38 protein-coding genes and 1 riboswitch (1 of these 39 cut by a window edge) are annotated in these 46,321 nt (G+C 41.9%); of the genes, 20 read left to right on the forward strand and 18 right to left on the reverse strand.

The window, feature by feature from the left end:
- The 3 genes in view from ACR2F3_RS05475 to ACR2F3_RS05485 are tightly spaced (at most 37 nt apart) and all read right to left on the reverse strand, a layout consistent with a single transcriptional unit that may run on beyond the window.
- A protein-coding gene (locus ACR2F3_RS05475; protein WP_432708968.1) for an MlaD family protein crosses the window boundary here: on the reverse strand, positions 1 to 246 show its 5' portion. 705 nt of this gene lie to the left of the window's left edge; the window shows 246 of its 951 coding nt (coding positions 1-246); the start codon lies at positions 244 to 246; its stop codon lies beyond the left edge, outside the window.
- Between the two features lie 12 nt (positions 247 to 258).
- On the reverse strand, positions 259 to 1,041 hold the full coding sequence (locus ACR2F3_RS05480; protein ID WP_432708969.1) for an N-acetylmuramoyl-L-alanine amidase family protein: 783 nt from the start codon (positions 1,039 to 1,041) through the stop codon (positions 259 to 261).
- A gap of 37 nt (positions 1,042 to 1,078) precedes the next feature.
- Positions 1,079 to 1,963, reverse strand: a complete 885-nt coding sequence (locus ACR2F3_RS05485; protein WP_432708970.1) for an N-acetylmuramoyl-L-alanine amidase family protein — start codon at positions 1,961 to 1,963, stop codon at positions 1,079 to 1,081.
- A gap of 56 nt (positions 1,964 to 2,019) precedes the next feature.
- Here ACR2F3_RS05485 and ACR2F3_RS05490 point away from each other — a divergent pair, with 56 nt between their 5' ends.
- From ACR2F3_RS05490 to ACR2F3_RS05500, 3 genes are all read left to right on the forward strand, one after another.
- Positions 2,020 to 4,725, forward strand: coding sequence for a putative LPS assembly protein LptD (locus ACR2F3_RS05490; protein WP_432708971.1), 2,706 nt, complete (start codon positions 2,020 to 2,022; stop codon positions 4,723 to 4,725).
- Positions 4,726 to 4,727: 2 nt separating this feature from the next.
- Positions 4,728 to 5,978 carry a competence/damage-inducible protein A gene (locus tag ACR2F3_RS05495; protein ID WP_432708972.1) on the forward strand — a complete coding sequence of 417 codons (1,251 nt, stop codon included), beginning with the start codon at positions 4,728 to 4,730 and terminating at the stop codon, positions 5,976 to 5,978.
- 122 nt (positions 5,979 to 6,100) lie between these two features.
- A complete protein-coding gene (locus ACR2F3_RS05500) occupies positions 6,101 to 7,426 on the forward strand; it encodes a dihydrolipoamide acetyltransferase family protein (protein ID WP_432708973.1) in 1,326 nt (441 codons plus the stop codon).
- 393 nt (positions 7,427 to 7,819) lie between these two features.
- Here ACR2F3_RS05500 and ACR2F3_RS05505 read toward each other — a convergent pair whose 3' ends face one another.
- The 5 genes from ACR2F3_RS05505 to ACR2F3_RS05525 all read right to left on the reverse strand — a co-directional run bounded on the left by ACR2F3_RS05505 (position 7,820) and on the right by ACR2F3_RS05525 (position 13,056).
- Positions 7,820 to 9,064, reverse strand: coding sequence for a homoserine dehydrogenase (locus tag ACR2F3_RS05505; protein ID WP_432708974.1), 1,245 nt, complete (start codon positions 9,062 to 9,064; stop codon positions 7,820 to 7,822).
- Positions 9,065 to 10,123 carry a homoserine O-acetyltransferase family protein gene (locus tag ACR2F3_RS05510; protein WP_432708975.1) on the reverse strand — a complete coding sequence of 353 codons (1,059 nt, stop codon included), beginning with the start codon at positions 10,121 to 10,123 and terminating at the stop codon, positions 9,065 to 9,067.
- 21 nt (positions 10,124 to 10,144) lie between these two features.
- Complete coding sequence (locus tag ACR2F3_RS05515) at positions 10,145 to 11,476, reverse strand: O-acetylhomoserine aminocarboxypropyltransferase/cysteine synthase family protein (protein ID WP_432708976.1); 1,332 nt, start codon at positions 11,474 to 11,476, stop codon at positions 10,145 to 10,147.
- Positions 11,477 to 11,532: 56 nt separating this feature from the next.
- A complete protein-coding gene (locus ACR2F3_RS05520) occupies positions 11,533 to 11,685 on the reverse strand; it encodes a hypothetical protein (RefSeq protein WP_432708977.1) in 153 nt (50 codons plus the stop codon).
- A 19-nt stretch (positions 11,686 to 11,704) separates the two neighbouring features.
- Positions 11,705 to 11,817: riboswitch (SAM riboswitch) on the reverse strand.
- A gap of 123 nt (positions 11,818 to 11,940) precedes the next feature.
- Positions 11,941 to 13,056, reverse strand: a complete 1,116-nt coding sequence (locus ACR2F3_RS05525) for a trans-sulfuration enzyme family protein (RefSeq protein WP_432708978.1) — start codon at positions 13,054 to 13,056, stop codon at positions 11,941 to 11,943.
- A 53-nt stretch (positions 13,057 to 13,109) separates the two neighbouring features.
- Between ACR2F3_RS05525 and ACR2F3_RS05530 the strand changes: the two genes are divergently transcribed.
- Positions 13,110 to 13,601, forward strand: a complete 492-nt coding sequence (locus ACR2F3_RS05530) for a hypothetical protein (RefSeq protein ID WP_432708979.1) — start codon at positions 13,110 to 13,112, stop codon at positions 13,599 to 13,601.
- A gap of 94 nt (positions 13,602 to 13,695) precedes the next feature.
- On the opposite strand, the gene ACR2F3_RS05535 is transcribed toward ACR2F3_RS05530, so the two are convergent.
- On the reverse strand, positions 13,696 to 15,801 hold the full coding sequence (locus ACR2F3_RS05535) for a family 20 glycosylhydrolase (RefSeq protein WP_432708980.1): 2,106 nt from the start codon (positions 15,799 to 15,801) through the stop codon (positions 13,696 to 13,698).
- Positions 15,802 to 16,377: 576 nt separating this feature from the next.
- Between ACR2F3_RS05535 and ACR2F3_RS05540 the strand changes: the two genes are divergently transcribed.
- From ACR2F3_RS05540 to ACR2F3_RS05555, 4 genes are all read left to right on the forward strand, one after another.
- Complete coding sequence (locus tag ACR2F3_RS05540; protein ID WP_432708981.1) at positions 16,378 to 17,970, forward strand: exo-alpha-sialidase; 1,593 nt, start codon at positions 16,378 to 16,380, stop codon at positions 17,968 to 17,970.
- 245 nt (positions 17,971 to 18,215) lie between these two features.
- Positions 18,216 to 19,406, forward strand: coding sequence for an aminofutalosine synthase MqnE (gene mqnE / locus ACR2F3_RS05545; protein ID WP_432708982.1), 1,191 nt, complete (start codon positions 18,216 to 18,218; stop codon positions 19,404 to 19,406).
- Between the two features lie 6 nt (positions 19,407 to 19,412).
- Positions 19,413 to 20,027: a histidine phosphatase family protein gene (locus ACR2F3_RS05550; RefSeq protein WP_432708983.1), complete on the forward strand. Its 615-nt coding sequence runs from the start codon at positions 19,413 to 19,415 to the stop codon at positions 20,025 to 20,027.
- Between the two features lie 5 nt (positions 20,028 to 20,032).
- Positions 20,033 to 20,758, forward strand: a complete 726-nt coding sequence (locus tag ACR2F3_RS05555; RefSeq protein ID WP_432708984.1) for a menaquinone biosynthetic enzyme MqnA/MqnD family protein — start codon at positions 20,033 to 20,035, stop codon at positions 20,756 to 20,758.
- On the opposite strand, the gene ACR2F3_RS05560 is transcribed toward ACR2F3_RS05555, so the two are convergent.
- The gene (locus ACR2F3_RS05560; protein ID WP_432708985.1) at positions 20,740 to 21,747 is read right to left on the reverse strand and encodes an exo-alpha-sialidase; all 1,008 of its coding nucleotides are present in this window, start codon (positions 21,745 to 21,747) and stop codon (positions 20,740 to 20,742) included. The genes ACR2F3_RS05555 and ACR2F3_RS05560 overlap by 19 nt on opposite strands.
- 343 nt (positions 21,748 to 22,090) lie before the next feature.
- Between ACR2F3_RS05560 and mutS the strand changes: the two genes are divergently transcribed.
- From mutS to ACR2F3_RS05580, 4 genes are all read left to right on the forward strand, one after another.
- Entirely contained in the window at positions 22,091 to 24,700 is a 2,610-nt protein-coding gene (mutS, locus tag ACR2F3_RS05565) for a DNA mismatch repair protein MutS (protein WP_432708986.1), read from the forward strand.
- Positions 24,701 to 24,702: 2 nt separating this feature from the next.
- Positions 24,703 to 25,194 carry a C40 family peptidase gene (locus ACR2F3_RS05570; RefSeq protein ID WP_432708987.1) on the forward strand — a complete coding sequence of 164 codons (492 nt, stop codon included), beginning with the start codon at positions 24,703 to 24,705 and terminating at the stop codon, positions 25,192 to 25,194.
- Between the two features lie 188 nt (positions 25,195 to 25,382).
- A complete protein-coding gene (locus ACR2F3_RS05575; protein WP_432708988.1) occupies positions 25,383 to 26,378 on the forward strand; it encodes an exonuclease domain-containing protein in 996 nt (331 codons plus the stop codon).
- Positions 26,378 to 28,252 (forward strand): M1 family metallopeptidase, encoded by a 1,875-nt coding sequence (locus ACR2F3_RS05580; RefSeq protein ID WP_432708989.1) that lies wholly within the window; start codon positions 26,378 to 26,380, stop codon positions 28,250 to 28,252. Before ACR2F3_RS05575 ends, ACR2F3_RS05580 begins: the two co-directional genes overlap by 1 nt.
- Positions 28,253 to 28,271: 19 nt before the next feature.
- Here ACR2F3_RS05580 and queG read toward each other — a convergent pair whose 3' ends face one another.
- Positions 28,272 to 29,189 carry a tRNA epoxyqueuosine(34) reductase QueG gene (queG, locus tag ACR2F3_RS05585; protein WP_432708990.1) on the reverse strand — a complete coding sequence of 306 codons (918 nt, stop codon included), beginning with the start codon at positions 29,187 to 29,189 and terminating at the stop codon, positions 28,272 to 28,274.
- A 109-nt stretch (positions 29,190 to 29,298) separates the two neighbouring features.
- On the opposite strand from queG, the gene ACR2F3_RS05590 reads away from it, so the two are divergent.
- Positions 29,299 to 29,523, forward strand: a complete 225-nt coding sequence (locus ACR2F3_RS05590) for a hypothetical protein (RefSeq protein WP_432708991.1) — start codon at positions 29,299 to 29,301, stop codon at positions 29,521 to 29,523.
- Between the two features lie 2 nt (positions 29,524 to 29,525).
- Here ACR2F3_RS05590 and ACR2F3_RS05595 read toward each other — a convergent pair whose 3' ends face one another.
- Genes ACR2F3_RS05595 through pdxH form a run of 4 tightly spaced genes read right to left on the reverse strand, consistent with a single transcriptional unit; the run spans position 29,526 to position 33,677 of the window.
- Positions 29,526 to 31,040, reverse strand: coding sequence for a GNAT family N-acetyltransferase (locus ACR2F3_RS05595; RefSeq protein ID WP_432708992.1), 1,515 nt, complete (start codon positions 31,038 to 31,040; stop codon positions 29,526 to 29,528).
- 39 nt (positions 31,041 to 31,079) lie between these two features.
- A complete protein-coding gene (gene ruvB, locus ACR2F3_RS05600) occupies positions 31,080 to 32,102 on the reverse strand; it encodes a Holliday junction branch migration DNA helicase RuvB (RefSeq protein ID WP_432708993.1) in 1,023 nt (340 codons plus the stop codon).
- A 27-nt stretch (positions 32,103 to 32,129) separates the two neighbouring features.
- Positions 32,130 to 33,020: a 3-hydroxybutyryl-CoA dehydrogenase gene (locus ACR2F3_RS05605; protein ID WP_432709007.1), complete on the reverse strand. Its 891-nt coding sequence runs from the start codon at positions 33,018 to 33,020 to the stop codon at positions 32,130 to 32,132.
- Positions 33,021 to 33,026: 6 nt separating this feature from the next.
- Positions 33,027 to 33,677 carry a pyridoxamine 5'-phosphate oxidase gene (gene pdxH / locus ACR2F3_RS05610; RefSeq protein WP_432708994.1) on the reverse strand — a complete coding sequence of 217 codons (651 nt, stop codon included), beginning with the start codon at positions 33,675 to 33,677 and terminating at the stop codon, positions 33,027 to 33,029.
- Between the two features lie 62 nt (positions 33,678 to 33,739).
- Between pdxH and ACR2F3_RS05615 the strand changes: the two genes are divergently transcribed.
- From ACR2F3_RS05615 to ACR2F3_RS05625, 3 genes are all read left to right on the forward strand, one after another.
- Complete coding sequence (locus tag ACR2F3_RS05615; RefSeq protein ID WP_432708995.1) at positions 33,740 to 34,291, forward strand: YqgE/AlgH family protein; 552 nt, start codon at positions 33,740 to 33,742, stop codon at positions 34,289 to 34,291.
- A 193-nt stretch (positions 34,292 to 34,484) separates the two neighbouring features.
- Complete coding sequence (locus tag ACR2F3_RS05620; RefSeq protein WP_432708996.1) at positions 34,485 to 35,915, forward strand: amino acid permease; 1,431 nt, start codon at positions 34,485 to 34,487, stop codon at positions 35,913 to 35,915.
- 119 nt (positions 35,916 to 36,034) lie between these two features.
- Positions 36,035 to 36,499 (forward strand): lysozyme, encoded by a 465-nt coding sequence (locus ACR2F3_RS05625; protein ID WP_432708997.1) that lies wholly within the window; start codon positions 36,035 to 36,037, stop codon positions 36,497 to 36,499.
- Here the strand turns inward: ACR2F3_RS05625 and purE are convergent.
- The gene (gene purE, locus ACR2F3_RS05630) at positions 36,492 to 36,983 is read right to left on the reverse strand and encodes a 5-(carboxyamino)imidazole ribonucleotide mutase (protein WP_432708998.1); all 492 of its coding nucleotides are present in this window, start codon (positions 36,981 to 36,983) and stop codon (positions 36,492 to 36,494) included. The genes ACR2F3_RS05625 and purE overlap by 8 nt on opposite strands.
- Positions 36,984 to 37,051: 68 nt before the next feature.
- Entirely contained in the window at positions 37,052 to 38,191 is a 1,140-nt protein-coding gene (locus ACR2F3_RS05635) for a 5-(carboxyamino)imidazole ribonucleotide synthase (protein ID WP_432708999.1), read from the reverse strand.
- 17 nt (positions 38,192 to 38,208) lie between these two features.
- Here ACR2F3_RS05635 and ACR2F3_RS05640 point away from each other — a divergent pair, with 17 nt between their 5' ends.
- Positions 38,209 to 39,438 carry an NAD(P)/FAD-dependent oxidoreductase gene (locus tag ACR2F3_RS05640; protein ID WP_432709000.1) on the forward strand — a complete coding sequence of 410 codons (1,230 nt, stop codon included), beginning with the start codon at positions 38,209 to 38,211 and terminating at the stop codon, positions 39,436 to 39,438.
- A 59-nt stretch (positions 39,439 to 39,497) separates the two neighbouring features.
- Here the strand turns inward: ACR2F3_RS05640 and ACR2F3_RS05645 are convergent, their stop codons facing one another.
- Positions 39,498 to 42,749 (reverse strand): amidohydrolase family protein, encoded by a 3,252-nt coding sequence (locus tag ACR2F3_RS05645; protein ID WP_432709001.1) that lies wholly within the window; start codon positions 42,747 to 42,749, stop codon positions 39,498 to 39,500.
- 80 nt (positions 42,750 to 42,829) lie between these two features.
- Here ACR2F3_RS05645 and ACR2F3_RS05650 point away from each other — a divergent pair, with 80 nt between their 5' ends.
- The 3 genes from ACR2F3_RS05650 to ACR2F3_RS05660 form a co-directional block, all read left to right on the forward strand.
- Positions 42,830 to 44,722 carry a RecQ family ATP-dependent DNA helicase gene (locus ACR2F3_RS05650; RefSeq protein ID WP_432709002.1) on the forward strand — a complete coding sequence of 631 codons (1,893 nt, stop codon included), beginning with the start codon at positions 42,830 to 42,832 and terminating at the stop codon, positions 44,720 to 44,722.
- A gap of 65 nt (positions 44,723 to 44,787) precedes the next feature.
- Positions 44,788 to 45,498 carry a head GIN domain-containing protein gene (locus ACR2F3_RS05655; RefSeq protein ID WP_432709003.1) on the forward strand — a complete coding sequence of 237 codons (711 nt, stop codon included), beginning with the start codon at positions 44,788 to 44,790 and terminating at the stop codon, positions 45,496 to 45,498.
- Positions 45,498 to 46,321: MFS transporter (locus ACR2F3_RS05660; protein ID WP_432709004.1), on the forward strand; the 824-nt coding region annotated here is incomplete at its 3' end. The genes ACR2F3_RS05655 and ACR2F3_RS05660, both read left to right, overlap by 1 nt.

A 46,321-nucleotide genomic window follows, 5' to 3' on the forward strand; every position in this document is an offset into this window, starting at 1 on the left:
GATATGTAATTTCGCTACAATAAAACCATCTGGCTGCAACTTCAACTGGTCTACCCGGCCAATCTGAAAGCCGTTAATTAAAACTGGCTTAGATACCGAAAGTCCGTCAACACGGGAATACCTGGCGTAAAGAACAGTTTCATCTGAAAAGATAGAGTTTCCTTTTAGAAAATTATATCCAATGATTAATAAAGCTATAGCGAAGGCTGCTAATATGCCAACTTTGGTTTCGTTTTTTATTTTCACGTAGTTAATTACTTAGTTAGTATCGTTTCCTTTTTTGTATAATTTCACGGCATTAAAAATAGAATTAACAATTTCTTCCTGTCCGGCACTAGAATTCATGTAACGTTCTTCTTCGGGGTTACTGATAAAGCCAATCTCTGTTAGTACAGCTGGCATCCCGCAACGTTGCAAAATTAATATTCCTTGTTCTTTAATTCCCCTGTCAATGCGGTTGTCAACATCCCTGTAATTGTTCTGTATCAACCTGGCCAGTTCCATACTTTTAGTACGGAATTTGTTTTTAAACAACGACAAGATAATAAATGTTTCGGGATCCTTTGGATCGAAGCCTCCGTAATTTTCTTTATAGTTTTTTTCAAGCATTACATCGGCATTCTCTCTAATGGCTACATCCTGCTCATTTATACGGTGCATACCGGCTACAAAAGTCTCCGTACCCTTTGTAGTTCTGTTTCTGGCAGGCATGGAGTTGGCATGAATCGAAATAAACAAATCTGCTTTATTGTCATTTGCCAGGCCAGCTCTTTTGTAAAAATCCACATCAACATCCGTTTTTCTCGTATAAAGTATTTTTACATCCGGCATTTCTTCTTCAAATTTCTTGCCTAGTTTTAAAGCAACTTGCAACGCAATGTCTTTTTCTTTAGAAAAGGCACCTATTGCGCCAGGTTTACCTCCGCCGTGGCCAGCGTCGATTACTATGGTTTTAACTTTATATCCTTTCTGTGCGTCGGCTGATAATATCGTGCCGAATAAAAAAATAAGTAACAGGGGCGTCTTCAGACTCAATCTCATCTATGCTTTCGTTTAATGGTGTGTGTTAAGGTATATGTTATTTAGAATGTGCAAATGAATTCTGGTAATTCTGGATGGCTTTTAGCAGGCCACGGGTAATTTCTGTCTGCCCTTCTTCAGAGTTCATGTAATCTTCCTCGGTCGGATTACTAATAAAACCGATCTCAGTTAAAATAGCAGGCATACCTGCTCTTGCTAATACGGCCAGACTTTTTTCCTGCACGCCGCGGTTAATTCGGCCCACATTTACATATTCGTCCTGAACCAGTTTTGCAAGTTTTAAGCTTTGTTGGCGGTAAGCATTTTTCATCAGCGACAGGATAATAAAATTCTCGGGGTTAGCCGGGTCAAAGCCTTCATAATTTTCTTTATAGTTTTCTTCCAGTAAAATCGCTTCGTTCTCACGTTTGATCACCTCGTCTTGCTCGTTCATCCTGCCCATACCCGAAACAAAGGTTTCGGTGCCCAGTGTAGAAGTGCTTTTACTGTAAACGGTTTTTTTAATCGGATAGCGCTTCCCGTTTTTTCCCTTGCGGTAACCTGTGGTTACCGTTGAGCGGCGAAGAGGCATATCATTACAATGGATTGAAATAAATAAATCTGCTTTTTCTCTATTTGCCAAACCTATTCTGTCGTATAGTGGTACAAAAGTGTCATCTGTGCGTGTGTACACAACTTTCACGCCAGGCATGCCTGCTTCAATCTCTTGTCCTAGCCGTAACGCTGTCTTCAGGGCTACCTGTTTCTCGGTAGAATACTCCCCTCTTGTAGTGCCGTCTCTACCACCGTGCCCGGCATCTATAACTATCGTTTTTATTTTATAAACCTGTGTAAATGCTTGATAGCTAGATGATGTAGTGATGATTAAGGAAATAATTGCGATCAATATTACTTTTGGACTAACCAATGGTATATTTTTCATTAATTTTGAACGTTTTTGGATTAACATTAGTGCAAAAATAACATTCACCTACGAATTTGAAACATTTACGCCAGATCATTTTATTTAAATCTATTCTTTTGCTGATCCTGCTTAGTAACAATGCTATAGCATTTGAAGGATTATCAGCCTTCCAGGTAGTACAGCAAACAGACACCATAAAAAAGGATTCCGTTTCAAAACAGGATACTACTTTGACTAAGGTGTACCCCCCAGGGTTTAAATTGACTGATACAATAAAAAATGACAACAATCAGGACATGGGCGTAATTGAGTACTCTGCACAGGATTCTACGAAGTACAGTAAAGACAGGAGTGTGATTTACTTATACGGTAAAGCAAGGGTTATTTACCAGGGCTTTCAACTCGATGCCGATTACATCACTTACGACAATAAAACCCATACGATATTTGCCCGTGGTAGTACTGATGCTAAAGGCAGATATACAGGCAAGCCGATTTTTACGATGGAAGGAGAGGGGACATCAATAGCCGACTCCCTGTATTATAACACAGAAACGACAAAGGGTACCGTTTATAATACATTTATGGAGCAGGAAGGCAGTTTTTTCTCTGGTGGGCAAAGTAAAAAACAGCCTGACAATGAAATCCATGTTAAAAACATGTTATACAGTACCTGTAACTTACCTCATCCTCACTTTGGCTTTATGATAACCAAGGGAGTTGTAACAGATAAACAAGTGATCACTGGCCCGGTATACCTTACTATCGAAGATATTCCATTGCCACTGGCTTTGCCATTTGCATTTTTTCCTAAGCCCAATAAAAAATCTTCGGGGGTCATTGTGCCCAGTTTTGGTGAAGATGCCGCCAATGGCTTCTTTTTAAACGATGGGGGTTATTACCTTGGCCTGAGCGATTACTGGGATGCACGCATTATGGGATCCATCTTTACCAATGGTTCCTACCGTGGAACAGTTTCTTCCAACTACTTAAAACGTTATAAATTCAATGGTCATATCGACCTGAATTATTCGAGTACCAAATCTGGAATCGAAGGAACCATACAAAATGTGCCTGCTAAAGATTTTCAAATTAACTGGACCCATAGCCAGAACCCCAATGCTAGTCCGGGTTCTACCTTTAGCGCCAGTGTAATGGCAGGAACAGGTTCGTATAATGTGTCTAATCCGTTAAATTCCAATATGGACCCTTACGCCATATCCAGAAACGTAATGAGTTCCAGTATTGCCTATTCAAAAACTGCCGGCATTTTTAACATCAGTGCAAGTGCCAACTCCAGGCAGGAAACGTTAAATGAAACCATCAGTTTAACCTTACCGCAGGTGAGTGTGAGTATGACCAGTATAAACCCTTTTGATTCTAAAAAACGGGTTGGCGACCAGAAGTGGTACCAGAAGTTTAATTTGGGCTATAGTATGGATGCTACGAATACCGTGAATACGACGGAAGATCAGTTGTTTGCACCGGGAGGATTAAACAGGTTTCAAAATGGTTTTAATCATAACCTTAACGGGTCTTTGCCTTTTACGCTGGCCAAATATTTTAACTTTTCTACCAATGCTAATTACATTGAACAATGGCATTTTCAGACCACGAAGCAAACCATGTTAAAAATGTTAAACGGTCAGGATTCTTTGGTTTACGATACGATACAGGGTTTTAAACGTTCAGGAGAATACAATATAGGTATTAGTATGAATACCAAAATCTACAATACCCTTCAGTTTAAAAAAACGGGTAAGCTACAAGCTTTGAGGCATGTTATGACACCTAGTATAGGAATCAGTTACCGGCCTGATTTTTCTGCCCTGGGCAAAGGTTATTATAAAGAATTGTTATACCAGGATGGAACACCGGTCTACGACCCCTTATATCAGCGTAACAGGATATATTCTATTTTCCAGAACACACAGTTTCCGGGCCCTTCTATTGGACAAAATGCCAGTATTAATTTTGGCGTAGTAAACGATGTGGAGATCAAAGTACGCTCGTTAAAAGATACTACAGGTACCGGTGTGCGTAAACTACCCATTATTCAGGGTCTTAATATTAACGGTGGATATAACCTGCTGGCACCAAGACGTAAATTATCAAACCTGAGTTTTGGCGGGCGGTCAAATTTTACCGAAAAAATTGGAATCACTTTCAGCGGTATGCTGAATCCTTACCAGGTAGCGGATTCCATTGGTGCAAATGGGCAATTGGTTAAGTATGAGAGTAACCGCTACACCTGGCAAAGGGGCCAATTGCCGCGTTTAACTAATTTCGGTTTCTCTTTTGACTATAGCCTCAATCCAGCATCTTTTCAAAGAAGACAGGAAAACCTGGATGCTATACAAAATGATGCCGCAAAACAGGGGCTAACAGCTGAGCAGGCTAACCAGTTAAATGCCATCAGTCGTGATCCAAATGCCTTTGTCGACTTTAATATTCCATGGAATTTAACTCTTGCCTATAGTTTTAACTACAGTACCAATGAAGTGGGCCAAAGTAAAAACGTAAACAATAACCTTACTTTTCGTGGCGATTTTAACGTAACACCTAAATGGAAGGTCACTTTTGATTCTGGTTACGATTTTGGTACCAACACTGTAGCCATGACCCGGTTTTCGATATACCGTGATTTACATTGCTGGGACATGAACTTTAACTGGATTCCATTTGGCTTCTCTAAAAGTTATGGTGTCACCATCAGGGTCAAAGCATCTATATTACAAGATCTAAAATTGAGTAAACAACAAAGTGCCAGATTCTATTAACTATGATAGCTGAAATCATTACCATTGGCGATGAAATCCTGATTGGACAGATCGTTGATACCAACTCTGCCTGGATGGCCAAACAACTTAACCAGGTTGGTATAAAAGTGAAACAGGTAACGTCTGTATCAGATAATGCCGATCATATTATCGAAGCTTTGGATGCCGCTCGAAAAAGAGCCAATATCATTTTAATGACTGGCGGATTAGGGCCCACGAAGGATGATATTACTAAACTTACCCTGGCCAGGTATTTCAACATGGGCTTTCGCAGGGATGAGGAGACACTTAAACAGGTAGAATCTTTTTTTAATACGCGTAAACGCCCTATGCTGGAAATTAACCGTGCACAGGCCGACGTGCCCGACGGTTGCCAGGTGATTCAAAATAGAAACGGAACCGCACCCTGCATGTGGTTTGAGGACGGCGGGACTATATTTGTATCGATGGCGGGGGTGCCTTTTGAAATGATGTACCTCATGGAAGAGGAAATTCTGCCACGTTTGAAAAGCAGATTTCAGCTGCCATTCATTTATCATAAAACTATTTTAACAGCTAGCATAGGAGAGTCTTACCTGGCGCAGGAAATTGAAGCCATCGAAGACAGTCTGCCTGAGTATATAAAGTTGGCCTATCTTCCAAAATTAGGCCAGGTACGTCTGCGTTTAAGCGCATCGGGAACAGATGAAGCATTGGTAAAAAAAGAAGTAGATTATTATGCGCAGCAGCTGGTGGAAAAAGTGAAGCCTTATGTGATCGCAGAAGACGATATTCCATTAGAAAAAGCTTTATTGCAGCTGATGGAACAAAATGGCCTTAAATTTTCTACCGCTGAAAGTTGTACCGGCGGCTATATTGCCCACCTGATTACACAAATTCCGGGTTCGTCGAAGTCTTTTGAGGGTGGAGGGGTAACATACTCCAACGAATTAAAACAAATCATTTTAGGGGTACAGGCACAAACTCTTGCCAATTTTGGCGCGGTAAGTGAAGAAACGGTTAAAGAAATGGCCTTAGGCGCTAACCAGCGTTTCAAAACAGACTATGCTGTGGCGGTAAGCGGGATCGCGGGTCCAGATGGCGGAATGCCCGGTAAACCTGTGGGCACGGTATGGATAGCTGTTGCGTATAAAGACCAGGTGACTGCTAAACTGTTCAATTTTGGTGACCGCAGGATACAAAATATTGAACGTTCTGCAGCTGCTGCATTAACGATGCTTTTTACGCAGGTTAAATTACAACTAACGAAATAAAAGTCTGTCTTTTAAGGGATGGAACGAATAAATATATCAAAGGCCGAAGGCGACTATCGTTTTAAAGCTAAAAAGATTTACTTTTGCAACGGCAACAAAAATTAAATTTACTGTAAACCAACATGGCTCAATACGAATTACTGTTACCCAAAATGGGGGAGAGCGTTGCAGAAGCAACCATTATTAAATGGCTTAAACAACCTGGAGATCGCATTCAGCTGGATGACACCTTATTGGAAATTGCAACTGATAAAGTGGATTCAGAAGTTCCGTCGCCGGTTGAAGGTATACTGGTAAAACACTTGTGTGCGGAAGATGAAGTGGTACAGGTAGGTGCCGTGATCGCTATTATAGAAATAGAAAGTGATGTGGAAATTGTAGTTCCTTTTGTACAGGATATTGAACAACCTGCCCTGGAAGCTATCGCAGCTGTAGAACCTGCTGCCCTGCAAGAGGAAGCTGAAGTGCAAAGTGCCGATCGGTTTTACTCCCCTTTGGTTAAAAACATAGCCGCCCAGGAGAACATTAGTTTCGAAGAACTGGCCGGTATTCAAGGCAGCGGTGCTGAAGGGCGTTTAACTAAGGACGACCTGTTGCTATATATTCAAAATAAACAAAATCAGGGTGGGCAGGCTGCACCACAAAAAGCAGCGCCTAAAGCGCCTGAAGCAGTAACAGAACAACCTGTATTACCTACTCCGGCCAAGCCAGTAGTTAGCCAGAGCAGCAGTGTGAGTGGTGGTGATGAAATCATAGAGATGGACCGCATGCGCAAACTGATTGCCGATCACATGGTAATGAGTAAAGATACCGCACCACATGTTACTTCTTTCGTGGAAGCCGATGTAACCAATATGGTGAAGTGGCGCGACCGCGTGAAAAAGCCTTTTGAAAAACGCGAGAACGAAAAAATTACTTTTACACCGATCTTTATTGAGGCAGTAACGAAAGCCATTAAAGATTTCCCAATGATTAATGTGAGCGTAAACGGTACACAGATCATCAAAAAGAAAGATATCAATATTGGGATGGCTGCGGCTTTACCTAGCGGAAACCTGATTGTTCCGGTTATTAAAAAAGCGGATCAGCTAAACCTGACCGGTTTAACCAAAGCTGTAAATGATTTGGCTAACCGCGCAAGGATTTCAAAACTGAAACCTGACGAAACCCAGAATGGCACTTTTACCTTAACCAATGTGGGTTCTTTTGGCAACGTGATGGGGACACCCATTATTAACCAGCCACAGGTGGCAATTCTTGCCGTAGGCGCCATTAAAAAGAAACCTGCAGTATTAGAAACAGCGTTTGGCGATGTTATTGCCATTCGCCATATGATGTTCCTGTCCCTGTCATACGATCACCGTGTGGTTGATGGTGCCTTGGGCGGATCCTTTGTGAAAAGGGTGGCAGAATACCTGGAAAACTGGGATGTAGATCGCGAGATTTAAATCTGTTTAAAGCTATTTAAAAACCTAACAAAAGCGCCTGTTTTATCGATGATAAGCAGGCGCTTTTTTTTGCCTTATCTTCCCTTTGATTGTTGCTTAACCAGAGCTTATTGTATTTGGTACAGTAGAAGCGCACGACTACGCTACTTATTTGCCCCTCGTTCCGGTTTTGTGAAACAAGGTGCGAAGGAGGTGCGGCGCAGTTGCGTCCGTGTCGAGGACTATTGATAAGCCAATCTTAAAAGCACAGCTTGAATTGAGGCCGCCTATTGATCGTGTAATTACAGCTAATTATGACCACTTTAAAAATGGTGCGTTTAACTTCCTGTTAAGGTATAAAAAAAAGACCGGTTTACACCAGTCTTTTACATCAAAACAAAAATTAAAACGGCATTAGTTAAGGGCAGCTGTGGCTTCTTCGGAAACCGTTTTTAACTGCTGCTCCGTATAGGTGTATTTGCCGGTATGGGCAATAAACACATCTTTGTGTTGCAGTAAGTCGCGGTTAGCCAATAAGTTTTTCAGGCTCACGTTTCCGATCACATATTTAAATTCGTTGTTGGCAAAACGTTCTTTGATACTTTCAATTTTTAGTTTATCCAGGGTGTACTCATGTTCATAGCGCAGGTACACTTCCAGGCTTACATTATCGGTATAGACCAGATCATTCTGCTGTTGGTATTTTTTGTATTCGTATTTATAGTCGTAACGTAAGGCTGCGATATCTGATAATACGGCGGCACCGGTAGGGTGGCCACCTGCGCCTTTACCAAAAAAGAACTGTTTATCGGCGAAAGCAGCTTGTACGGTTACGCAGTTGTATTCGTTCTCCACGTTGTAAATGAAATCGTCGGACTTCACAAATTTAGGCAAGACAAAAGAGATCACCTGGCGGGTACTGATTTTTCGGGCAGTAGGCACCAGCTTAATCTTAAAGTTCTTTTCACGGGCATACTTCACGTCGTTGTCTGACAGGTTTTGTATGCCGACATTAAGGATTTTGTCTGGATCAATAAACAAACCGTAGGCATGTGCTGTGGCAATGGCCAGTTTGTACTTAGCATCGTAACCTCCAACATCTAAAATCGGGTTAGATTCAGCAAAACCTAAGTCCTGCGCCTGTTTCAGGGCCACCTGGTAATCCATGTTTTCATTAAATATCTTGGAAAGGATATAGTTGGAAGAACCATTGAATATGCCGCTTATGCCGTGAAGCAATTCGTTGTCGTAGTATTCCTCCAGGTTCCTGATGATGGGAATACTTCCGCAAACGGAGCCTTCGTACAAGAGGGAAGTACCATAGGTATGTTGTAGTTCCACCAGTTCTGCCAGGTGCAGGGCAATCATTTTTTTATTGGCAGAAACCACATTTTTGCCAGAGGTCAATGCCTTCTTAACAATTTGGTAAGCGGCATCTGCATCATCGATTAATTCGACAATCGTATTAATCTCTGGATGATCCAACAGCTCGTTATGATCTGTTGTAAATAATCCGGCATCCAGGTTCCTGGCTTTATCTGCATTTTTAATGGCTATTTTTACGATTTCCAGGTTAAGATCCTGGCCTTTTATAATGTCGTGCAAGCCCTGACCCACCACACCAAAACCAAATAAACCTATTTTTAGTTTCTTACTCATTTATGCTGTTTTTTGAAATTTTATTATTTTCTTATTGCTACTTTCTTTTAAAAAATTACCGATCAATTGTGTGAGTGTATCAGTTTCAATTAAAAATCCATCATGCCCGTAAGCTGAGGTGATGGCATGAAACACGGCACCTTTAATGTGTTCGCTAAGGTATTTCTGCTCGGATATTGGAAATAGAACATCGTTTTCTACACCAATGACCAGCGTGTTGGCTTTAATACTGGCCAGTGCCTCTGGAACGCTTTTCCGTCCGCGGCCCACGTTATGACTGTCCATCGCCTTGCTCAGGTACCAATAGCTATAGGCATTGAATCGTTTGCAAAGCTTTTCGCCCTGGTAATTCTGGTAGGAAGAAGCGCGGAAGTTATTTGTTTTATCATTAACACTTTCCAGCTGCGTTGCGCCGTAGGCATCGTAAGTACGGTAAGATAATAAAGCAATACTACGGGCAACTTTCAAGCCTTTTAAGCCACCATCGTGATGCTGTGCATAGAAGGTGCGGTCAGTACTTATGGCCATGCGCTGGCTCTCATTAAAGGCTATGCCCCATGGGGAGTGCTGCGCATTGGTTGCTACCAGTACCAGGTTCTCTATTTTGGAAGGTTCGGCTACGGCCCATTCTACAGCTTGCTGGCCACCGAGTGAGCCACCAATTAATACTTTGATGTCATTTATTGCAAGGTGTTTGGCCAGCAACTGGTGTGCCTTTACCATGTCGCGCACGGTAAACTCAGGGAACGACAGGTAATAAGGTAAACCCGTAACCGGGTTTACACTTAAAGGATTACTGCTGCCATAAGCTGAACCAATAACGTTGGCACAAATTATATAATGTTCGTCTGGATTAAACAGGTTGTTGTTTCCAAAAAGTCCTTTCCACCAGTCCAACACGTCAGCATTTGCCGTCAATGCATGACATGCCCAAACGACATTGTCTTTTTTTGCATTGAGTTTTCCATAGGTCTGGTAGGCTAGCTGAAGTCCCCTTAATTTTTTACCACTTTCCAGTTGAAAAATCTTCGGGTGATTATAGGTGTTCATCGTACTCATTTTTTTGTTTTCGTTCTTAGATTAGGCAGGTTCCTGTTGCAGGTTTTGCTGTTGTTTAACTTTTTCAAATGCCTGTTCGAAATCAGCTTTGATATCATCAATATGTTCAATACCTACTGAAACGCGCAACTGGTTGGCAGTTACACCCGCTGCTTTTTGTTCGCTCTCATTCAATTGCTGGTGGGTAGTAGCAGAAGGCTGGATGATCAGCGTTTTGGCATCGCCAACATTTGCAAGGTGACTAACCAGTTGAAGGTTGTCTACCAAACCAGTAACTTCGGATTTACTGCCCTCCAGTTCAAAGGATAGTACTGCACCGAAACCATTTTTTAAATATTTTTTTGCCAGGTGATGGTAAGGGCTACTTTCCAGGCCGGGGTAGCTTACCGAGCGCACCAAAGGGTGATTTTCAAGCCAGGTAGCCAGCTCAAGTGCATTGTCTACGTGGCGTTGTACACGAAGTGATAAAGTTTCCAGTCCTTGGATTAACAGAAAAGAGTTGAATGGCGACAGTGCAGGACCGAAGTCGCGCAAACCCTCTACACGTGCACGGATGGCGAATTGTATATTTCCGAATGGGCCATTTGGACCGAATACTTCAGAAAACACCAAGCCGTGGTAACCGTCTGAAGGGCTGGAGAACTGCGGATACTTGCCATTGCCCCAGTTGTAATTTCCACCGTCAACGATAACCCCGCCAATGCTTGTGCCATGACCACCGATCCATTTTGTTGCAGACTCGACCACCACATGGGCGCCATGTTCCAGAGGACGGAAGAGGTAACCACCAGCACCAAATGTATTGTCAACCACTAAGGGCAGGTCGTGTTTATTAGCGATAGCAGCTATTTTCTCGAAATCAGGGATACTAAAAGAGGGGTTACCCACTGTTTCAAGGTAAATTGCCTTGGTTTTTTCATCTACCAGGGCGTTAATATCTTCAGGTTTGTCTACGTCTACAAAGCGTACTTCTATGCCTAATCTTTTAAAACTTACTTTAAACTGGTTATAGCTACCACCATATAAGTGGGAAGAGGAAATAAAATTATCACCAGCTTCAAGGATGTTGTTTAGGGCAATAAATTGAGCTGCTTGTCCGGAGGCTACGGCAACTGCCGCCACGCCACCTTCAAGGGCAGCGATGCGTTTTTCAAACACATCTGTGGTGGGGTTCATGATCCTGGTGTAGATATTACCAAATTCTTTCAGTGCGAATAAATTAGCACCGTGTTCAGAGTTTTTGAACACATAAGATGTGGTTTGATAAATAGGAACTGCGCGGGAGCCTGTTGAGGGATCTACTTCCTGACCTGCATGTAGCTGCAGCGTCTCAAATTTTAAGTTTGCTGACATGATATAGAATGTTAAGTAAAACTGTTGGGTTGATGATGCTTAAAGAAGCATATAGACTAAAGCGTACCTTCCTGAGAAAGGCCTTCCAGAAGTAAAAAATGCAACAGGAAGATTTTTAAATTAGTATATGCAGCAGCACATACAACAGGCAGTAGCATAGAAGCGGCCTGGGGACTTAACGTTTTCGCTAGCGCGATTTTGGTGATCATTCGTTTTCATAGGGTCTCAATTTTATCTTTCCATATAACACCTGTTATCTGGTCAGGAATTGGCACCTTCTTCCTTGCGGGAGGGTTGCCAGTGGGTCAATGAGCCTGTCTCTCGCCACTTCTTTATAAATCAAAACCAAAAAGGCATTGACTTGAACCAGCTTTCAACGCCGGTACGCAAATGTAGCGAATAGAAATTAAATTCAAAATATTATTCTGAAATATTTAATTTCTATACGCTATAAAACAATATAATTAGGTTAACGCTTGGTTAATGTCGTTAACCAGATCGTCGATATGTTCGAGACCTACAGAGATGCGAATTAAATTTGGTGGAGTTTTAGTGTCGGGACCTTCTACAGAAAAACGGTGTTCTATCAAACTTTCCACACCACCTAAACTGGTGGCCTGAGAAAAGATTTTTACCTTATTAACTACTTTTCTAGTGGCTTCTACATCGCCTTTCACTAAAATGGATAACATGCCACCAAAACCACTCATTTGCTTTTTAGCAACTTCATGTTGTGGATGGGAGGGTAATCCAGGGTAGAAAACGGCCTCTACCTGTGGGTGTTTTTCCAGGTATTGAGCCAGCGCCATGCCATTGTCGCTATGCCCACGCATGCGGTAAGGCAAGGTTTTCAGGCTTCTTAAGAGCAGGAAGCAATCAAATGGCGCAGATACAGCACCACCAATCTGCTGGATATTTTTTATCTTTTCCCAGAATTCGTCTTTTACTGCAGTAATTAAGGCACCACCCAATACGTCGCTATGTCCACCAATATATTTGGTCGTGGAGTGCATCACGATATCTGCGCCCAGACTTATTGGGTTTTGTAAACATGGGGAGGCGAAAGTGCTGTCGCATGCCAATAGCAGTCCCTTTGCTTTGGTAATGGCGGCAACGGCAGCGATATCTGTTACCTTTAAGAGGGGGTTTGACGGGGTTTCGATCCAAACCATCACGGTATTAGGTTTTATGTACCGCTCAACATTTGTCGTATCAGTTAAATCGACAAAGTCGAATTCCAGGGTGTCCGCAAAAATAGACTGTAATTGTTTTTTAAAACCCCAATACATGTCATCTGGTGCAATGATATGACTTCCAGGTTTTAAGGCCTGGAAAATGGTCATGCCAGCGGTATTTCCGGAAGAAAAGACAGCCGCATCGGCACCTTGCTCAAGGGCTGTTAATGCTGCTTCTAAGGCACTTCTATTTGGATTACTTACCCTGCTATACATGTGGCCACCAGAATAGCCACCATCTTCGTTACGTAAAAAGGTAGTAGACAGGTTAATCGGCGAAGTTACATCGCCAGTGGATGCGTGGTGAATATTTCCGCTATGTATCGCTATGGTTTCTTGTTTCATATACTGGTGATTTTTGGCAAGGTTTGTGTAAAGCATGTTGCAAATACAAGTATATGAAAAGAATATTAGTTATAGCAGCCATTTTATGTAGTTCATTAATGGTGTTGCAAAGTTGTTCGAGCACAAGTAATACCGCTTCAACCAGTTTGAAACGTGGAAAAGTAACAGGAACATGGGTATTAAATGACATAACTTTTGAAGGTGTTCCGGCCATAGCCGTAAAATCATTATTTGACGAGGCTTCTTACAAATGTTTTATTGGAAGTACATGGACATTGACCAATAGTGGCAATGGTAGTTACATGTTACCTGGTGGTAGCGAATGCCCTTCAGGTACACAAAGTATTTTCTGGTCTGTAAGCACAGCAGATGAGACTTTCCAATTCAAAAAAATATATGAAGGTGATAAGGCTAAAAATGTAACCACAGGTTACAGATTAGTGCTTTCTGAAACTTCTGGCGACCGTTTGGTGCTTAAATCGCCGATAGAATATGGTAACTCCACAGCATATGTAGTAATGAACTTTACAAAAGCTGCAAAATAATTTTTAGTTTACGTTTTAGTTTAGGTAAAAAAGGCGCCCATCGGCGCCTTTTTTTTGTTTACATGCTGTCGCTGGATAGGGTTTGTAAACACTATTATAGAGTTAAGATCTCTTCATCCGACAACAACCTGTTCCATACTTGTAAATCATCTATCATTCCATTAAAGCCACCAATCTGCTCAAGAGGAAAAAATAGGGTCTCCACCTTACGCATTTTAGTTTTATCCTTATCAGTATACTGGATCCAGTTGTCCTTCAGGCTTTTTTGTAAACGGCCATTAATGTACAGGTTTGTTCCTTTTGCTGTACCTGAAATGGTGATGTGTGTCCAGGTTTTTTCGGGAACGGTATAATCAAAATCGTAATGGTAACCATCCCTGGAAAATCCTAGTTTTCCATTGTTGCCCTGCTTGAGTTTAACTTCTGAATGAGATGATTTAAAAAGGGTGATGTTTCCGCCCGGGTTGTCGGAAGGGTTGATCCAGAAGGAAACGGTATAATCATAGCCTATTTCTTTATAAGGCAGTTTGGCAAAGCTATTGGATCCGGTAAAGGACAAGGCCTTCCCTTTTTTTCCATTTGCGTAGCTGGCTTGACTGACTTGTATATTTTTGTTGCGTTTATCGAAAGTGTAAGCAACGACTGGCGACTGGCTGGTCCTACCAATTTTACCCCTGATGTTAATGGAGGGTCCTTCACCGATGTTTTTTCTTTCCGCATCAAAAGTCTCATAGGTCATGATGGTTTTATCGCCACCCCACATTTTTTGCGACAGTACCTGCATGGCTGGGAACACCCGGTCGTTTACATCTTTTTCACTGATGCCATTACCTACTATATCGTTCCATGCCGCAAATGCACCTCCAATAATGGTGCTGTCGCCAGCCGCAAAGCGAACATTGCCAACCTGAAGGGGGCTCCATTTGTCATAGATGTTTTTGTAATTCAGGTAATCATAATAATAACCTGCGGCTGGCACAATATACAGCCATCCGTCTGGCGTGCTGATTTGCTTATAGCCCAGTTTTTTCATTTCAATAGGATCGGCATAACCATTATACCATGCGTTTATGTTTACATTTTTGACCCTTACCGGGGTTTTTCCGGCGGCATGAGTGAGGGCACCCCAAATGCGCACAGTTTTTCCATAACTTTGCACGTGTTCAATCATCTGGTCTGTGAAAGCACGGAAAAGTTCTGCTTCTTTTTTATCATACTCATCCGTTCCGATGTGAACTTCAGTACCTGTGAATACAGGCTGATCGCCACTCAAGTATTCTTTGAACACATTTTTCATCATCTCCAGAGATCCAGGATGCTTTAAATCGAGGTGATCCATGCCGTAGGCCTTACTGCCCAGTTCTGGTTTTACCTTAGTAAAGGCCAATGCATGGGCTGGCGCATCGATCTCGGGGATAATAGTCAGGGCGTAATCCTTAGCCAGGGCCTGCAAAGCGATGAATTCCTTTTTTGTATAAGATCCGTCTTTGGCGGTAAGACCGGGGTAGGTTTCGTTTTCTAAGCGAAAAGCAGAATAAGTTTTATCCCAGTTTTCATCGAAATACTTCTTGAAGCCGTTGTCGTTCAGGTGGATCTGAAAGTCATTGAACTTGTAATAAGACATGAGTTTTACATAATCCTGCAGGAAGGAAATGCTGAAAAACTTGCGGCCCACATCGAGCACAAAACTACGCACTTTAAATTCAGGGAAGTCTTTCGCGCTTCCTTGTGGAATGCTTTTTTTATGTTCGAGCAATTGCAACAAAGTGCGTGTTCCGTAGAATAAGCCCTTGTAGTTATTTGCGCTGATGCTCAGGTATTCGCTGGCCTTAAAATTGTAGCCTTCTTCGCCGATACTGGTGTCGGTATCGCCCAGGCTTAATACGATATCTCCTTTTTTAGGGCTTTTGCTAACGATTTTTAAATTATAGCCTGTTTGCGCGTGGATATCATCCTTTAAAATAGAGGCTGCTTTTTCCAACGCTTCCTTTTTGCCTTTTGACAAAACGATCCTGCTGGAAGACTTGAGCAGGTACTCGCCTTTGCCACCATGCCATTCCCGCAAAGCGGGAATAACAAAGGGTTGGGGATTGGTTTGACTGGCGGTTTGCGCCATGGTATAGCTTGATAGACAAATTAGTGTGCCTATGGCCGCTAAAACCAATAAATGTGGTAGGTTTAGGTTGTTTTTTTTAATCATATTATTATTGAGAATAAGGTTGATTGATGCTGCTTTTGTCCAAAAAGTAGTAAACAGTTTCTGAACGATACCCGCAGCTTCATCGTTTTCCCGGGGTAAGTTGCGGGCATGAAGAACAAGACTGACCAGTAGCGCTCATAAATTTCAGCGAACGCATTTTGATTGCCTGACTTAAATAAGGTAAATAATTCATCATCTGTCAACGCATTTAAGGACATATTGCTAAATATAGAAGACTTTTTGCTAGAATATACCTGCAAACGTTTGCGTGATTTTCTACTTCGGCACTCGTGGTTTCAGATAATTATTATTTTTTCAAAGTTTTGTTCAGGCATTTCGAAAAAGAGTTCCTTGTTTAATGGGTTGGCCATCTTATTCTACTTTGCCATACCTACTTATATTACCGACTTGCTGGGTAATTATCAGATGAAGGGAGCCTTGGTAAATACTTTTACTTTGCTATGTTTGCCGGAATCGTTGTTGTTGCCTTTGCAGTACAGCTCTATTTTCTGCTGACAAAGCAAAATGTTTTCGTTAACACCTAATTCAACTATACACCTTTAAAATCTAATGACTATGCAAAAATTAAGAACCTACACCGGATTATTTCTTCTGCTGCTGTTAACGGCAGTAGGCTGTACACCAATAATACAACAAAGTGCAGGCGTCAATGCCGTAGAAATCACGGCAACGAAAACGACTAATCCCGTGTTGCAGCGTTTTGAATTTAATCCTGTGCTGCGGTTGGAGGTAAATATTCCTGAAGGTAATTCAACGATTGCGCTAAGCACTTTGGAAGGCGTGATGGATACCCATACCTTATCCTATATTAGTAAGTTGGAAGTTTATGCTACCAAACAGATGTATAACCCTACCGAAAGAAATAACCTGGACAAAGGACAGCTGATGGCAACGTTGGTGCCCTCAGCGAAGAAATTTTCCTTACAGGTGCCTGGAAAATTAGCATCAGGAAAACACCATTTGTGGATAAATGTATTGCTGAAAAATACTGCTGACATGGATGGAAAGGTGCAGTTAAAGATAACTAACCTTAAGGATGCTGCGGGTCGTCGGTACCCGGTGAAGCAAAATGAGTTAAGCAATCAACCCATCGGATTTGCCTTACGTAAACCTATGGATGATCAGGTTGTATCTTACCGCATACCTGGAATGGCCACTACAGATAAAGGCACCTTAATTTCCGTATATGATATCCGCTACGACAATAGTCGTGATTTACCCGCTAATATTGATGTGGGAATGAACAGAAGTACCGATGGTGGTAAAAGCTGGTCGGACATGAAAACAATTTTAGACATGGGTGGTCCAAAAGACAATAGTGGGATAGGTGATCCTGCAGTATTGTTTGACCCTGTAAGCAAGACGATTTGGGTAGCCGCATTATGGAGTAAAGGCAACAGGTCAATTGCAGGTTCTGGTCCAGGTTTAAGTCCCGATGAAACCGGTCAGATTATCTTGACCAAAAGCACAGATGATGGCTTAACCTGGTCTAAACCGATTAACATCACGTCTAAGGTGAAGAATCCAAAATGGCGTATCTTTTTCCCGGGCCCTGGAAATGGTATTGCGATGGCAGATGGTAAAATTGTTTTTGCTGCACAATATTGGGATGCCGATAAGATGCCACATTCTACTTTGATATATAGTGATGACCATGGAAAATCATGGAAGAGCGGCTTAGGTGCGAAATCGAATACCACAGAAAGTCAGCTGGTAGAAACCTCTCCAGGTACGCTGATGTTGAACATGCGTGACAACAGAGGTAAGTTTAGGAGTGTTGCTGTGACTAAAGATATGGGCATGACCTGGACTGAACATGCCACTTCCTACCATACGCTTCCAGATCCGGTATGTATGGCCAGCTTCATTAAAGCTAAAGTGAATGTAAACGGCAAAATGCGTGATGTGCTATTCTTTAGCAATCCGAATGTGTCAGATAGTCCGAGAAGGAACATCAGCATCAAAGCAAGTTTAGACTATGGCGAAACCTGGCAACCTGCCAATACCTTATTGTTAGATGAACGCGATTGTTTTGGCTATTCTGCCTTAACTAAAATTGACGATAACACCATTGGTATTCTGTACGAAGGGAAGAGCAGTTTGAAGTTTGTGCGTGTTCCGGTGAAGCAGATTATCAAATACCAATGATAAAAATTATTTTGTGCACCTTAAGGAGTGCATCAGGTGCGGAGTCCTTTGCTTTCCATTTGCCAAGGCAGGAATGGTACTGTCTGCAGTTGTTGAAAGAATATACATAGAGTTAAGTTTATAGGCGGTGCTATGGTTACCATAGAAGACGGTTCAAATGCCTTGAATTGTACTTTTACTTTTCAGAAACACGCGTTTCCTTATTTTTATGTTACTTTTGCCTTCATTCAGTTCAGAGATCAACCATGGAGAATATCGCCTTAAACTTATTACTCAACGACCCCGAATTATCACCCGCTTTAAAAGCAATTGCCCATAAGGTACAGTCGCGAGAAAGGATTTCAATGGAAGAGGGTGTTTACCTCTATGAACATGCCGAGCTGGGCTATTTAGGCGTACTGGCTAATTTCATCAGGGAAAGTAAACACGGTGATGATACCTTTTTTAACCGCAATTTTCATATTGAGCCTACTAACCTTTGCGTTTATGACTGCAAGTTCTGCTCTTATTCGCGCATGATCAGGCAAAAAGAAGAAGGCTGGGAAAGTACTGTAGAGAAGATGATGCAAAAACTACGTGAATACGATGGGGAACCTGTTACTGAAGTGCATCTTACGGGAGGCGTAGTGCCAAAGCAGAACCTTGATTTTTATGCCAGTTTCTTTAGGGCGGCTAAAGCCCATCGACCGGATCTACACATCAAAGCTTTAACCCCGGTAGAATATTTCTATATTTTTAAGAAGGCAAAATTAAGTCATTACGATGGCATGAAATACCTTAAGGAAGCAGGTCTGGATTCCATGCCTGGGGGAGGTGCAGAAATATTTCATCCTGAAATACGTGAGCAGATTGCCCATGATAAATGTAATGCTGAACAGTGGCTGGATATCCATGAACAAGCTCATAAACTGGGCATGCGAAGCAATGCGACCATGTTATATGGTCATATTGAAGCATACTGGCACCGGGTTGATCATATGGAGCGGTTGCGCCAGTTGCAGGATAAAACAGGTGGCTTTCAGGCATTCATCCCATTAAAATTCAGGAATCAAAACAACCAGATGTCACATGTTCCTGAAGTTTCGGTAATTGAAGATTTAAGGAATTATGCCATTGCCAGGATTTACCTTGATAATTTTGACCACATTAAAGCCTATTGGGCGATGATTAGCCGACAGACCGCTCAACTATCCTTAAATTTTGGCGTTGATGATATTGATGGTACGCTAGACGATACCACTAAAATTTATTCAATGGCAGGTGCCGAAGAACAAACGCCTGGCATGAGTACTCAGGAACTGGTTGAACTGATTAAACAGGTAAGGCGTCGTCCAATTGAACGCGATACTTTGTATAATGTGGTAACAGATTATACCAATGTAGAATTTGAAAGCGACAAAAAGCCCAGTTACTATAAACTTCCGGTGATCAATTAATAGATTATGGATAAAGAGTTATACATTATCAGGCATGGTGAAACAGCGTTAAACAAACACGGGATTGTACAGGGACGCGGCATTAACAGCGACCTGAATGACACGGGGAGGGAACAAGCTGCTGCTTTCTATGCAATGTATAAGGATTTACCATTCGACAAAATTTACGTGTCGGCGTTAAAACGTACACACCAGACTGTACAACAATTTACGGACGCGGGTATTCCCACTACCCAGCTGAGCGGATTGGATGAGTTAGCCTGGGGCGAATGGGAAGGCCAGGCAAGATCTGACGAATCCATTCTTGTATTTAGGGACCTGCTCGAACAGTGGACATCAGGTAATTATGACGCCAAATTAAATGGTGGCGAAAGCCCTAATGAAGTGGCTGCCCGCTTGCAGGAGGCCGTTGATGAAATTCTAAGTCACCCGGAAGAAAAGCTGGTGCTTATTTGTATGCATGGCCGTGCCATGCGCATATTGCTGTGCATGCTTTCGGGCAAACCCTTCTCAGAAATGGCTGATTTTCCACATCAGAATACCACCCTTTACCGGGTATCACTCACTGGTAAGCAGTTTACCATTACCGATTTTAATAATACCGACCATTTAAAAGTTTAAGCATCTTGGACAAAATAAAAATATCAGCTGTATCTTATACCAATACCAAACCCTTTATTTACGGACTAGAAAATTCTGACCTCATCAATAATATTGAACTTTCTTTAGATGTTCCTGCTGATTGTGCAGCAAAAGTAATTGACCAAACCGTTGACATTGGTTTGATGCCGGTAGCGGCTTTTCCACTGGTTCCAAATGCAAATATCATCGGCGCATATGGTATTGGCTCTGTAGGTGCTGTTAATTCAGTGTTTATTTTTAGCCATGTACCGGTTCAGGAAATAAAAACTGTTCGATTAGACCCACAATCACGTACTTCCAATAACCTCGCCAGGGTGTTATTAAAGTTTTATTGGAAGCAGGAAGTGGTCTTTACCACCGATCAGGATGCACATACCGATGCGATTGTATTAATTGGTGACCGCACCTTCAGCAACCGTGAAATCTATGCTCATGCCTATGATATGGGTGAAGAATGGTTGAAATTTACAGGATTACCTTTTCTATATGCTGCCTGGATAGCCAATAAAACTATTCCTTCCGCTTTCGTAGCACAGTTTAATGAAGCGTTGAAGTTTGGTTTGGACCAACGGAAGGAAGTGCTGCAAACCTTGCCGAAAATTGATGGTTTCGACATGGACGACTACCTGATGCATAAACTGGATTTTGAGTTAACTCCTCAGAAACGCGAAGCCATGAACTTGTTTCTATCTTACCTCCCGCGCCTGTAGATACGTCCTTCCTTCCAAAATACTTCACTGCGGTCGTCAGGATAATTCCGGGTGGTTAACAGTGCGAGCGTGGTATCGTTTACGAGAAATATAGAATTAAAATAACGACCTTCTTCTACAGGAAGATCGGGGTAGGGGAAAGTCAGGTTATTAAAGTTTTTCCCTATGCTGTTACCGGTCATCACCACTACATTATTTTTCTTCCATTCCGTATAGCGTTCTATTTTGCGGCCGCCTTCGGTTTGCATACTCATGATGGTTTCGCCGGTAGGCAGTTGAATGATACAGGGCGCACCACCCCAAATCGGGTCTATACTACTTACCCAGCGCCTGCCATTTTCATAGCTTCCTAGTTCCTCATATTTCCAGTTTGCTTTTAATGATGACCATAAAATTTCTGGTGACGTTGGATTTTCAACAGCTTCCAGTACAAAGAGAATTCCTTTATCTTCTTGTAACACCAGGGGGATAGGCATACCGTCTCTACCTTCAGGTGTAAAAGCTACCGTTCTTGGCTTGGACCACTTATGGCCATTGCTTAGTGAAGAGATCATAAGTACCTTTTGTTCATGGCGACCTTTCGCATTTTTGGTGCTGAGGATCTCATTGGAATAGAAGAGCTGTATCTCGCCAGTGGGGAGTTGTATCATTCCGGGTTCCCATGATCGGCCAAGACTTACGATGGCCGGGCGCCTCCAAGTGTTGCCTCCATCTTTACTGATTCGGATTTGCAGGTTGTTGTGAAGGCTATCGTCGGGGATTCCACGGCCGGTATAGGCCAGCATGAGCCATTTGTTTTTTAACACCAATAAATCAGGTGTCGAGAAGCCGCTGTAACGTTTATCATCACCGTCGGCCACAACGGTGGTATGTGGTAACCAGGTTTTGCCATTGTCAGTGCTTTTGCGCATGGCGATGTTATCCCATTCGTTCATTTTTTTTCCAAAGTGGTACACCAGTAACAGGGTGTCGCCGTTATACCTTCTCACGCGGCCGTATTCAGCAAAATACGCATCATGAGATACTTTCTTTTCACCGGGCTTCCAAACTATCTGTACATTTCTTAACGTGTCGTTAATCGGGGGGTGTCGGGTACGGCATATTTAAGAATCTTGAGTTCTTCATCCTGTTTACAAGACCAGACAAAAAATAGGAACAGCGAAAGTAAAATCAGTTGTAAATGTGTTTTGCTCATACCATTTAAATGCTTTTGCAGGAAATCGCAAAAACCTAACCATAACCATTAGCAGGTGTAATTCTTAAAAATTATCAACAAAATACGGTGCCTAAGAATGAAGGTAGTATATTTACGATTTTGTAAATAGAATCATTTTGGCCAAAGAAAAGAGTAAAGAAACACCATTAATGCAACAATATAATTCGATTAAGTCGAAATATCCTGGTGCATTATTATTGTTTAGGGTTGGTGATTTTTACGAGACATTTGGTTCGGATGCGGTAAAAACTTCACAGATATTAGGAATCGTATTGACTAGGCGTGGGAATGGCCCCGGTGGTCATATAGAACTAGCCGGATTTCCACATCATTCTTTAGAGAACTACCTGAGCAAACTGGTTCGTGCTGGTCAGCGGGTAGCGATCTGTGACCAGCTGGAAGATCCCAAGGCTACCAAAACCATTGTAAAGAGAGGGGTAACAGAATTAGTTACACCGGGTGTAGCTTACAATGATAACATCTTAAGTCAGAAATCAAACAATTATCTTGCCGCCGTATCTTTCGATAAAAGCGGCTATGGGGTGTCGTTATTAGATATTTCTACAGGAGAATTCCTGGTGGCACAAGGTAATGCCGAATATGTAGATAAAGTATTACAGGGTTTTAAACCCACAGAAGTGGTGTTTCAAAAGAGCCGGAGAAAGGAATTTCTGGAGCTTTTTGGTGATAAGTTTTATACTTATCACCTGGAGGACTGGGCATTTACCAGCGATTATGCCAATGAAACGTTGAATAAACATTTCGAGGTAGCATCGCTTAAAGGTTTTGGGGTAGAAAAATTGCAGGTGGGCATTATTGCTGCCGGTGTGGTGCTGCACTACCTGAATGAAACCGAACACCGTAATTTAAAACACATTACATCATTATCGAGGCTGGAAGAAGACCGTTTTATGTGGCTGGATCGCTTTACGATTCGCAACCTGGAACTGGTGAGCTCGCCACATGATAATGCAGTAACCTTATTTGATGTGCTGGATGAAACCTGTACACCTATGGGTGCGCGGTTGCTGCACAAGTGGATCATTATGCCGCTGAAGGAACTTAAGCCCATTGAAGAACGTTTAGGTATGGTCGAATTTCTGGTAGCACATGATGAGTTGTTGCAGGAACTATTGGGCCATATTAAACAGATCGGCGACCTGGAAAGACTGATTTCCAAAGTAGGTTTACAAAAGGCAGGCCCTCGTGAACTTTGTCAGCTTAAAAAGGCATTACATTACATTGAAGCGATTAAAACGCTTACTCAACAAAGCAATAATCCTTTTCTGTCGATCCTTGCCGATCAGTTGAATCCTTGTTTAACGATTCGCGAGAAGCTTGAACGAGAGTTGTTTCCTGACCCCCCTGCCTTGCTGATAAAAGGTAATGTGATTGCTGATGGCATTGATGCAGAGCTGGATCGCCTGCGGAAAATATCTTTTCATGGAAAAGATTACCTGCTGGAGATACAGAAAAGGGAAGCCGCTGCTACGGGTATTCCTTCGTTAAAGATTGCCTTTAATAATGTTTTCGGTTATTACCTGGAGGTTACCCATACCCATAAAGATAAAGTACCTGAGGGTTGGTTGCGTAAACAAACGCTGGTGAATGCGGAGCGTTACATTACCCCGGAATTAAAGGAATATGAAGAGCAGATTCTAGGTGCAGAAGAGAAGATACAACAGATTGAAATTCGCCTGTACAACGAGTTGATGTACCAGGTGGCCGCCTATATTAAACCTATACAGCTTAACGCGTACCTGGTTGCGCAGCTGGATGTGATGTTGTGTTTTGCACAACTAGCTGTAAAACACCACTATGTGAAGCCTGTTTTAAATACAGGAAAAGCTTTAGATATTAAAGGGGGACGGCATCCCGTGATTGAGCGTCGCCTGGCGGTTGGCGAAGAATACATTACCAATGATGTGTTCCTGGATAATGATAGTCAGCAAATCATTATCATTACCGGCCCCAACATGTCGGGTAAGTCGGCCATTTTACGGCAAACCGGTCTGATCGTATTGATGGCACAGATGGGATGTTTCGTGCCGGCTAAGTCGGCAACTATTGGCATTGTCGATAAGATGTTTACCAGGGTAGGAGCTTCTGATAATTTATCGTCGGGAGAAAGTACCTTTATGGTGGAGATGAATGAAACGGCGAGTATATTGAATAATATATCAGACCACAGTTTGATTTTGTTGGATGAAATTGGCCGCGGAACCAGCACTTATGATGGGATTTCGATTGCCTGGGCCATTGCAGAGTACCTGCACACGCACCCTACTGCAAGGCCAAAAACACTCTTTGCCACGCACTACCATGAGTTAAATGAACTCGCAAATACGATGAGCAGGATTAAAAACTTTAACGTTTCAATTAAAGAAGTAGGTAATCGTGTAATTTTTCTTCGTAAATTGGTTCCTGGAGGCAGTGAGCACAGTTTTGGTATCCATGTGGCCAAAATGGCCGGTATGCCGCCTAAGTTAATTGCCCGGGCCAATGAAATATTAAAGAAACTGGAGATTGACCGAACGGAAGGCCAGAGTATTAAGGACAGCATTAAAAAGGTGCAGAACCAGGCCTATCAATTGCATATGTTTGCCGTGGATGACCCTGTGCTTGTAAAAATACGCGATATGTTAAATAACCTCGATGTAAATGTTTTAACACCAGTGGAGGCGTTGCTGAAATTGGATGAGATACAGCGGGTAATTAAAGAATAACCATGGTAAAGAGAATATGGATATTGGCGATAGCCTGTTGTTTGTTAGCGGCCTGTGGCACAAGAAAACATACGCCTTACCGGGTAGATGCGGGTGCGGCCGCTGCTGATGCCATGTCGAAGTTAAGTAATAAGTCTTTATATAACTTCATTACTGATTGGACAGGCGTACAGTACCGTTTGGGAGGATTGGATAAAAAAGGGATCGACTGTTCGGGTTTTGCATTATTGCTGGAGAAAAAGATCTACGGAATTGATCTTCCCAGACGGTCAAAAGATCAGGCAGAGGTGATCAAGAAGAAGTCTATTAACCAGTTAAAGGAGGGTGATTTGATCTTCTTTTCATTTGGTGGCAGGGAAGTAGACCATGTTGGCATATACCTGAATGGCGACCACTTTGTCCATGCTTCGCCTAGTCGCGGTGTGATTGTGGACAACCTGAATATTGCCGCTTATCAGAAAGCTTTGGTTAAGGCAGGGCCAGTAAACAACTGATTATCTTCTACTGTAAAGTTTGAAAATTCTGGGCAAGAAAAAACATTCCATGAGCGTTTAATTAATCAGGATATTAATGTCTTATTTATCTCTAACAAATAAGTGAGAATAAATGGATCATTTTAACGACTTTTGATTGCTACTAAAAGCAGGTCATATAAGATCAGGATTTACAAAGTATATATAAGATGAAATTAAATTTAAAACGTCCACTCGCATTTTTTGATCTGGAGACTACAGGTGTTAATGTAGGATCTGACCGCATCGTAGAGATTGCTATATTAAAAGCAATGCCAGATGGTACAGAAGAAATAAAAACCCTGAAAATTAATCCGGGGATGCCTATTCCCTTACAATCATCTTTGATTCACGGCATCTATGATGAACATGTTGCTGATGCGCCGTTATTTTCTGCTGTTGCACAGGAACTGGCAGACTTTATTGGCGATGCTGATTTAGCAGGTTATAATTCGAACCGTTTTGATATTCCGGTATTGCTGGAAGAATTCTTACGGGCAGGTGTTGATTTAGACATGTCTGACAGAAAGTTTGTTGATGTGCAGAACATTTTTCACCAGATGGAACAACGCACGCTTCGTGCAGCCTATAAATTTTATTGTGATAAAGATATTGTGAATGCCCACTCGGCAGAAGCTGATATCACCGCCACCTATCATGTGCTTTTAGCACAGTTGGATCGTTATAAGGATGTTGATTTTGAAGACAAACAAGGTAAAATCAGCCAGCCAGTAATCAATGACGTAGATGCTCTGCATCAGTTTACCAACATGAATAAACCGGTGGATTTTGCCGGCAGGATGGTTTATAATGAGAACAATAAAGAAGTTTTCAATTTTGGTAAGCATAAAGGCAAAACTGTTGAATCTGTATTTGATGTGGAGCCGAGTTATTATGCATGGATGAAGCAGGGTGATTTTCCTTTGTATACCAAGAAAAAACTGGATGAAATCTGGTTAAGGTGGAATAAAAAGAAAGATGAACTGAAAGCGGCAAAACAGGCTACGTCGGCCCAAGGTACGGTTCAAAAGACCGCACCAGCTCAGGCACCGGCTGCTAGACCTGCGGCTAAGCCCTATATAGCGAAACCCCAGTATAAAAAAGAGAAACCAGCTGCCGTAACTAATGATATGTTGGAACAACTTAAAATGAAGTTCGGTAAATAATGGTTAAGTTGAGTAAAACAGCCTTATTGCTGTTTCTGCTGCTTGGCTTTGCTGGTGCACAAGCACAGCAAACTTTGCCTGTGCCAGCGGAAATAGAGAAGGCCTATGCCGCTCATACCCGTTCGGCTACTGGTGAACCAGGTGCCGCCTATTGGCAGAATACCGCTGACTATGTTATTGACGTAGACTTTAATCCGGTTACACGTGTGTTAGCTGGTACAGTTGAAATCACCTATTTTAATAATAGTCCTGATCAGCTGGATACCCTTTGGTTTAAGTTATACCCTAACTTATACAAAAAAGGGGTTGCCCGTAAAGCGAAGATTAATGAACGCGATTTAGGAGAAGGCGTAAAGCTTTCGTCGATCATTATTGATGGCCAAAGCCTGGCGGCCGGATCATGGATTGAGGCAGGTACCAATATGAAGGTGCCTATTGCTCCATTAGCTTCGGGTAAAAAAATAAAGGTGGTATTAACTTATAGCTATACCTTAAATAAGGGATCTCATGTCCGTACAGGACAGGTGGATAATGGTTCCCATTTCGTTGCTTATTTCTTTCCACGTATCGCTGTTTACGACGATGTGGATGGCTGGAATAAATATCCTTATACCGGTGATGAAGAGTTTTACAATGACTTTTGTAACTTCAAAGTAGCTATCAAAATGCCTAAAGACTACCAGGTGTGGGCAACCGGTGATTTAACGAACGCAAAGGATATTTATCAGGATCATATTTATAATCGATTAAGACAGGCAGAAACCGAAGACGGTGTAGTTGACGTTTTCACTGAACAGGATCTGAAACAAAAGCAAATTACTAAAGGGAAACAATTTAATACCTGGACTTTTGAAGCCATAGAGGTAACCGATTTTGTTTTTGCTAGCAGCGATCATTACATCTGGAAATCGAGCAGTCTGGTGGTTGATTCCTTGACTAAACGCAGGACCCGCGTGGATGCGGTGTTCAATCCCTCGCACAAGGATTATTATGAAGTGATTGACTTTGCCCGTAAAACGGTAGAGGCGATGAGCTTTGTGTTCCCCAAATGGTCATTTCCCTACTCACATGAAACTATTTTTGATGGTTTAGACCAGATGGAATACCCAATGATGGTAAACGATAATCCGGTAGCTAAAAGGGAGGATGCGATTACCTTAACGGTACATGAAATTTTTCATACAATGTTTCCTTTTTATATGGGGACCAATGAAACGAAATATGCATGGATGGATGAAGGCTGGGCTACTATAGGGGAGTGGTTAATCAGTCCGATGATTGATACAAACATGGTTGACTTGTATGGCGTGGCACAAACTGCAGCCACATCAGGTACGACTAATGATTCTCCGATTATTACACCAACAACAAAATTGAAAGGTTCAGGTGCTTTTACCTCTTCATACCCTAAACCGGGTATGGGTTACCTGTTTGTTAAAGATTACTTGGGTGACAAGCTGTTTACCAAAGCTTTGCATCATTATATTGAGCAATGGAATGGGCAACACCCAACACCTTTCGATTTCTTTAACAGCATGAATGAAGGTGCTGGTAAAAACATGAACTGGTTCTGGAAAACCTGGTTCTTTGAAGAAGGCGTAACTGACCTGGCCATTGAGAAAGTGGATAAAAGTGACGAAGGTTATGTTGTGAGCATTCGTAATAAAAGTAAGAAGCCTTTGCCGATAGACCTGCGCATGGAATATGCTGATGGTTCTGTGAGTCATTTACACCATTCCATCGGCGTATGGGAGCAAGGCGACCAGGTGATTTCTATCGATGTACCAACGGGGAAGGTATTGAAGAAGGTAATACTTGGCGGAGGTCATGTTCCTGATAAGGAACCAAAAGACAACATTTACGTAGTAAAATAAAAATAGTTGCAATAGCAGATCAGGCCTCTTCGGAGGCCTTTTTTATGAATTCAATATTTCTGGTAAGGCCCTTAAATTTGGTTCTTTTCACGGCTGAGTGCTTGAAGATGGTTTTAAATACATCTTCTGTAATGTCTAACCAATCATTCTTTTTCATTTCCATTAAACCTGCTGCAGGTTCAAAGGCGGTTTCCTTATGGGGTACTGAAAAGCGGTTCCAGGGACATACATCCTGGCAGATGTCGCAACCAAACATCCAATTCTCCATTTTACCCGCAAAAGAAGCCGGTATTTCGTCTTTTAACTCAATAGTGAGATAAGAGATGCATTTGCTGGCGTCAACGGTGTAGGGAGCGATAATCGCTTCTGTAGGGCAGGCATCCAGGCAGCGGGTACAGCTGCCACAATGATCAGCAGTAAAGGGATGATCATACTCAAGGTCGAGGTCAATAATGAGTTCCGCCAGAAAAAAGAAAGATCCCGATTGTTTACTGAGCAGATTGCTGTGTTTACCTACCCAGCCGAGACCTGATTTTTTTGCCCAGGCCTTATCAAGCACGGGTGCCGAATCAACAAATGCCCTTCCTTTCACTTCGCCAATATTTTCCTGAATGAAGTGGAGCAGTTCGGAGAGTTTCTCTTTAATCACCAGGTGGTAATCTTTACCGTAGGCATATTTGGAAAGTTTAGGGGCCTCAGGATCTTCCTGTTCTTGTGCTGGGAAATAGTTTAAGCTACACGAAATGACTGACTTAGCGTCTTCTACCAAAAGTGTTGGGTCAAGTCTTTTATCGAAATGATTCTCCATATACGCCATTTGACCGTGGTGTTGATTCTTTAGCCATTGGCTGAGGCGCGGTGCCTCTTCTTCTAAAAAACCAGCTTTGGCAATACCGCATTGCTGGAAGCCCAAACGGCGGGCTTCTTCCTTAATCATATGGCTGTATTTAATGTGATGGTTAAACATGCGTATACAAAGATAGGGTTTTGCGAATAAAACCTTTTTAGGCCAATATTGTTAATTAAGGGTAACAAATTATACGATCATGGAAAATAACAAAACATCTCATTCAGAGGATCCCACCAAAAGCAGTAAACCCGTAGAGCATGATTATCCTGCACATGAAAATGACCCAGGACCATCGCCAGAGGCTGTTAATGAGCCTGATAACAAGGGTGCTGGGCCAGCAATGAAATGGGCCATTCCAATAGCAATAATTATATTGTTCATTATCTATTGGTTTATGTTCCGAGACGGTGGTGAAGTTTAGGCTTATTTCAATAAACGCACTTCATACAAATCATGACGACGGTCTTTCATGATTTTAACCGTTCCGAAATGATGCAACTCATCCAACAGGTGAAGGTCTACATCTACAATTAATACCATTTCGGTATTGGGCGTAGTTTCGGCTTTTACCGCATTGGTTGGGAAAGCGAAATCTGACGGCGTAAAGACAGCAGATTGCGCAAATTGTATATCCATATTATTCACCTTAGGTAAGTTACCTACACAACCTGCAATAGCCACATAACACTCATTCTCGATGGCCCTGGCTTGTGCGCAGTGCCTAACCCTCGTATAACCATTTTGGGTATCGGTTAAGAATGGTACAAACAGAATCTGCATCCCTTGATCAGCATAGATTCTGCTGAGCTCCGGGAATTCCACATCGTAACAGATTAAGATCCCAATTTTACCACAGTCGGTATCAAAAACCCTGATCTTATCGCCACCTGTCATCCCATAGTACTTATGTTCATTAGGCGTGATGTGAATTTTGCGATATTCTTCTGTTTTTCCACTTCTGTGGCATAAGTAAGTAGCATTGTACAACTTGTTGTTTTCTTTGTCAATGATCGGCATAGTACCCGAAATGACGTTTACGTTGTACGCCACTGCATATTCCTGAATTTTCTCTACGATTTCTTCAGTCTGTTCGGCCAGCATCCGCATGGCTTCAAGTTCGGGCAAATGATTGTAGGGCTGCAACAATGGGGTGTTGAAGAACTCTGGAAACATCACGAAATCAGATTTGTAACCGCTCACTGCATCAATAAAGAATTCTACCTGTTCATAGAAGGACTCGCGATCGGGGAACAAACGCATTTGCCATTGTACAAGGCCGATTCTAATTGTTTTGGCAGAACGCGCTGAAGCATCGATTCCCTGATAATAGATATTGTTCCATTCGAGTAGGGTAGCGAAATCTTTGGATTCATGATCTCCAGGAAGGTAATTTTTTAATACTTTAATTACGTGGAAATCATTAGAAAGCTGAAATGTAAGCGTCGGGTCGAATATTTCTTTTGCTTTTACCTTGTCAATATAAGCTCTTGGTGATAAGGTGTCAGCATATTCATGGTATCCGGGAATACGTCCACCGGCGATGATACTTTTTAGATTTAAGCTCTCGCACAGCTCCTTACGGGCTTCATATAACCTTCTACCTAAGCGTAAACCACGGTAATCAGGGCTTACAAAAATTTCGATTCCGTATAACACATCTCCATTGGGATCATGTGTAGAGAAGGTGTAATCACCAGTAATCATCCGGTAGGTGTGTTTGTCGCCATACTGATCATAATCTACGATGAGGGAGAGCGAACAGGCTACCACTTTATCGTCTACGGCGATACACAATTGTCCTTCAGGGAATAGTTTGAGTAGCCTGCTAATGCTGGCTTTACTCCATATAGAGCCACCTAGAGTATCGTAGGCCTGTGCCATTGATTCTTTAAGGTCGTCGTAATCTTCTAATGTTAATTTTCTTAATTCAATATTCATTTCAATAGGAATATGTTTCCATTTGCATGGAGGTGTAATTTAGAACAAACGGCCAGTTTGTGCCTGGTATGTTCTTTTTAAATGGACGTATGCAGCTTCAGTTACTTCGCGGCCCCTGGAGGTGCGCATTAAATAACCTTCCTGGATTAAAAAAGGTTCATAAACCTCTTCAATGGTGCCTTCGTCTTCGCCAACGGCCGTGGCAATAGTTTTAACACCTACAGGGCCCCCTTTGAACTTATCGATAATAGTAAGGAGTATTTTATTATCCATTTCATCTAATCCATGTTCATCGACATTTAAAGCGGTTAGCGCAAAACGGGCAATTTCTGTATCAATTTCGCCATTACCTTTAATCTGTGCAAAATCACGTGTACGTCGCAGTAATGCATTGGCAATACGTGGTGTACCACGACTCCGGCGGGCAATTTCATAAGCCCCTTCATCTGTAATGGGCGTTTTTAGGATCTCTGATGACCGTTGCACAATTGTGGTTAATAACTTCGCATCATAATAGGCTAAACGTGCATTAATCCCAAACCTTGCCCTTAATGGTGCAGTTAGCAAACCAGAACGGGTTGTGGCGCCTACCAGTGTAAATGGGTTTAAGTTAAGTTGCACGGAACGGGCATTCGGTCCGCTCTCCAGCATGATATCAATCTTAAAGTCCTCCATAGCCGAGTAGAGGTATTCTTCAACCAGTGGGCTTAAACGGTGTATTTCATCAATAAAAAGAATGTCCCCTGTATCTAGGTTGGTCAATAAGCCAGCCAGGTCTCCAGGTTTATCTAAAACCGGGCCAGAAGTTATCTTGATACCGGTATTCATTTCATTGGCAATGATATGGGAAAGCGTGGTTTTCCCTAATCCTGGAGGACCATGTAAGAGCACATGATCAAGAGATTCTCCACGTAATTTGGCGGCTTTTACAAAAATCTTAAGATTTTCCATGATTTTCTCCTGACCAGTAAAGTCTTCAAAGGTCTGAGGCCGCAGCACTTTTTCGATATCACGATCAATGGGCGTCAGGTTTTCAGAAGCAGGGTCAAGGTTTTCATTCATGTTTGCAAAGTTAAGATAATGTGAGCATTAAATGCGGAACTTGGCCGCTAGTTTTGCGTCTTTAACGCCGTTGGAATAGTCGTAAAAGCCTTCGCCCGACTTAATTCCTTTTTTTCCGGCCATCACCATGTTCACTAATAAAGGACAGGGCGCATATTTAGGATTTCCGAAACCGTCATGTAAAACGTTGAGTATAGCCAGGCAAACATCCAGGCCAATAAAATCCGCCAGTTGTAAAGGCCCCATGGGGTGTGCCATCCCTAATTTCATTACTGTATCTATTTCAGAAACACCGGCAACACCTTCGAATAGGGTGTATATCGCTTCGTTTATCATGGGCATCAAAATGCGGTTAGCCACAAAACCCGGATAGTCATTCACCTCTACCGGTGTTTTACCAAGTGCGTTAGAAAGGGCCATCACGGCAGCTGTAGTCTCCTCACTGGTGGCATAACCCCTGATCACTTCTACCAGTTTCATAACTGGAACAGGATTCATAAAATGCATGCCGATGACCTGGTGTCCACGGTTTGTAGCTGCAGCAATTTGTGTAATGGATATGGAGGAAGTATTGCTGGCCAATATGGCGTCAGCCTTGGCATAAGCATCCAGATCAGTAAATATCTTTAGCTTTAAGTCGAGGTATTCTGTTGCTGCTTCTACTATTAAGTCAGCTTCTACCACACCAGTTCTCATCTGTGTCGATTTACTGATGTTTTGAAGTGTATTTGCCTTTTCTTCTGCTGTGATGGTTCCTTTTGCAACCTGACGGTCGAGGTTTTTTGTTATTGTGGCAAGACCACGTTCTAAGGCTTCGTCATTGATGTCAATTAACACCACTGGAAAGCCGAATTGGGCAAAAGTGTGTGCAATGCCGTTACCCATGGTTCCGGAGCCTATAACGGCGATGTTTTTTATCATATATTATGGTGCTAATCTACTAATGGTCCATTGTCCATCGGTTAATTGGTAATTTATCCTGTCGTGCAAACGACTTGGACGTCCCTGCCAAAATTCTATATTCGTTGGATTGACCACATAACCACCCCAATGTAATGGTCTTGGGATATCCTTGTTTTCAAATTCCTTTGTTAATTCCAAAACCTTGTTTTCAAGGATATGGCGGTTAGGTAAGACACTGCTTTGCGGTGACGCAAGTGCGCCTATTTGGCTACCTATGGGGCGGGAATGAAAATAACGATCTGCTACTTCTGTATTGGTTTTACTTACTGTGCCCTCTATGCGCACCTGACGTTCCAAATCAGGCCAGAAGAAGACCAGTGCGGCCCTCGGGTTTTCTTCCAAATCGTGTCCTTTATGGCTGTTATAATTACTGTAAAAGGTGAAGCCATGTTCGTCGAAACCTTTTAAAAGAACCATTCTTGCGGCAGGTTTCCCAGTTTTATCGGCCGTAGCCAGGGTCATTACGTTCGGTTCAAAAAGTTGCGCTGTCATTGCATCTGTGAACCATTTCGCGAATTGTGCAATCGGGTCCTTTTCCACTTCATCTTCTGAGAGTGCGGCTGAACGATATTCCTGCCTTAAATTTTGTAACGTTTCTATGGTCAAGTCCATTCTACAAAAATAGGTTTTAGTTTATTCAAAATTATCAGTATTTTACCTAAATGTTAAGCAAATTGGAACCATCAGCTGGGAAACTACTGATCTCAGAACCATTCTTAAATGACCCAAACTTCTTGCGATCGGTCATCTTAATTGCCGAGTACACCCCGGAGGGTACCCTTGGCTTTGTATTGAACCATAAAAGTAAACTGTTATTGGGGGATTTGGTGCCCGATCTTGGGCCATCAGACTTTCCCGTTTATTTTGGCGGTCCTGTGGGCACAGACACCTTGCATATCATCCATCGTTGCTACGATAAAATGAATGATGGTGAAGAAATATCGCCCGGCATTTATTATGGTGCCAACCTGGAAACTTTAAAGGTATTGTTGGCTAATAATGATTTGGAACCAGATGAGGTTAAGTTCTTTATAGGCTATTCTGGCTGGGGTGAAGAGCAACTGTTACAGGAACTCAAGGAAAACACCTGGATTGTTTCTGATAAATATCACCCTGATGTGATCTTTTCTGCGAACGAAGAGGAGGTTTGGCGTGAGGTGATCATCAATTTGGGACCAAAATATGCTCATTTAAGTAACTTTCCTCAAAATCCAAACTTAAATTAAGAACCTGGCAGAAGTTAATTGGTAAGTGTTTATTGATTTAAGGCAGTAAACTTAGCCTGTGAGTAAGCGTAATTGATTTGTTTGTGCTTCTAAGGGATGTAAATAAAAGAAATCGTAAAATAATCAATATAAGTTCCCATTTTTGTTGAAAATTTTAGTGACACCCCATCTTTTAGAATAAAACACATCTAAATTGAAACAAACAAACGAAAAGCCTGAGGATCAAAAACTCAAAAGAGGTTTGCAAAACAGGCATATACAATTAATTGCCCTTGGCGGAGCCATCGGAACAGGATTATTTCTAGGTATTGGTCCGGCAGCTGTTTTGGCTGGTCCGTCTGTAATTCTAGGATATGCATTGGCAGGGATTATTGCCTTTTTTATTATGCGCCAGTTAGGGGAGATGGTAGTGGAAGAACCGGTTTCCGGTAGTTTTAGCCATTTCGCCAATAAATATTGGGGATCATTTGCTGGCTTTGCATCAGGCTGGAATTATTGGGTTCTGTATATCCTGGTCAGCATGTCTGAGCTAACAGCCATTGGTATTTATGTGCATTTCTGGTGGCCTGAGATCCCACTATGGACATCAAGCCTTTTCTTTTTCATTGTAATTAATGCTTTAAACCTCACTAGTGTGAAAGTATATGGAGAGGTTGAATTTTGGTTTTCCATAGTGAAGGTAGTGGCCATTATTGCTATGATTGTTTTTGGTGCATATCTGCTTTTTAGCGGTAACGGAGGTGAACAGGCAAGCATTCAAAACCTCTGGAATGATGGAGGATTTTTTCCTAAGGGGTTTTTAAGTTTGGATGAAAGTGGAAGCTATCAGGGGTTGTTTGCTGCATTAGCACTCATTATGTTTTCTTTTGGCGGATTAGAGTTAATAGGGATAACAGCTGCAGAGGCAGAGAATCCTGAAAAAACTATTCCAAAAGCTACTAACCAGGTAATTTACCGGATATTGATATTTTATGTTGGTGCGCTTGTAATTTTGTTTTCGTTATCGCCATGGAAAAATATAACGACCGATAGTAGCCCGTTCGTAATGGTGTTTGAAAGTTTGAAAGGCTTTCAGTTTAGTCTTTACGGTAAGACCATCTACTTTACAAGTTTAATTGCAAATGCACTTAATTTGATTGTTTTGACTGCCGCTTTATCTGTATATAACAGTTGCGTTTACAGTAACAGCAGGATGTTATATGGACTGGCGGCGCAAGGAAATGCGCCATCTTTTTTATCCAAATTGAATAAGAGTTCAGTTCCGCTGAACGCACTTCTTTTTTCAAGTTTGTTTGTAGCAATATGTATCATTATTAACAAACTCATGCCTGATAAGGCCTTGTCTATCTTGATGTCACTAGTAGTGTCGTCGCTCATTATTAATTGGTTGATGATCAGCATTACCCATCTAAAATTCAGGCGCCATAAAGATGCCGAGCGGATTAAAACAAAGTTCCCATCTTATCTCTATCCCTTATCAAATTATATATGTTTATTATTCTTGGTGGGCATATTAGTGATTATGTGGATTACCGGTTTGAAAATATCTGTAGAGTTGATTCCTGTGTGGATAGTTTTGCTTTATGTATGCTATTTTTTCGTTAACAGACGGAGAAATAAATAAGAATAGTGTAAATAATGATACCCAACCCGGCAATAGGGTGGGTTAACGATATGTTAAAATATTCTTGAAATTCTTTAACTTAACAATCGTTTGTTTGTTATTCACTATAAAGCCTTTTTATGAAATTAGATGACCTGGGAGTCGATTTCCTGATTCAGGAGGAGGGGATGGTATTGCATCCTTATCTTGACAGTGCTGGTATACCGACAATTGGCGTAGGTTGTACTTTTTATGAGGATGGAACAAAAGTTAAGATGACCGATAAGCCAATAACGAAGAAACGCGCGATTGATCTTTTTAAGAATACCGTAGCCACCTTTGAAGTTACGGTATCGTCGGTCTTGCAAGTGGAGGTTACACAAAACCAGTTCAATGCGCTTGTTTCTTTATGTTATAATATTGGAGGCGGAGCTTTTGTTAATTCTACCTTATTGAAGAAGCTTAACGAAAAAGCTCCGTTACCTGAAATCGAAAGCTGGTTTTTAGTATGGAATAAAGTCGGTACAGAACCTATCCTGTTGGGCAGACGGAAACGTGAGTTTTCTCTTTTTGTAACTGGCTTACCTGTTGTGCCGCTTATTTAGATTCCATTTCCAAAGCGGTTTTCTCGACTATTTCTCTTAAGTTATCTTTATACTCTTGCATCTTATTACTCAGATCCGCATCTGCCGTAGCTAAAATTTGTGCGGCCAACAAACCTGCATTTTTTGCAGCATTTAATGCTACGGTTGCCACTGGTATACCGTTTGGCATTTGCAGGATAGATAATACGGAGTCCCAGCCATCGATGGAATTGGATGATTTGATTGGCACCCCAATTACTGGTAATACGGTTATGGAGGCCACCATGCCTGGCAAATGCGCTGCACCACCAGCGCCTGCAATGATTACTTTTAATCCTCTTGAAGCGGCGTCTTTAGCATATTTAAACATTCTTTCAGGTGTACGATGAGCGGAGACTACCGTCATTTCGAATGGAATTCCAAAACTTGTTAGAATGTCGGCTGCATCCTGCATGATGGGTAAGTCGGATTTACTGCCCATAATTATGCCTACTTGTATGCTCATTGTATGTAATTTTATGATGATGTTATGATGATGTTATGATGATCTGTTTATTTGCTGACACAGAGGGCTTAAGCAATTACCATAAGGGCTTGTTTAATATATTTGGCTTTTTCTATAGCGCTTTCACGGTTCTGGTCTACAACAGTAACATGGCCCATTTTGCGGAAGGGTTTAGTATACTTTTTACCATACAAATGAACATAAACGCCATCTAAAGCAAGGATTTTTTCTAACCCTTTGTATTTAGCCACACCATCGTAACCTTTTTCGCCCAATAGATTAATCATAACCGAATTGGTGATGCAGCGTGTATCGCCAAGTGGAAGATTAAATATTGAACGCAGTTGCTGTTCAAATTGTGATACATAATTACCCTCAATGGTCTGATGCCCGCTATTATGTGGTCTTGGTGCCAATTCATTTACCAAAATATCACCATTTCTGGTCACAAACATTTCTACAGCCAGTATACCAGTAATGTTTAAGGCAGCGGCGATGTTCTTTGCTATAATTTCTGCTTTTTGCTGAATAGGCTCCGGATAGGTGGAAGGACTTATTAAAAATTCAACCAGGTTAACCTCTGGGTTGAATTCCATTTCTACCATTGGAAAAGTTCGCACATCACCGTTTGAATTTCTGGACACGATTACGGCAATTTCCTTTTCAAAGTCTACCATTTCTTCAATTAAACAAGGGCCTTCGAAAGCACTATCTAAGTCTTTGATGGTTTCTATTTTCATTACCCCTTTGCCGTCATAGCCATCTCTGCGCTGTTTTAACATAAAGGGAAACGCGAAGTTGCTGTTTAGCATTTCTTGCCTTCCGTTAACCAAAATAAATGGGGCGGTAGGGATATCATTTTCTTTGAAAAACTGCTTTTGTACCCCTTTGTCCTGGATCAGGCGAATCACCCTGGATTGTGGGAACACTAACTTGCCTTCTTTTTCAAGTTGTTCAAGGGCTTCAATGTTTACTTTTTCAATTTCAATGGTAATGACGTCTGCTTTCTTTCCAAAGTTGTAAACTGTATCGTAATCTGTAATGGAACCACATTCAAAAGTATTAGCGATGTGTTTGCAGGGAGCATGAGTATCTGGATCTAAAACCATGGTCGTCAGGTTGTAATTAATCGCTTCCTGTATCAACATTCGCCCTAATTGGCCTCCGCCAAGTATGCCTAATTTTAAATCGCTTATCTGTTTTGCCATCTCAATATGAAAAAGTTATGCTTATTTTGCACAAATTTAACAATATAAACGGATTGATGGATGCTGATGCTATAATAATTGGTGGTGGAGCTTGTGGGCTGATGTGTGCTGTGCAAGCAGGATTTTTGGGTAAAAAGGTGATTGTGTTGGAGAAAGCTGAACAACCAGGCGCCAAAATTCTGATATCGGGAGGGGGCAGGTGTAATTACACCAATTTATTAGCAACCGAAGAGCAGTTTATTTCTGCTAACAGGCATTTTCTGAAATCTGCTTTTAAACAATGGACCGTTGAAGATACCATTAGTTTTTTCGAAACTTACGGGATCACTGGTAAGGAAAAAACATTGGGCCAACTTTTTCCTGATGGCAAAAATGCCAGGGATGTAGTGGCGGTTTTCACCGATTTGTGTAGGGAGCTAGAACAGGAAATTCGTTGTCAGTCAAATGTGATGGATATTGAAAAAACTGCTGATGGGTTTACTGTCACCTACGAAAGAAATGGTAAAACTAAAAAGCTACGTGCCGAGAAGCTGGTAATTGCTACCGGTGGTTTACCGATTCCTAAAATGGGGGCTACCGATTTTGCCCTACGTTTTGCCCGTAAACATCACCTGGCCATTGTAGAAACTGCGCCGGCTCTGGTACCATTAACGATAACCGGTAAAGATGAGGCATGGTATGCACAGCTTTCAGGTAATGCTGTGTTTTGTGAAATAAGTAATGAAAGGATAGCTTTTGAAGAGAGTTTATTGTTTACGCACTGGGGCTTAAGTGGTCCCGCTGTGCTACAGATTTCTTCGTACTGGCGTGCCGGTGAAACGATTAATATTGATTTGCTGCCCCATAAAAATATTACAGAGATCATTGAACAGGAACGAAGTAAGCAAGGAAAAACCTTGCTGTCGACTTTATTTAATCGCTATTACACACGCAAGTTTACCGATGCACTGGGAAAATTTTTGCCGATGGAAAAACAAGTTGCAGCTTTAACCAAAGCAGATATGGATTTAATCCACGCTACGATACATTTATTTAAAGTAAAACCTGCAGGCGATAAAGGTTATGATAAGGCGGAGGTGATGCGTGGTGGGATAGACACCAATGAACTTTCGTCGAAAACTTTGGAATGTAAAAAAATTCCAAACCTGTATTTCGGTGGCGAATGTGTGGATGTAACTGGCTGGCTAGGCGGATATAATTTCCAGTGGGCTTGGGCAAGTGGATTTGTGATTGCGCAAAATCTGTAAAAAAAAGGGTGCAACACTTATTTTCGTATTGCACCCCTTCTTATCATTTAATTGTTATGTTAGTCGCATTCTGGCACGGTAAAGGTCCATGTTTCTGCTTCGCCCATAGGCATAGCGTAGCCCATTCCTTTATTGATTTCGAACCATAATTTAGGTCGAACCTTTTCTCTGCTTCCTGTTTCATTCATTGATAAACTATCATATAAACGTCCGTTGATCATTACGTATTTTATTTTCTCGGAATTTCTGATGTCTTCCAGCGGATTGGCGTCCATAACTACCAAATCTGCCAGTTTGCCATTTTCCAGGGAACCTAGTTCCCTGTTCATACCTAGATAACTTGCACCATTAATAGTGGCTGCACGAATGGCTTCCAATGGGCTCATGCCACCCTGTACGAACATCCATAGTTCCCAGTGTGCACCAAGCCCCTGAATCTGTCCATGGGCACCTAGATTGGCTTTTGTACCTGCATCGGTAATTTGTTTCACCGTTTTAGCAACTTCAATATGGCCATAATCGCCATACTCCGAAGTTGTTCTTCTTCGAGCACGCTGGTCGATTATGGAGCGGGGTGTAAAAGCCATTAACCTTTCATTTTCCCAAACATTGGTTCTGTCGTACCAATAGTTTTCACCCCATTGTGCACCATAACTTACAATTAAGGTAGGTGTGTAAGCTACTTTAGTGTTTGCCCAGAAGTCTACAACATCTTTATAAACAGGGGCAATGGGTATACTGTGCTCAATACCGGTGTGGCCATCGGCAACCATATTCATGTTGTGGAAAAAGGTTGATCCACCTTCTGGTACTACTTCCATTTGTAATTGCCTGGCTGCTTCCAAGATCTGCTGACGCTGATCGCGGCGTGGTTGGTTATAAGACTTAACAGAGAAGGCGCCGACGGCTTTTAAGCGACGGAGCCCGGCAAGGGCATCGTCAAGACCGTTAACCACAACTTTGAAATCGCCATCTGCACCATATAAAATAGTCCCGGTGGAATAAAGTCGCGGTCCTACCATACGGCCAGCTTTAAGCATCTCACTTTGGCTGAATACCATTTCTGTATTGCTTGAAGGGTCATGTGATGTGGTGACCCCAAAGGCAAGATTTGCAAGGTACGACCAATCCTGTTGCGGCGAAACCCCATCGGGACTGGTGCGAAGGTGTGCATGAACATCTATGATGCCGGGCATAATGGTTTTCCCGGTCACGTCTATGACGGTAGCATCCTCAGGAATAGTTACTTCTGAGACTGTTCCAACATTAAGGATTTTGTTGTTTTGCAATAGTATCGTCCCTTCCTCAATGACCTTATCGCCTTGCATAGTGATAATTCTGGCTCCTTTTAATGCCACTAACCCAGTAGGTTTATCTGCTTTTAAAGTTAAGCCAATGGCGATACCCGGTTCTGACTGTGTTGTGTCGGAAGTATTTGCAGGCTGGTTAAAGGCAAACGCAGTATTGATGTCTTTGCTATAATAAGTTTCGCCAAGTGTCCAGAACAGTCGGTTGCTGTCGCCGCTCCAATGGATATAACTGCCGCCATCCTGACTCACTTTTGTTACCGGAATTGCTTTGTTTGTTGAAGACAATTCAAGTTCCGACCCTATGGTTACCAGAGGTGTGATGTAAACATTGTATAACTCTGTAAAGGCCATCCACTTGCCATCCGGACTAGGAGCAAAATCTGTAGCATAACTCGATGTAAAATGCGTTTTTTCATCAGCACCATTTAAAGCAATGCTTTTAAATGATTTTTTTCCTCTACTGTTGCTCTGGAAATAAATTCTAGTGTCGTCGGTATTAAACTTAGGCTTAATGCCATTGTCGGATATCAGGGTCTTCTTACCGCCATTTGCCGCAATGGTATAGATTCCAGGATTTTTACCGAAAGAAAAACCCAGGGTCTGGTTACCCGTTCCTTTTCTGTATACAATTTTATCACCCTTGTTTGAATATTTCGGAGCGTAGTAAAAGCCTCTTTCATCGGTGAGTGTTATTGTTCTACCGGTTTTAAGATCTGTGCGCTTAATGGCACCTTTTAATTCATCGCTCCAGGTGGTGTAGATCACATATTTTTGGTCGGGACTGATTTCGGGCTCAAATTCAAAATCCATACCGTTGGTTACTCTTTCAGGTTTACCGTTTGGCAAATCTTTTTTATACAGGTAGCCAGCTGCATTAAATATTACAAATTTACCATCACCAGACGTTGTTAGCTGCCTAATCATCTTCACCTGGAACTCATCTGCAAAAACTTGTTGCGGAAAGTGAAGTGCATCTTGTACTGTTTGATTTGTGGTGGCCTGGAAGGGGATTTCAGTAACTTGCAGGGTTTTTAATTCTAGTTTTTTTATTTTGCCCTTCGCATAAAAGATGATGTTCTTGGAATCGGGTGTCCAGGCGAAATTTGGATATATCCCAAAAATTGCCCAGGTTTCCTGCTGGTCATGAGAAAGGTCGTCAAATAAAGGTATTTCTTCGCCGGTCTGTAGGTTTTGTAGCTGTAAAACTGACTTCAGGCGCACCCTTTTAACATAAGCCATCATCTTTCCATCTGGAGACACCTGAGGACGCGCGGCTCCACCTTGTTCGGCAATAAAATTGGTTAGTTTTCCCGTATTGAGATCAAGTTGACGAATAGCGTAGATCATCCCGTTAGGGTCCTTGCTGTATTCGAAACTTGGGCCGGGCGACATGTCTTCGCTGAAATATAGAAATTTACCGTTTGGAGATACATTGGGCTCGCCAGCGTCCTGCTGGTCGTTTTTTCTTTTAGTCAGTTGTACGCCATCCCCGCCGTGGATATTGTACATCCACATTTCACCTGCTCCTAAAGAACGGGTGCCTGTATAGTGTTTACGTGCAATAAGGTATTCACTGTTCGGCATCCAGGTTGCATTATTTAATAACCTGAAGTTTTCTTTAGTAACCTGGCGCTTGTTGGATCCGTCACGATTCATGATCCAGATGTTATCACCGCCACCTTTATCGCTAGTATAGGAAATGTATTTCCCATTAGGACTAAAACGGGGCTGTACGTCAAAGGCAACGCCGCCGCTTAATAAGGTTGCTGTACCACCGGTGATGGGCATCACATAGATGTCGCCCAGCATATCAAAAACGATTTCTTTACCATCATTGCTGACATCAAGGTTCATCCAGGTGCCTTCGTTGGTAGTGATAGAGAAACTTTTAGTAGTTCCTTTGTATTTTTCAATATCCCACTTAGTGTTTTCTTTGTTATCTTGAGAGATAGCTGGGAGTGTACAACCTAATAATAGAATAGCGAGAAGATTCTTGCGCATGGTTTGTGTGTGGTTTAAGCTTGTTGAAGCCTGCAATTTAATAATATCAGTTCATTTTTATAGTTTTGAATTTACCTTTTATGAATAAAGCAGACATTTTAAAGCAGTATTGGGGTTTCGATTCCTTCAGACCATTACAAGAAGATATTATAGATGCTGTACTAGCCAATCAGGATACCGTGGCTTTACTCCCAACAGGTGGGGGTAAGTCCATATGTTTTCAGGTACCAGCAATGGTTAAGGAGGGTATATGTCTGGTCGTATCGCCGTTGGTGGCACTGATGAAGGATCAGGTAGAAAATCTAAAAGGTAGAGGGATTGAAGCTGTAGCCATTAATGCCGGAATGGGGAAAAGAGAAATTGATATTCTTTTGGATAACTGTATCTATGGCAAGATTAAGTTCCTTTACCTATCGCCTGAACGCCTGCTTTCGGAGATCGTTAAGGAGCGAATTTCATATATGAATGTGAACCTGATTGCAGTAGATGAAGCACATTGTATATCTCAATGGGGTTATGATTTTCGTCCACCTTATCTAAAAGTGAAAGATTTACGATTAATTCATCCAGATGTGCCTGTTATTGCCCTTACTGCAACGGCGACACAATACGTAAGGGCTGATATCATTGATAAACTTGAGCTCACTAATCCTTCTGTTTTTGTAAAAAGTTTTGCCAGAAAGAACCTCAGTTATGTGGTGATGGATCTGGAAGACAAGTATAAAAAACTTATTGACATAGCGAGGAATGTTAAAGGCTGCGGTTTGGTTTATGTACGTAATAGAAGAGAAACGGCAGAGGTAGCTCATTTCTTGCAAAGAAACCAGATTGCTGCTGACTTCTATCATGCCGGACTTACCCGTGATGAGCGTTCGCAAAAGCAGGAAGCCTGGAAAAAAAACAGCATCCGGGTGATGGTGGCTACCAATGCTTTTGGAATGGGGATTGATAAACCTGATGTTCGTTTTGTTGTGCACCTTGATCTTCCGGAAAGTTTAGAAGCTTATTACCAGGAGGCTGGTCGTGCGGGGCGTGATGACCAGCGTTCATTTGCTGTACTATTAGCCAATGCTTCCGATCATCATAATTTACGCCGTAAATACACAGATAACTTTCCAAGTGTAGAGGAGATTAGAAAGACCTATCATTATCTGGGGAGTTATTATCAGCTGGCTTATGGGGTAGGGCAAGGCCTGAGTTTCCCTTTTGACCTGGCTGACTTTTGTAAACGATTTGACCTGAACGTACTTAAAACCATTTCAGCACTTAAGTTTTTGGAACATGATGGTTACTTAACCTTATCAGAAAATCTGTTTCTGGATTCGCGACTACTTGTGCTGGTTGGTAACGAGGATTTGTATCGTTTTCAAATTGAAAACGCCGGGTTTGACCCATTGATTAAAACCTTGTTGAGGTCGTATGGTGGTGCTTTTGATCAATATGTTAAGATTAAGGAGGACGATGTGGCTAAAAGACTTGGCGTGTCGTATAATACTGTTATAGCCATGTTGAAAAGGATGCAGGATATGGAGGTGATTTCCTATTTGCCGCAGACAGATCAGCCCCAACTGGAATTTATTTTACCGCGTGCAGATCAACAGCACATGGATATTGATGTGAAATACATAGCGATGCGTAAAAAGATACAGGAAGATCAGATTAATGCGGTGTTAACTTACGCTAGTATGCCAGTTTGCAGAAGTATACAGCTGCTTACTTACTTCGACGAGTTGCACCCTGCAAAATGCGGTGTATGTGATATTTGTCTGGGGGAGAAAAAGGTTCAGGAAGCTGGCGAACGACAAGCGAAAATTGAGTTTGAAATTGCCATCCTGCTGCAAAGTGGTCCACAAAATTTAACCGATTTAGTGAGTGCACTGAAAACGGGAACGGAAAATGAAAAACTTGATCGCATTCGCGAGTTGTTGGATGCAGGGAAAATAAAAACCGATGGTAAAAACTATTACCTTTAGTTTGTGTTGCTCAAACAGCGAAAAACATTTAAATTGCCGTATATTATATAATAACCCCCTTATTTATGAAACGAATTAGCCTTCTTTTATTTGCACTTCCGTTAATTTTAATTTCTTGCAAAACTGAATGTGTTGAAGATGCCGGTATGCGCGTATCACATGTAAACACTGTAGATAGTTTTGATGAAGTGGAAGTACAAGGTACTATTAAAGTGGTTTTTCACCAGGACAGTAGTTATGCGATTAAAGTAGAAGCTGACTCTAACGTAATCGATGAAGTGAAGGCATCGGTAAGTAGGGGTGCTTTAAAGTTAAGTCTTGATCCAGAGAAATACTGCGGTGCAGATTCAGTAGTCGTTTATGCGGGTGTTGGAAATTTAAAATCGATTAAAGCGGGAGCCAATAGCAGCTTGGCTTCGCAAGGGCGACTTAACCTGGGTGACTTGAAATTAACATTAAATGGTAACACGACAACGGACTTAGATCTTAATGCGTCTAAACTGACTACAGAAGTCGATGGAACAGCCGATATTAAATTAATTGGACAGGCAGGTATAATTAATGTGAAATCAAAAGGCTCACTAAATCTGAATGCTTTTGACTTTGTGGTTGGACAATACAACCTCGATATGGAAGGTGTAAGTAAATGTAATATTAACGTGCTTAATGAATTAAAAGTGGAAACTTCTGGTTCAAGCGAAGTCTTCTATAAAGGAAGTCCTAAGAAAATCGACAAAAAGAAAACTGGGAACGCCCGATTGCAAAAAGTAAATTAGTGGAATTAAAGAACAACAAACGCGTTATCCGGTCCTGGGCATTTTTCGACTGGGCAAATTCCTCTTACAACCTCGTGATAACCTCCACCATTTTTCCTGCCTATTATTCTATTATCACAAGAACGGCCGAACACGGAGACCAGGTGACGTTCTTTGGAATTCCATTTGTTAATACTGCGCTGTCTAATTATGCATTAGCCACTGCTTATTTGGTAGTGGCCATATTATCGCCCGTGCTATCTTCCATAGCCGACCATAAAGGCAATAAAAAGATATATATGATGCTATTTACCTGGCTCGGTGCTTTGTCTTGCTGCGGCTTGTACTTTTTTAAACTGGAAACATTAGAGTGGGGGATAATCTGTTTTGCATTGGCGGCCATTGGTTACGGAGGCGCCTTCGTATTCTATAATTCTTATCTTCCGGAAATCGCCACACCTGACCGTCAGGACGCAGTGAGCGCTAAAGGTTTTAGCTACGGATATATCGGGAGTGTTCTTATTCAGTTGATTTGTTTTGTGTTCGTGTTGAAGCCTGAATGGTTTGGAATTACTGATATGAGTTTTCCAGCTCGTTTATCGTTTTTATTGGTTGGTATCTGGTGGATCAGCTTTGCACAAATTCCTTTTCGTGTATTGCCTAAGGGAAGCCCTAATTTTAACGCCGCGGAACAAAAGAAAATATCAAGCGGGTTTAAGGAATTGCATGTAGTATGGCAACAAATTAAGGGTATGGTGTTAATGAAGCGATTTCTCTTTGCTTTCTTTTTCTATTCCATGGGTGTTCAAACTATTATGCTTGTTTCGGCAAGTTTTGGAGAGAA

This window comes from Pedobacter sp. (assembly GCF_045627485.1).
Classification (GTDB): Bacteria; Bacteroidota; Bacteroidia; order Sphingobacteriales; family Sphingobacteriaceae; genus Pedobacter.

Bases quoted from the DNA above. Each gene is read 5' to 3' on its own strand.
- queG (WP_432708990.1), bottom strand. From the start codon at position 29,189: ATGATTAAGGAAGAAGCCCGCCGTTTGGGCTTCCAGCAATGCGGTATT.
- ACR2F3_RS05535 (WP_432708980.1), bottom strand. From the start codon at position 15,801: ATGATTAAAAAAAACAACCTAAACCTACCACATTTATTGGTTTTAGCG.
- ACR2F3_RS05640 (WP_432709000.1), top strand. From the start codon at position 38,209: ATGCTTATTTTGCACAAATTTAACAATATAAACGGATTGATGGATGCT.
- ACR2F3_RS05500 (WP_432708973.1), top strand. From the start codon at position 6,101: ATGGCTCAATACGAATTACTGTTACCCAAAATGGGGGAGAGCGTTGCA.
- ACR2F3_RS05510 (WP_432708975.1), bottom strand. From the start codon at position 10,123: ATGAGTACGATGAACACCTATAATCACCCGAAGATTTTTCAACTGGAA.
- ACR2F3_RS05530 (WP_432708979.1), top strand. From the start codon at position 13,110: ATGAAAAGAATATTAGTTATAGCAGCCATTTTATGTAGTTCATTAATG.
- ACR2F3_RS05515 (WP_432708976.1), bottom strand. From the start codon at position 11,476: ATGTCAGCAAACTTAAAATTTGAGACGCTGCAGCTACATGCAGGTCAG.
- ACR2F3_RS05595 (WP_432708992.1), bottom strand. From the start codon at position 31,040: ATGAATATTGAATTAAGAAAATTAACATTAGAAGATTACGACGACCTT.
- ACR2F3_RS05575 (WP_432708988.1), top strand. From the start codon at position 25,383: ATGAAATTAAATTTAAAACGTCCACTCGCATTTTTTGATCTGGAGACT.
- ACR2F3_RS05645 (WP_432709001.1), bottom strand. From the start codon at position 42,749: ATGCGCAAGAATCTTCTCGCTATTCTATTATTAGGTTGTACACTCCCA.
- ACR2F3_RS05550 (WP_432708983.1), top strand. From the start codon at position 19,413: ATGGATAAAGAGTTATACATTATCAGGCATGGTGAAACAGCGTTAAAC.
- ruvB (WP_432708993.1), bottom strand. From the start codon at position 32,102: ATGAATGAAAACCTTGACCCTGCTTCTGAAAACCTGACGCCCATTGAT.
- purE (WP_432708998.1), bottom strand. From the start codon at position 36,983: ATGAGCATACAAGTAGGCATAATTATGGGCAGTAAATCCGACTTACCC.
- ACR2F3_RS05485 (WP_432708970.1), bottom strand. From the start codon at position 1,963: ATGAAAAATATACCATTGGTTAGTCCAAAAGTAATATTGATCGCAATT.
- ACR2F3_RS05480 (WP_432708969.1), bottom strand. From the start codon at position 1,041: ATGAGATTGAGTCTGAAGACGCCCCTGTTACTTATTTTTTTATTCGGC.
- ACR2F3_RS05505 (WP_432708974.1), bottom strand. From the start codon at position 9,064: ATGAGTAAGAAACTAAAAATAGGTTTATTTGGTTTTGGTGTGGTGGGT.
- ACR2F3_RS05540 (WP_432708981.1), top strand. From the start codon at position 16,378: ATGCAAAAATTAAGAACCTACACCGGATTATTTCTTCTGCTGCTGTTA.
- mqnE (WP_432708982.1), top strand. From the start codon at position 18,216: ATGGAGAATATCGCCTTAAACTTATTACTCAACGACCCCGAATTATCA.
- ACR2F3_RS05650 (WP_432709002.1), top strand. From the start codon at position 42,830: ATGAATAAAGCAGACATTTTAAAGCAGTATTGGGGTTTCGATTCCTTC.
- ACR2F3_RS05655 (WP_432709003.1), top strand. From the start codon at position 44,788: ATGAAACGAATTAGCCTTCTTTTATTTGCACTTCCGTTAATTTTAATT.
- ACR2F3_RS05520 (WP_432708977.1), bottom strand. From the start codon at position 11,685: ATGATCACCAAAATCGCGCTAGCGAAAACGTTAAGTCCCCAGGCCGCT.
- ACR2F3_RS05625 (WP_432708997.1), top strand. From the start codon at position 36,035: ATGAAATTAGATGACCTGGGAGTCGATTTCCTGATTCAGGAGGAGGGG.
- ACR2F3_RS05635 (WP_432708999.1), bottom strand. From the start codon at position 38,191: ATGGCAAAACAGATAAGCGATTTAAAATTAGGCATACTTGGCGGAGGC.
- ACR2F3_RS05590 (WP_432708991.1), top strand. From the start codon at position 29,299: ATGGAAAATAACAAAACATCTCATTCAGAGGATCCCACCAAAAGCAGT.
- ACR2F3_RS05495 (WP_432708972.1), top strand. From the start codon at position 4,728: ATGATAGCTGAAATCATTACCATTGGCGATGAAATCCTGATTGGACAG.
- pdxH (WP_432708994.1), bottom strand. From the start codon at position 33,677: ATGGACTTGACCATAGAAACGTTACAAAATTTAAGGCAGGAATATCGT.
- ACR2F3_RS05525 (WP_432708978.1), bottom strand. From the start codon at position 13,056: ATGAAACAAGAAACCATAGCGATACATAGCGGAAATATTCACCACGCA.
- ACR2F3_RS05580 (WP_432708989.1), top strand. From the start codon at position 26,378: ATGGTTAAGTTGAGTAAAACAGCCTTATTGCTGTTTCTGCTGCTTGGC.
- ACR2F3_RS05570 (WP_432708987.1), top strand. From the start codon at position 24,703: ATGGTAAAGAGAATATGGATATTGGCGATAGCCTGTTGTTTGTTAGCG.